Annotated in this window: 49 protein-coding genes and 1 tRNA gene (2 of these 50 cut by a window edge); 27 read left to right on the top strand and 23 right to left on the bottom strand. The window is 38.8% G+C overall.

Annotation, left to right across the window (positions count from 1 at the left end):
- The 7 genes from ACWPWK_RS09740 to ACWPWK_RS09710 form a co-directional block, all read right to left on the bottom strand.
- Positions 1-929 carry the 5' portion of an SPOR domain-containing protein gene (locus ACWPWK_RS09740; RefSeq protein WP_109374160.1) on the bottom strand. Its footprint begins 13 nt before the window's first position, so 929 of the gene's 942 nt are visible here — the first part of the coding sequence; it begins with the start codon at positions 927-929; its stop codon lies off the left edge, out of view.
- A gap of 170 nt (positions 930-1,099) precedes the next feature.
- Positions 1,100-2,194 (bottom strand): 3-dehydroquinate synthase, encoded by a 1,095-nt coding sequence (gene aroB, locus ACWPWK_RS09735; RefSeq protein WP_109374161.1) that lies wholly within the window; start codon positions 2,192-2,194, stop codon positions 1,100-1,102.
- Between the two features lie 54 nt (positions 2,195-2,248).
- Entirely contained in the window at positions 2,249-2,770 is a 522-nt protein-coding gene (gene aroK, locus ACWPWK_RS09730) for a shikimate kinase AroK (protein WP_129586866.1), read from the bottom strand.
- 579 nt (positions 2,771-3,349) lie between these two features.
- Positions 3,350-4,453, bottom strand: a complete 1,104-nt coding sequence (gene pilQ / locus ACWPWK_RS09725) for a type IV pilus secretin PilQ (RefSeq protein ID WP_109374162.1) — start codon at positions 4,451-4,453, stop codon at positions 3,350-3,352.
- Positions 4,450-4,980 carry a hypothetical protein gene (locus ACWPWK_RS09720; RefSeq protein ID WP_109374163.1) on the bottom strand — a complete coding sequence of 177 codons (531 nt, stop codon included), beginning with the start codon at positions 4,978-4,980 and terminating at the stop codon, positions 4,450-4,452. The genes pilQ and ACWPWK_RS09720 overlap by 4 nt, the downstream gene beginning before the upstream one ends.
- Complete coding sequence (locus ACWPWK_RS09715) at positions 4,977-5,546, bottom strand: fimbrial assembly protein (protein WP_109374164.1); 570 nt, start codon at positions 5,544-5,546, stop codon at positions 4,977-4,979. Before ACWPWK_RS09715 ends, ACWPWK_RS09720 begins: the two co-directional genes overlap by 4 nt.
- Positions 5,534-6,358 (bottom strand): hypothetical protein, encoded by an 825-nt coding sequence (locus ACWPWK_RS09710; RefSeq protein WP_109374165.1) that lies wholly within the window; start codon positions 6,356-6,358, stop codon positions 5,534-5,536. The genes ACWPWK_RS09715 and ACWPWK_RS09710 overlap by 13 nt, the downstream gene beginning before the upstream one ends.
- 115 nt (positions 6,359-6,473) lie before the next feature.
- On the opposite strand from ACWPWK_RS09710, the gene mrcA reads away from it, so the two are divergent.
- Positions 6,474-9,008 (top strand): peptidoglycan glycosyltransferase/peptidoglycan DD-transpeptidase MrcA, encoded by a 2,535-nt coding sequence (gene mrcA / locus ACWPWK_RS09705; protein ID WP_109374166.1) that lies wholly within the window; start codon positions 6,474-6,476, stop codon positions 9,006-9,008.
- Between the two features lie 50 nt (positions 9,009-9,058).
- Here the strand turns inward: mrcA and nudE are convergent, their stop codons facing one another.
- Entirely contained in the window at positions 9,059-9,607 is a 549-nt protein-coding gene (gene nudE, locus ACWPWK_RS09700; RefSeq protein ID WP_109374167.1) for an ADP compounds hydrolase NudE, read from the bottom strand.
- 353 nt (positions 9,608-9,960) lie between these two features.
- On the opposite strand from nudE, the gene umoB reads away from it, so the two are divergent.
- From umoB to pckA, 4 genes are all read left to right on the top strand, one after another.
- Positions 9,961-12,069 carry a flagellar biogenesis regulator UmoB gene (gene umoB, locus ACWPWK_RS09695; RefSeq protein WP_109374168.1) on the top strand — a complete coding sequence of 703 codons (2,109 nt, stop codon included), beginning with the start codon at positions 9,961-9,963 and terminating at the stop codon, positions 12,067-12,069.
- Positions 12,070-12,140: 71 nt separating this feature from the next.
- Entirely contained in the window at positions 12,141-12,554 is a 414-nt protein-coding gene (gene hslR / locus ACWPWK_RS09690; protein ID WP_100158535.1) for a ribosome-associated heat shock protein Hsp15, read from the top strand.
- Positions 12,555-12,580: 26 nt separating this feature from the next.
- Positions 12,581-13,465 (top strand): Hsp33 family molecular chaperone HslO, encoded by an 885-nt coding sequence (gene hslO / locus ACWPWK_RS09685; protein WP_109374169.1) that lies wholly within the window; start codon positions 12,581-12,583, stop codon positions 13,463-13,465.
- Positions 13,466-13,669: 204 nt separating this feature from the next.
- Positions 13,670-15,289 (top strand): phosphoenolpyruvate carboxykinase (ATP), encoded by a 1,620-nt coding sequence (gene pckA / locus ACWPWK_RS09680; RefSeq protein WP_100158537.1) that lies wholly within the window; start codon positions 13,670-13,672, stop codon positions 15,287-15,289.
- 172 nt (positions 15,290-15,461) lie between these two features.
- Here the strand turns inward: pckA and ACWPWK_RS09675 are convergent, their stop codons facing one another.
- Together ACWPWK_RS09675 and ACWPWK_RS09670 are read right to left on the bottom strand one after the other, a co-directional pair.
- The gene (locus ACWPWK_RS09675) at positions 15,462-16,163 is read right to left on the bottom strand and encodes a pirin family protein (RefSeq protein ID WP_109374170.1); all 702 of its coding nucleotides are present in this window, start codon (positions 16,161-16,163) and stop codon (positions 15,462-15,464) included.
- Positions 16,164-16,705: 542 nt separating this feature from the next.
- Entirely contained in the window at positions 16,706-17,914 is a 1,209-nt protein-coding gene (locus ACWPWK_RS09670) for a BaiN/RdsA family NAD(P)/FAD-dependent oxidoreductase (protein WP_109374171.1), read from the bottom strand.
- 309 nt (positions 17,915-18,223) lie between these two features.
- Here ACWPWK_RS09670 and pitA point away from each other — a divergent pair, with 309 nt between their 5' ends.
- A complete protein-coding gene (gene pitA / locus ACWPWK_RS09665; RefSeq protein ID WP_109374172.1) occupies positions 18,224-19,723 on the top strand; it encodes an inorganic phosphate transporter PitA in 1,500 nt (499 codons plus the stop codon).
- A gap of 67 nt (positions 19,724-19,790) precedes the next feature.
- Here pitA and uspB read toward each other — a convergent pair whose 3' ends face one another.
- Positions 19,791-20,123 carry a universal stress protein UspB gene (uspB, locus tag ACWPWK_RS09660; protein ID WP_109374173.1) on the bottom strand — a complete coding sequence of 111 codons (333 nt, stop codon included), beginning with the start codon at positions 20,121-20,123 and terminating at the stop codon, positions 19,791-19,793.
- A 406-nt stretch (positions 20,124-20,529) separates the two neighbouring features.
- On the opposite strand from uspB, the gene uspA reads away from it, so the two are divergent.
- Positions 20,530-20,961 (top strand): universal stress protein UspA, encoded by a 432-nt coding sequence (gene uspA / locus ACWPWK_RS09655; RefSeq protein WP_023583131.1) that lies wholly within the window; start codon positions 20,530-20,532, stop codon positions 20,959-20,961.
- A 254-nt stretch (positions 20,962-21,215) separates the two neighbouring features.
- Positions 21,216-22,556, top strand: coding sequence for an NADP-specific glutamate dehydrogenase (gdhA, locus tag ACWPWK_RS09650; protein ID WP_109374174.1), 1,341 nt, complete (start codon positions 21,216-21,218; stop codon positions 22,554-22,556).
- A 76-nt stretch (positions 22,557-22,632) separates the two neighbouring features.
- Here the strand turns inward: gdhA and rsmJ are convergent, their stop codons facing one another.
- Positions 22,633-23,379, bottom strand: coding sequence for a 16S rRNA (guanine(1516)-N(2))-methyltransferase RsmJ (gene rsmJ, locus ACWPWK_RS09645; RefSeq protein WP_109374175.1), 747 nt, complete (start codon positions 23,377-23,379; stop codon positions 22,633-22,635).
- Between the two features lie 3 nt (positions 23,380-23,382).
- Positions 23,383-25,425: an oligopeptidase A gene (gene prlC / locus ACWPWK_RS09640; protein WP_109374176.1), complete on the bottom strand. Its 2,043-nt coding sequence runs from the start codon at positions 25,423-25,425 to the stop codon at positions 23,383-23,385.
- A 241-nt stretch (positions 25,426-25,666) separates the two neighbouring features.
- On the opposite strand from prlC, the gene ACWPWK_RS09635 reads away from it, so the two are divergent.
- A tRNA-Sec gene (locus ACWPWK_RS09635) sits at positions 25,667-25,761 on the top strand.
- A 172-nt stretch (positions 25,762-25,933) separates the two neighbouring features.
- On the top strand, positions 25,934-26,968 hold the full coding sequence (locus ACWPWK_RS09630; protein ID WP_109374177.1) for a virulence RhuM family protein: 1,035 nt from the start codon (positions 25,934-25,936) through the stop codon (positions 26,966-26,968).
- A gap of 183 nt (positions 26,969-27,151) precedes the next feature.
- On the opposite strand, the gene ACWPWK_RS09625 is transcribed toward ACWPWK_RS09630, so the two are convergent.
- Positions 27,152-27,514, bottom strand: coding sequence for a YibL family ribosome-associated protein (locus tag ACWPWK_RS09625; protein WP_109374178.1), 363 nt, complete (start codon positions 27,512-27,514; stop codon positions 27,152-27,154).
- A 97-nt stretch (positions 27,515-27,611) separates the two neighbouring features.
- On the bottom strand, positions 27,612-27,959 hold the full coding sequence (gene yajD / locus ACWPWK_RS09620; protein ID WP_006534437.1) for an HNH nuclease YajD: 348 nt from the start codon (positions 27,957-27,959) through the stop codon (positions 27,612-27,614).
- Between the two features lie 182 nt (positions 27,960-28,141).
- Here yajD and ACWPWK_RS09615 point away from each other — a divergent pair, with 182 nt between their 5' ends.
- Together ACWPWK_RS09615 and ACWPWK_RS09610 are read left to right on the top strand one after the other, a co-directional pair.
- Complete coding sequence (locus ACWPWK_RS09615) at positions 28,142-28,675, top strand: DUF2058 domain-containing protein (protein WP_109374179.1); 534 nt, start codon at positions 28,142-28,144, stop codon at positions 28,673-28,675.
- A 101-nt stretch (positions 28,676-28,776) separates the two neighbouring features.
- Positions 28,777-29,259: a cold-shock protein gene (locus ACWPWK_RS09610; RefSeq protein ID WP_109374180.1), complete on the top strand. Its 483-nt coding sequence runs from the start codon at positions 28,777-28,779 to the stop codon at positions 29,257-29,259.
- Between the two features lie 10 nt (positions 29,260-29,269).
- Here the strand turns inward: ACWPWK_RS09610 and ACWPWK_RS09605 are convergent, their stop codons facing one another.
- Positions 29,270-29,986: an RluA family pseudouridine synthase gene (locus ACWPWK_RS09605; RefSeq protein ID WP_109374181.1), complete on the bottom strand. Its 717-nt coding sequence runs from the start codon at positions 29,984-29,986 to the stop codon at positions 29,270-29,272.
- 125 nt (positions 29,987-30,111) lie between these two features.
- Between ACWPWK_RS09605 and ACWPWK_RS09600 the strand changes: the two genes are divergently transcribed.
- From ACWPWK_RS09600 to ACWPWK_RS09585, 4 genes are all read left to right on the top strand, one after another.
- Positions 30,112-30,357: a DUF2543 family protein gene (locus tag ACWPWK_RS09600; RefSeq protein ID WP_036914285.1), complete on the top strand. Its 246-nt coding sequence runs from the start codon at positions 30,112-30,114 to the stop codon at positions 30,355-30,357.
- 197 nt (positions 30,358-30,554) lie between these two features.
- Positions 30,555-31,295, top strand: a complete 741-nt coding sequence (locus ACWPWK_RS09595) for a MurR/RpiR family transcriptional regulator (RefSeq protein ID WP_109374182.1) — start codon at positions 30,555-30,557, stop codon at positions 31,293-31,295.
- Positions 31,296-31,629: 334 nt separating this feature from the next.
- A complete protein-coding gene (locus ACWPWK_RS09590; protein WP_109374183.1) occupies positions 31,630-33,186 on the top strand; it encodes a PTS transporter subunit EIIC in 1,557 nt (518 codons plus the stop codon).
- Between the two features lie 11 nt (positions 33,187-33,197).
- Entirely contained in the window at positions 33,198-34,568 is a 1,371-nt protein-coding gene (locus ACWPWK_RS09585; RefSeq protein ID WP_109374184.1) for a class-II fumarase/aspartase family protein, read from the top strand.
- Positions 34,569-34,655: 87 nt separating this feature from the next.
- Here ACWPWK_RS09585 and ACWPWK_RS09580 read toward each other — a convergent pair whose 3' ends face one another.
- Positions 34,656-35,972 (bottom strand): sodium-dependent transporter, encoded by a 1,317-nt coding sequence (locus ACWPWK_RS09580; protein WP_109374185.1) that lies wholly within the window; start codon positions 35,970-35,972, stop codon positions 34,656-34,658.
- Between the two features lie 620 nt (positions 35,973-36,592).
- Between ACWPWK_RS09580 and fdhF the strand changes: the two genes are divergently transcribed.
- Entirely contained in the window at positions 36,593-38,761 is a 2,169-nt protein-coding gene (fdhF, locus tag ACWPWK_RS09575; RefSeq protein WP_454208784.1) for a formate dehydrogenase subunit alpha, read from the top strand.
- An 89-nt stretch (positions 38,762-38,850) separates the two neighbouring features.
- Here the strand turns inward: fdhF and fdoI are convergent, their stop codons facing one another.
- The 4 genes from fdoI to ACWPWK_RS09555 form a co-directional block, all read right to left on the bottom strand.
- On the bottom strand, positions 38,851-39,510 hold the full coding sequence (fdoI, locus tag ACWPWK_RS09570; protein ID WP_109374187.1) for a formate dehydrogenase cytochrome b556 subunit: 660 nt from the start codon (positions 39,508-39,510) through the stop codon (positions 38,851-38,853).
- Entirely contained in the window at positions 39,507-40,436 is a 930-nt protein-coding gene (fdxH, locus tag ACWPWK_RS09565; RefSeq protein WP_109374188.1) for a formate dehydrogenase subunit beta, read from the bottom strand. The genes fdoI and fdxH overlap by 4 nt, the downstream gene beginning before the upstream one ends.
- A gap of 10 nt (positions 40,437-40,446) precedes the next feature.
- Entirely contained in the window at positions 40,447-43,491 is a 3,045-nt protein-coding gene (gene fdnG, locus ACWPWK_RS09560) for a formate dehydrogenase-N subunit alpha (RefSeq protein ID WP_109374189.1), read from the bottom strand.
- A 338-nt stretch (positions 43,492-43,829) separates the two neighbouring features.
- A protein-coding gene (locus tag ACWPWK_RS09555; protein ID WP_196574217.1) for an IS3 family transposase occupies positions 43,830-45,040 on the bottom strand; the annotation gives its coding sequence in 2 pieces (ribosomal slippage) (positions 43,830-44,698 and positions 44,698-45,040; 1,212 coding nt in all).
- 367 nt (positions 45,041-45,407) lie between these two features.
- On the opposite strand from ACWPWK_RS09555, the gene ACWPWK_RS09550 reads away from it, so the two are divergent.
- The 9 genes from ACWPWK_RS09550 (at position 45,408) to ACWPWK_RS09510 (ending at position 54,154) form a co-directional block, all read left to right on the top strand.
- The gene (locus ACWPWK_RS09550) at positions 45,408-46,565 is read left to right on the top strand and encodes an N-acetylneuraminate epimerase (RefSeq protein ID WP_109373766.1); all 1,158 of its coding nucleotides are present in this window, start codon (positions 45,408-45,410) and stop codon (positions 46,563-46,565) included.
- Between the two features lie 80 nt (positions 46,566-46,645).
- On the top strand, positions 46,646-47,341 hold the full coding sequence (locus tag ACWPWK_RS09545) for an oligogalacturonate-specific porin KdgM family protein (RefSeq protein ID WP_109373765.1): 696 nt from the start codon (positions 46,646-46,648) through the stop codon (positions 47,339-47,341).
- Between the two features lie 211 nt (positions 47,342-47,552).
- Complete coding sequence (locus tag ACWPWK_RS09540) at positions 47,553-48,251, top strand: N-acetylmannosamine-6-phosphate 2-epimerase (RefSeq protein WP_109373764.1); 699 nt, start codon at positions 47,553-47,555, stop codon at positions 48,249-48,251.
- Positions 48,248-49,117, top strand: a complete 870-nt coding sequence (gene nanK, locus ACWPWK_RS09535; RefSeq protein ID WP_109373763.1) for an N-acetylmannosamine kinase — start codon at positions 48,248-48,250, stop codon at positions 49,115-49,117. Before ACWPWK_RS09540 ends, nanK begins: the two co-directional genes overlap by 4 nt.
- 50 nt (positions 49,118-49,167) lie before the next feature.
- Positions 49,168-50,658 carry a sodium:solute symporter gene (locus ACWPWK_RS09530; RefSeq protein ID WP_109373762.1) on the top strand — a complete coding sequence of 497 codons (1,491 nt, stop codon included), beginning with the start codon at positions 49,168-49,170 and terminating at the stop codon, positions 50,656-50,658.
- A gap of 13 nt (positions 50,659-50,671) precedes the next feature.
- Entirely contained in the window at positions 50,672-51,145 is a 474-nt protein-coding gene (gene nanQ / locus ACWPWK_RS09525; protein ID WP_109373761.1) for an N-acetylneuraminate anomerase, read from the top strand.
- Between the two features lie 187 nt (positions 51,146-51,332).
- Complete coding sequence (locus ACWPWK_RS09520; RefSeq protein WP_109373760.1) at positions 51,333-52,220, top strand: MurR/RpiR family transcriptional regulator; 888 nt, start codon at positions 51,333-51,335, stop codon at positions 52,218-52,220.
- 172 nt (positions 52,221-52,392) lie between these two features.
- Positions 52,393-53,283, top strand: coding sequence for a dihydrodipicolinate synthase family protein (locus tag ACWPWK_RS09515; protein ID WP_100158564.1), 891 nt, complete (start codon positions 52,393-52,395; stop codon positions 53,281-53,283).
- A 175-nt stretch (positions 53,284-53,458) separates the two neighbouring features.
- Positions 53,459-54,154 (top strand): hypothetical protein, encoded by a 696-nt coding sequence (locus ACWPWK_RS09510; protein ID WP_109373759.1) that lies wholly within the window; start codon positions 53,459-53,461, stop codon positions 54,152-54,154.
- Between the two features lie 33 nt (positions 54,155-54,187).
- Here ACWPWK_RS09510 and ACWPWK_RS09505 read toward each other — a convergent pair whose 3' ends face one another.
- Positions 54,188-54,694 (bottom strand): hypothetical protein, encoded by a 507-nt coding sequence (locus ACWPWK_RS09505; protein ID WP_196573599.1) that lies wholly within the window; start codon positions 54,692-54,694, stop codon positions 54,188-54,190.
- 287 nt (positions 54,695-54,981) lie between these two features.
- On the opposite strand from ACWPWK_RS09505, the gene ACWPWK_RS09500 reads away from it, so the two are divergent.
- Positions 54,982-56,964, top strand: a complete 1,983-nt coding sequence (locus tag ACWPWK_RS09500) for an acyltransferase family protein (RefSeq protein ID WP_109373758.1) — start codon at positions 54,982-54,984, stop codon at positions 56,962-56,964.
- A gap of 81 nt (positions 56,965-57,045) precedes the next feature.
- Here the strand turns inward: ACWPWK_RS09500 and ACWPWK_RS09495 are convergent, their stop codons facing one another.
- Positions 57,046-57,671: the 3' portion of an MgtC/SapB family protein gene (locus ACWPWK_RS09495; protein WP_109373757.1), read on the bottom strand. The gene runs 88 nt beyond the window's last position; the window shows 626 of its 714 coding nt (coding positions 89-714); its start codon lies off the right edge, out of view; its stop codon occupies positions 57,046-57,048.

The raw sequence follows: 57,671 nt of genomic DNA, 5'->3' as shown, positions 1-57,671 counted from the left end.
TCCTGATGAACATGTTTCATCGGTCTAACCCAAGGTTGTTTTGCTTGTACTGGCGCAGGTAATGAAGAAACAGCCTGCTTGGCTTCACTTATATTACGATAATTTCCATAGATGAGTACATACCATGGATTACCATTACGCTGCGTTTTGTAAATAGTGTAGTTTCCATTGAGGTTCTTTTTAGCGAAAGCCTCTAAGGTATCTTGGCGACTTGCACCACTTAATTGCAAAGTATAGTTAGTGGCAGGGATAGTGCTTAAATTACTTGCTGATAATGAGCCTGAAACAACAGGTTTAGTCGTTGCAGGTTTAGGCTGCGTTGTTGCTGGTGGTGTTACAGGTTTTGTCGGTGGTGTTTTTACTTCAGCCGGTTTTTGTACGGGTTGCACTGGCTTAGTTGCAGGTGGTTGTGTGACAGGCTGCACGGGTTGTGGCTGTTGCGCATTTAATTGCTGCTGATTAGTGGCTTGATTAATACCTGCTTGTTGTTGATTTAAAGAATCAACGATATCTCCAGGGATCTCAACACGTTGACCTTGCGAATCAATCATTGGAGGTAAATTTTGTGAAGGTGGTGTTGCAGGCTGTATCTCTTGCCCAGAAATAGATTGAGGTGTTGATGGCTGACCATTTTCTGAAGGCGTAACGGATGACGGTTGTTGAGATAGGTCGATATTTCTTTCCGTATTGGTCGAAGGCGCAGGTTCAGTTGTTTCTGGTGATTTTAATGCTGAACTTATTGCGATAATTAGCAGAATAAGGACTAAAACACCTGCACCAATCATCATCTGTTGACGGGATACAGAGAATCGTGCGTTTTTTAATGGATTGTTACGAGGTCGGTTGGTTCGACGTTCAGGTCTATCCGAAGTATCAGGTTTGAGTGAATTATCACCCTTGGTTTCATTATCAGGTTTGAACTCGTCCATTATGCCCTCCGTCAGAGCGTCAAAAAGCGAAAAATATTCTATTCAGCCTTAGCCATTACCTCATAGTATAAGGATGAAACGCTTTTTCTGAAACGTTGCATTTGACAATATTAACCAGAATTTTCCTTAAATGAATATTCTAGTTTATTGCTTGTCAGGTAATGGGGAGCTTAATTTGCATTAATGCAAGATGTTATCGCTTTGTGGACTTGTTCGCGAGTAATATCGGCACGTAATTCGGATTGACCGATACCTTTTGGTAAAACAAGGTGTAATTTGCCACCAGATACTTTTTTATCTCTCATCATATGAGGTAAATAGTCATCAGGTGTCATTTCAATAGGACCATTGACGGGGAGATTGGCTCTCTCAAGCAATTGAATAACACGTTGAGTCTCTTCTTCAGTGAATTGACCAAGTGCTTGAGATGTTCTTGCCGCCATTACCATACCTGCGGCAACGGCTTCACCATGCAACCAAACACCATATCCCATATGGGCTTCAATGGCATGTCCATAGGTATGGCCAAGGTTGAGTAGTGCGCGTAAGCCACTTGTTTCTTTTTCATCAGCAGCAACGACGTCAGCTTTTAGCTCACAGCAACGACGGATACAAAATGCCATGGCTTTAGGATCAAGAGCCAAGAGTTTATCAATATTATTTTCAAGCCAGATAAAAAAGTCTTTATCTAAAATGATGCCATATTTAATAACTTCAGCTAAACCTGATGAAAGTTCACGAGGCGGTAATGTGGCAAGACAATCGAGATCGATAACAACAGAAGCGGGCTGATAAAACGCACCAATCATATTTTTGCCAAGAGGATGATTAACTGCGGTTTTTCCACCAACAGAAGAATCGACTTGTGACAATAGTGTTGTTGGTACTTGGATAAAGCGAACGCCACGTTGATAGCTTGCTGCGGCAAAACCAGTTAGATCACCAATAACACCACCGCCTAATGCGATAAGTGTTGTATCTCGATTGTGATTTTTTTCTAATAATGCAGTAAAGACATCATTCATGATTTCAAGCGATTTATATTGTTCGCCATCAGGCAAAATTACGCTATCAACCAAAACACCCTGTTTTTTTAAGGTGTCCGTTACCTTTTCTAAATAGAGTGGAGCAAGTGTCACGTTTGTGACTATCATAACTTGCTGCCCTGATTTTAAAGGTAAAAAGGTATCTTCTTGATGAAAAAGGCCAGAAGCAATGGTAATGGGATAGCTTCTTTCACCTAATGTGACAGTGATTTTTTCCATAACAGTGGCCTTCTTCTTATTGTCTTTACTTAACCTTATAAATAGCTGAATTTATTAGTTTTGTTCTAATAATTCAATTATTTGATTGGCTACAATTTTTGCACTCTGATCATCAGTATGAATAGTGATGTCAGCAATTTCTTCATAAAGAGGATTACGTTCTTCAGCTAATGTCTCTAAGACATCGCGCACAGGTTCAACACCTTGCAATAAAGGACGTTTTTTATCACGTTGGGTACGCGCGAGCTGCTTTTCGATGTTGGTTTCTAAATAAACAACCACACCGCGTGCAGATAATCTGTTACGGGTTTCTCGCGATATCACCGAACCACCACCTGTTGCTAACACAATGCCTTGCTTTTCAGTGAGTTCGTTGATTATTTTTTCTTCTCGTTGACGGAAGCCTTCTTCGCCTTCAACATCAAATACCCAACCTACATCTGCACCTGTACGCCGCTCAATTTCCTGATCGGAATCATAAAACTCCATACTAAGTTGTTGAGCTAACTGACGACCAATAGTGCTTTTGCCGGCACCCATAGGCCCAACCAGAAAGATATTACGTTTCTCTGCCATGTTTTTGGTATTACTAAGATATTCGTTAATGATAACCCGCCCCGCCAAATTCATTCAGCGACGGGACCTAAACTGAAATTTATGAGTGTTTATCTAATTCACACCTGATAACATTTGTTATCTACTCTCATAATAAGACTGAGTTCTTTCAGTAGATCGCTATAAAATAACCACATGCTGTCATAAGCGACAACATAGGATAAAAATCCCTTTGCCCACAGTACATAACAAAAACTACTAAAAAAGTAATTATCTTTGTTGGCAACGCGGAGATTCTAACACAATTTAGTCGGAAAACCGCATCTGATAATATTGTCTTTTTCGTCATCAATCGATCAATATTACATATAAAAAGCCCTACCTCCAAGAATAGAGGAAGTGCATAAAATGTATCCGTATTTTTATTGTGATGTTTCAGGCTCACTCAAATTAGCTAACCCTTGTAAGCTAAATCGTCCTCATCGTCAAATCTATAAATACTGATTATAAGAAAAAACAATGAATAACTCTCAGTTTTACTCTAGTGAAAAACATGTAGTGCTTTGTATTTTATAATAAAACTATTTATCACATAAAAAATTATATTAATTTGGGTGTAATAAAAATAACCAATTCATGGCGACTGTGTTGATCTCTTTTATGACTGAAAAGTACGCCTAGTAATGGAATAGAGGATAAGAAGGGGATCTTTGCTGTGTGTTCTTGTTGCTTTTGCTGAAATATACCTCCTAACATAATGGTTTCTCCATCGTGAATAGTCACTTCTGTGCTGATCTCTTGTTTATCAATAGAAAGATGTTCACTTCCGCCTTGAACAAGTGCAATACCTGGTGTGTTTTGACTAATTTTAAGTATTAACCTTATCTTTTTATTTCTTTGAATAATGGGCGTTACTTCCATACCCAAGACGGCTTCTTTAAATTGAACTCGTGTGATTTCATTATCTCGACTGACATAGGGGATCTCCGTTCCTTGTTTGATGGAGGCTGTTTTTTCATGAGCGGTTGTTAGCCGCGGACTGGCAATAATAGATAACTGTTTCTCTTGTTCTAACGCACTTAATTCAAGCTCTAATAGGCGCCCATTAATTCTGGCAATATTAAATGCAATATAGTGAAGAGGGTTTTTGGTGTTTTGATGGAGTGATAATGCAGAAAGTGAAGGAGTTGATAGCGCTGAATTAAGCGAGGAGGTTGTTGAAATAGCATTAGGTATTGTAGATGCGGCTTCGGTTTGTGTTTTTAATGCTTGTAATCCCCATTGAGTACCTAATTCATTTAGAGCATCCTGACTGCTACTCACAATATGTGCTGTGATATGAACTTGTTGTTGTGGGGTGTCCCGTAATTTTAGCCAATCCCCAATTTCAGATAGTGCTTTACTATTATCAACTATTGAAAGACTATTCGCTTCTCTATCAATAATAACTCTCCCCTGCTGACTTAGTAATGGAATAGTGTGATCACTTAGTTGTTCGCCTAGTCTCTCAGCATCAGCATAATTTAAAGGATAAAGTTGGTGATGTAATTCTTCAGGTTGTTCTGTAGTAGATGTTCGCTCTTCAATAAAGGTAGATGATATCTTTTCATCATCGCTATTCTCAGGAAAGAAGGGGTCTCGAGTGTGAGCCCAAATGGTGGTTGTCATCATATATAATATGACGATTAAAATTCCTATCTTCATGATATATCACCCTGTATTGCACTAGGATAACTTAGCTCTGTAAAGCTCATTTGTACTGAAATTAGATGGGGTTTTATTGGAACAATATTCAGAGAGATCAGCGCTAAACTTGTTTGACTGAGGTATTCCAATAGTGTTAAAAACTGTGGGTAAGACAATGTAAAAGTGAGTTTATATAAAGAGTTAGGCGTGTTTTCCCAAATCTCTGGTATAAAATGATAAGTCATTAGTAAGCGTTGTAATTGCTCACTAACCGGTGGGTTATCGAATAGAATGTCATAATCTATTTGTTGTGTGATTAGTGAATTAATAGATGGCATTGTGTCTAATGTGCTTTGGTAGTGATTAATGCGCTTTAGTCTTTGTGCTATTTCTAGGTGTTGTTGGGCTATCTCTTGCTGGTAGTCGGTGTAGATAAAGAGGTAATAAAATAGCAGGGTAATAAAAGGTATCGTTAAGCTCAGTAAAGTGAGTTTCCACTTAGGTAGAAACGCAATAAGTAACAACCATTGTGCATTTATTTTCATTGGTTTCCCTCATCTTCTTCATTCCATCGCTCTTGTTCTTCTGATTTTCCGTTTAAATGCACTTCTGTGTAAGACGGATCAGTTTTGCTTTGTTGTAAATAACTCAACGTTAAAGAGGCTAAAACAGGATGACTTTTAAGGTTGCTAATAAAGGAGAGTGATTGTGTATTGGGGAGTGTGAGATGCAGTGAGCGTTGATTATCTGCCTCACCATAGTGGTTAATCCAACCAGTTGAGGGAAGATGGGTTTCGATAGCTCGAAAGAAGCGAATGTAATGTAAATAGCGCAACCAGTTTTGATAATAGAGTGAATAGTGCTGATAGTGTAAAAGTGTCTGTTTTTTCTGTGTTTGATATATATCGATCTGTTTTAGTAATAAATCTTCTTGTTGTTGAGTTTGGCGTTGTTGATCTGTTATGAGTGATCGTTTCTGTGCCAAATGGTAGGTGTAATAGCTACAAATAACGAAAGTGATCGTGACCAATGATAGCGTTTGAGAAAGCCATAACAATGCTTTTTGTCTAAATAAGCTGTGGCACCAAGGTAGGTAATTTACTTGATACATAACACCTCTTCAGGGCGTAATGCCAAACCTAATGCAACAAATGGAATGAGATCTTTATCTGACGTTGTTTTAAATAAGTCGAGGGAAAGATAGGGCCAAATAGGCATCAACTGGCTAAAATATTCTTCATTATCACCCGTTAAGTAACACTGTTTTAATGGCCAATGGTATTTTTCTATTAACTGATAAATATAAGCTTGTTGCTCTTGTTGGTTTTCATAGGTGAGAGTGCCGTAGTGGGGCATATTTTCATCAGATGATACCCAAAGTAGCGTTTTGTTTTTACAGTACAAAAGGGGATTCTGAGGTGAGATGCCAAGGTAAGTTGCTAAATAGCGTAGTGCACACGCTGGGGTATCAATCGCAGTTATTGTTAAGTTTATTCGAGAAAATAAGTCAATATACTTATCTAAAATCGTTTTATGGCACAGGTGAATAGCGAGTTTCCCCTTATTTTGCCGATAATCAAAATTAACAGGGATTTTCGTATTTTGTGTGTAAGATGTGGCTCGTAGTTGCGCTAACCGATAACATGCTGCTGATGTAAGGGAAACTGCATTAGGCAGAGGGATAATTTGATAGTTTTCATAAATATCCGGTAGAGAAAGCGTAACATTATTAATAGAAGGTAATTTTTTACGCCAATCTATTAGGATTTTTCTTAATTTTATATCATTTAAATCGTCATTAAGAGGTAAAGGGAATTGCCAAAATGCACTGATCTTCCATTGTTTATTCTGCTGAAATACCAAAACTGCATTGATATGATGAGTGTTAATTTCAATACCAATCTGGTAATTGTGTGTTTCCATAAATGATATCCATATCTATTGATGAGTAATTGCCTATTTTCAAAGAGGCGTTACCTTTATACTACGCACTGTTTGTTTATAAACCGCCCAATTCACACTACATGGGAAATTTAAGGTGAAGTTCTTAAAATATTTTTTCATCTTCGTTTTTGCTTGCATAATTTTGGGAGCAGCCTCGATATACGGTATGTATAAGTATGTTGAGCCTCAGTTACCCGATGTCGCGACATTAAAAGATGTTCGTTTACAAACCCCTATGCAGGTATTTAGTGCAGACGGAGAGTTGATTGCGCAATACGGCGAGAAACGTCGTTTACCGCTAACATTGGAGGAGATGCCTCCTCAACTTATTAATGCTTTTATCGCAACAGAAGATACACGTTTTCGTGAACACCACGGTATTGACCCTATTGGGATCTCGCGTGCTGTTGTAGTGGCATTAACATCAGGACAAGCTTCTCAAGGCGCTAGTACCATTACGCAACAATTAGCTCGAAATTTCTTTTTAACACCTGAAAAGAAATTAATGCGCAAAATAAAAGAAGCCTTTTTGGCTATCCGCATTGAGAAAGAGCTCACTAAAGATGAAATTTTAGCGCTGTATTTAAATAAAATTTATCTGGGTAATCGTGCTTATGGTGTGGGTGCCGCTGCTTATGTTTACTTTGGTAAAAGTGTTCACGATCTGAGCCTTAATGAAATGGCTGTGATTGCTGGCTTACCTAAAGCGCCTTCTACACTTAACCCACTTTATTCTTATGATCGTGCCTTAAAACGTCGTAATATCGTTTTACAGCGTATGTATGAAGAGAACTATATCACTCGCGCACAATATGAAAGTGCAAGAGCAGAGCCTATTGTTGCAAAATACCACGCACCTCAAATTGATTTCTCAGCGCCTTATCTAACCGAAATGGTGCGTATGGAGATGTACGAGCGTTATGGTGAAAATGCCTACACTGATGGCTATAAAATTTACACCACTGTGGTTCGTAAAGATCAATTAGCGGCAGAAAAAGCCTTGCGTGATAATGTTATCGACTACGACATGCGTCATGGTTACCGTGGTGCTCAAGAAGTTTTGTGGAGTGAAGGGCAAACACCATGGGATAACGAAGCTATCAACAAGAAATTAAAAGGGATCCAAACTTATGGCCCTTTAATTCCAGCTGTTGTGTTATCCGCTGATGCGAAAGAAGCCAAAGTCATTTTAAAAACGGGCGACAACATTACGCTAGATTTAAAAGCGGTTCGTTGGGCACGTAAATTTATTTCTGACACCTCTCAAGGCGCAACACCAACAAAAGTTGATGCCGTTGTGCATGTTGGTGAGCAAATTTGGGTACGTCAAAATAACGAAAAAAGTTGGGTGCTAGCGCAACTTCCGGGTGTTAATGCAGCATTTGTTGCATTAGATCCTATCAATGGCGGGATTATTGCGCTTGTTGGTGGTTTTGATTTTGAGATCAGTAAATTTAACCGAGTTTCTCAATCTTTACGCCAAGTCGGTTCAAACATTAAACCTTTCTTATATGCTGCTGCATTAGATAAAGGATTGACGTTATCGACACTGCTTAATGATTTACCTATTAGCCGCTGGGATGCTGGTGCAGGAACAGATTGGCGCCCTAAAAACTCACCGCCAACTTATGCCGGTCCTATTCGTTTACGTCAAGGTTTAGGCCAGTCTAAAAACGTGGTGATGGTACGTGCAATGCGCGCGATGGGCGTGGATTATGCTGCTGATTATCTATTACGTTTTGGTTTCCCTAATCAAAATATCGATAGAACAGAATCTTTAGCATTAGGATCACCATCATTTACACCAATGCAAATGGTACGAGGGTTTGCTGTTATGGCAAACGGCGGATATCTCATTGAGCCTTACTATATCCAACGTATTGAAAATGCTGATGGTGAAGAGCTGTTTACTGCAAAACCAAAGATAGCTTGCCCGGATTGTACTGATATCCCTGTTATTTACGGCGATACCATGCGTTCTATTGCGTTATCTGATGACTATATGGAAAACGTTGCTCAATCTAATAAATCTCAGCCAGCAGCTGCTACGCCTGAAATTGAATTAGAACAAGCACCGTTAGCTGAAACTGTAAAAGAAAGCCCTTATGCACCACACGTTATCAGCACACCATTGGCTTACTTAATGCATGATGCATTAAGGACAAACCTTGTGGGTGAACCGGGATGGTCTGGCACAGGTTGGCGTGCTGTTCGTGATCTTAAACGCCAAGATATTGGTGGTAAGACCGGAACAACAAACAGTTCTAAAGATGCATGGTTCTCTGGGTATGGTGCCAATATTGTTGCCACAGCTTGGATTGGCTTTGATGACAGTAGCCGCAATTTAGGTCGAACTGCCGCGAGTGGTGGTGAAGCGGGTGCTAAAACAGCGCAACCTATTTGGAATGACTTTATGAAAGTGGCTCTGGATGGTGTCCCTGTTAATATGATGCCTGTACCAAAAGGTGTTGTGGCGGTTCAAATTGATAGAAGAACAGGAAAATTGGCAGGTGATGGTCCTTCAATGAAAGAATATTTTATTGATGGGACTCAACCGACAGAAAGAGCAAAAAATGAAGTAGGAACACAGATTTTTGAGGATAATGGCGAATCTAACGAGTTATTCTAATTAATCGAAAATAAAAACCGGATGTTAAAGTCCGGTTTTTTATTATCTATTTATTTTTGTAATAGATAGCGGTGAGCTAAGAAGAGAGCACTGACACTACGAGCTTCTGTAAAATCTGGGTGGTCGAGTAAATCCATCATTTTGGCGATAGGCCAACGTATTTGGATTAGTGGCTCAGGCTCATCACCTTCGAGTTGCTCTGGATAAAGGTCATGCGCAATGACAATGTTCATTTTGCTAGAAAAGTAAGATGGCGCCATAGAAAGCTTTGCGAGTTCTATTAATGAGTGGGCACCATAACCAATTTCTTCTTTTAGTTCGCGGTTTGCGGCTTGTAGGGCATTTTCACCAGGATCAATGGCGCCTTTGGGAAAACCAAAGTCGTAATTTTCGATACCTACGGCGTATTCACGAATAAGAATAAGATTGTCATCAATAATAGGAACAATCATAACAGCTTCACGATTAGCGGGTTTCATTCGCTCATAAGTGCGCTTTTCTCCGTTGCTAAACTCCAGATTAACGGATTGGATCTGAAATAATCGAGAACGGGCGATGTTATCAATGTTTAATATATTGGGTTTTTTTAGTTCTTTCATAACAGTCCCTGGCAGAATAGAGATTAACCTGAATTTAACACATTAATGACAAAATAAATCTAACAATTAGATTTAGCTTTTAAAGGAAAATTGAGTACACTCCGCTATCAAATCTAGTTATTTATTGATTTTTTGAGAATATTATTATTTATTGATTCGCTATTTTACCCGAAGATAGCATTGTTAGCGGATATAAACTTGATTATAGATATAAATTATAACGCGACTGCAAAAATATAATCTATTGTATTTAAATAAAAAATAGAACAAAAGAATAGGAATTGCCTTATGTTAGGCAGGGTTTTAAATTTGTTATTGTTACTACGCAGCATCAGTATAAGCATGGGGAAAAAATGAGATTATCAGTCATTATATTGGCTATCTTGATGATAAGCCTATTTATAATGGCCGCCTTTCTATTCTTTAAAAGAAGGCGGCTTGATGGCTCACATCATCTCCCATCTCTCGCTAAACCTACTTATCGCAAGCTCACTTCTGATGACTATGGGCTTATTAGTGATTATTTATCTTATTTTGGTACATCAAACTTCTCTTCTGGCTATTCATTACAAAACTTCCCCGAAATGCCAATTAAAGGCGAAGTCGTTACTACATTAAGAAATATCGTTAATCGCTTTGCAGGTTCTAGTGAAGGATTAAATCATTGGCGTTACTATATTGATGCTGTAGAAATTCATATTCCCCCGTTGCTCGTTCCTTATCTTCAGCAAGAAAACGTTCTCGATGTTGTCTGTACCCCTTCGATCCCCATCGTTGTTGGTGTGAATGGACATTTCTTAAAAGATGAAAAAATTCATTTTTCTGCGCTAAGTTTAAAACAACTGTCTGAGCCGATATTGGCAAATGGTTCATCAACTATCCAAAAGAACGAAGGTGATGCGGCTCACTTATTACAAATCCGAGAAGAAACCAACGAAGAATACCGATTACATAACTCATCTGGTTTTTGGGATGGCTCTTTTATTTGTATAGGGCTTACGTTGTGTCTAACAGCCTTAATGATGCCTCAAGTTTTTCTTCCTTGGATCCTAGCGACTGGTGGTGCTTTTCTTGCTGTTGGTATTTTTCTGATCCACAACCCTTTAATCAAACCACGTAAACAAGAAATCCACTGTTTTAAAGGGCGCTTAAAGCGCTGGGGGCTTTTTGGTAATTTTGATCATGGGCAGGTAAAAAATGTTTCTTTAGGGGGGATTGATCTTGTTTACCCGCCTCATTGGGAGCCTTATATCCAAAACGATATTGATAAGGTGACCTATTTAGAAATGTATCCAAACCATCATGTTGTAAAGCAAGGAAATTACCTTTCATTGCATGATGAAGAGAAAAATTATCCTTATAAACGATATATTAAAAATATTATTTTCGTTTTTTGGAGTTTGTTTATTATTGGAATGTTGTATCTTTATCAGCCACTTTCTCTTTCTATGAAACTCAGCTTTTCATGGCTTAAAGATACTGAACCTCATTTAGTCACCAACTTTACCGAGTTGGAAACAACCGATTTGCATGTCGGAGATATTATTCAAGCTAAAGGGGTTGGGATGTGCTACATGCCACCTAATTTATCAAGTAAGAATAATAAAACGATTTTTGCACCTTTTGATTGCTCAGGGATTTATTGGAATAACAGTAATCCAATGCCAATGCCTGAATCGAGCACGATAGAAAAAGCGGCTGCTTTATTGCATATGGTTGAAGAGCAATTACACCCTGTTTCTAATAACCGAGTTAACCCAAGTTTAGGCCAAGCGATTACTAAATCTGGGATGAACTTGTTAGATAATTTTGATGGCATTGTGTTGAAAACACAGGATTTATGTCCACGAGAAAATGAATGTATTCGGCTAAAAATGGCGCTAGTTAACTTAAGTAACGTCAATGATTGGACTGCATTAGTTCAACGAGCTGAAAGTGGAAAATTAACCGGAACTAATGTTTTATTGCGTGCAGTGAGTGCTGAGGCCTTGGAAAAGCTTATCGACACCACCACATCTTCTTTTATCTACCGAGAAATAGATAAAGCCGCAATACTGTTAAACAGTCCTCCACCGGGTGGTGTGCTGTTAATCAGTGATGAGAGAAAACAACTTGTTGATTACGCTTCAAGTTCAAATTCGGTGTTTGAACCGACTCCGTTAGAACAGTGGCGAGAACTACAACGTTTATCTGATATTTTATTACACACGCCTTTTGATACCGGAGGTGTCATAACAGGCATGGTTATCGATGCAAATGGTACGTTACAGATATTTTTACATAGCCTGCCAGACTCGATGACAATGTTATATTACATCGGTAATACGTTATTATTGTTTCTTGCTATCGGGTTCTTAATATTGAACCTATTTCTTATCATCCGGCGCCGGCGACAAAATAACCAACGCATGAATAAAATCAGTCTCTATTATGAGCACTGTTTTTATCGCCCTCCTCAGTAAGTCCCTTGTTGTGGAAGGCTATGTGTTTACACTATCGCCTTCGTAAAGAAGTTGAAGTTAAGGAGAAAGGGATGAGTCAACCATCACAAGAAAGTGGTGTCCGCTTAGATAAATGGCTTTGGGCTGCTCGTTTTTATAAAACGCGTGCCATTGCTCGCACAATGATTGAAGGTGGTAAAGTCCATTACAACGGTGTGAGAGGCAAGCCAAGTAAAATCGTTGAAGAAGGCGCAGAAATACGCCTGCGACAAGGTAATGATGAACGGACGGTAACCATTCTCATGGTGAGTGCACAGCGACAAGGTGCTACACAAGCGCAGACACTCTATTGTGAAACACCAGAGAGTATTGCTAAAAGAGAAAAGATTGCTCTAGCAAGAAAAATGAATGCGTTAACTATGCCTCATCCTGAGCGTCGCCCTGATAAAAAGGAAAGACGCACCTTACTTCGCTTCAAACAGACAAATTTACAAGAATCGGATTAACCGATTCCCTGAAATGAGAGAAAGTTATGTCTAAAAAAGACGCTTTATCACGTTTTTTATTTGAAAAAAACGCGGTACGTGGTGAATTGGTCAATGTGACTGAAACCTATCAATCAATGCTTGAAAATCACCATTATCCTGAGCCAGTTCAATGCCTTTTGGGTGATTTGTTGGTGGCAACGAGTTTGTTAACAGCAACGCTTAAATTTGAAGGAGATATTACAGTTCAAATACAAGGCGATGGTCCAGTACGATTGGCGGTTATTAATGGCAACAATAATCAACAAATGCGTGGTGTTGCGCGTGTAGGTGATGATGTTAAGGCTGGAAGTACATTAAAAGAGATGATCGGTAATGGTTTTATGGTCATCACGGTAACGCCTGAAAAAGGTGAACGTTATCAAGGTATTGTTGCTCTTGATGGTGAAACTATTGAAGCATGTATTGATAACTACTTTAAGCAATCAGAACAGTTACCTACACGCGTATTTATTCGTAGTGGTATGCAAGCGGGCAAACCAGCCGCAGCGGGTATGCTATTACAAATATTGCCTGCATCAGAAGAGTTCACAGCAGAACATACTGCTGAACATTTTGAATTGCTCACACAGTTAACGCACACAATTAAAGCTGAAGAGCTATTTACGCTAGATACTAAAGAGATCTTACATCGCTTATATCACGAGGAAAATGTCACTCTTTATGATCCTCAACCTGTTGAATTTCATTGCACTTGTTCACGTGAACGCTGTGAAAATACATTAGTAACATTGTCGAAAGAAGATGTAACTCACCTGTTGCAAGAACAGGGAAATATTGATATGGAATGTGAATATTGTGGAACTCATTATATCTTCAATGAGGAAGATATTAATAATATCAATAAGTTGAACGACTCTGAATTGCACTGATTCGATTTAGCAAGTCAGTTTTATCAAAAGGACGCCATTTTGCGTCCTTTTTTATTCAACAATTTTTCTGTAGTTTTGTGCATTAGCTCTCGTTCTTAACATAAAAAAATTATAAATTTTCAAAATATTGATAACAATCGCTGTTAATTACTCGTAACACCTTAATATTATTCGTAGAAAGGTCTATTTATCAGGAGCGAAACTATGAGCGTTAAAGGTCTTACCCCTAAGGATCTCCAGCAGTACGGTATTAAGGACACGAGTGAAATCATTTATAACCCAAGTTATGAGCTGTTATTTAATGAAGAAACCAAGCCTGGATTAACAGGTTACGAGCGAGGCACACAAACCTCGTTAGGCGCTATTGCCGTTGATACAGGTATATTTACTGGACGTTCTCCGAAAGATAAATACATTGTTCGTGATGATGTTACTCGTGACACCGTGTGGTGGGCTGATCAGGGTAAAGGTAAGAACGATAATAAGCCACTTTCACAAGAAGTGTGGACTGACTTAAAATCATTAGTAACCAATCAGCTATCAGGCAAACGTTTGTTTGTTGTCGATGCATTTTGTGGTGCGAATGCGGATACACGTTTGAAAGTTCGTTTTATCACAGAAGTTGCTTGGCAAGCGCATTTTGTTAAAAATATGTTTATTCGTCCTGAACAAGAAGAGCTGGAGAATTTCACTCCAGACTTCATTGTGATGAACGGAGCGAAATGTACAAATCCAAATTGGAAGGCGCAAGGTCTGAATTCAGAAAACTTCGTTGCTTTCAATTTAACTGAACGCATTCAGTTAATTGGTGGTACTTGGTACGGTGGCGAGATGAAGAAAGGTATGTTCTCTATGATGAACTACTTCCTTCCTCTTAAAGGCATGGCTTCTATGCACTGCTCCGCAAACGTTGGCGAAAGTGGTGATGTTGCTATTTTCTTTGGTCTATCAGGTACAGGTAAAACAACTCTTTCAACCGATCCTAAGCGTAAGCTAATTGGTGATGATGAACATGGTTGGGATGATGACGGTGTGTTTAACTTTGAAGGCGGTTGTTATGCGAAAACAATCCACTTATCAAAAGAAGCCGAACCTGATATCTATGGTGCAATTAAACGTGATGCACTGTTAGAAAACGTGGTTGTGTTATCTGATGGCTCTGTTGATTTCGACGATGGTTCGAAAACAGAAAATACCCGTGTTTCTTACCCTATTTATCATATTGATAATATCGTTAAACCCGTTTCCAAAGCAGGTCACGCTAAGAAAGTTATTTTCTTAACAGCGGATGCTTTTGGTGTGTTACCTCCTGTTTCACGTTTAACACCAGAACAGACGCAATACCACTTTTTATCAGGTTTCACCGCTAAACTTGCGGGAACTGAACGTGGTGTGACTGAGCCAACGCCAACATTCTCGGCTTGTTTTGGTGCGGCATTCTTATCTCTGCACCCAACACAATACGCTGAAGTATTGGTAAAACGTATGCAAGCATCAGGTGCAAAAGCCTACTTGGTTAATACAGGTTGGAACGGGACAGGTAAGCGTATCTCTATTAAAGATACACGCGCTATTATTGATGCCATCTTAAATGGTGATATTGATAAAGCACCAATGAAAACACTGCCAGTATTTGATTTAGAGATCCCAACCGCACTGCCAGGCGTTAACAGTGAAATATTAGATCCTCGAGATACTTATGCTGATAAAACGCAATGGGATACCAAAGCAGACGATCTTGCCGATCGCTTTGTGAAAAACTTTGATAAATATACGGACACCCCAGCGGGTCAAGCGTTGACTAAAGTTGGGCCAAAACGTTAATTTTTATTAGCATGAATAAAAACACCAAACTCATAGGATGTTTGGTGTTTTTTATTTGAGATCTTTGAGATAAAAAAAATCCCTGAAATGCGAGAAGATTTCAGGGAATAGAAAGAAAATAAAGTGAAATTGTTTATTAGAGAAAAAGTGACTTTAGAGGGTGATAACCCAACTATGCTGTTACTGGAGGTAAATCAAACAGTAAAATTTCACTGTCCTCATCACCAACGAAACGGATCATATCTTCATTTGCGATAGCCACACCATCACTGGTGGTCGCAATTATGTCATTAATCGTTATTTTGCCTTTCACAACTTGTAGCCAAACATTGCGTCCTGTTTCTGCCTGATATTGTGCTTCTTCACCTTTTTTCAGGTTCCAGCGCCATAACGTCATATCTTGAAAGACTTTTAAAGAGCCATCACGGGCATCTGGCGATAAAATAAGCTGTTTGCTCACTGTTGTATCAAAACGACGTTGATCGTAACGTGGTGTGATACCGACAGTGTTTGGCATAATCCAAATTTGGTAAAAATGCAGTCCTTTATCACTATTTGGATTATATTCTGAGTGAGTAATACCTGTACCTGCACTCATTATTTGAAACTCACCAGCGGGAACATTTTCTTTATTCCCCATGCTGTCTTTATGCTCGATATTACCTTCAAGCACATAGGTTAAAATTTCCATGTCTTTATGTGGGTGAGTACCAAAACCTTCACCGGGTATTACGCGATCTTCATTAATCACTCGTAGTGCAGAAAATCCCATAAAATCACGATCGTAGTAATTTGCGAAAGAGAAGGTATGCCAGCTATCTAGCCAACCATGATTAGCGTGTCCTCTTTCATTTGCTTTGCGTAGATAAATCATAATGTGTTTCCTTCTCTGAAGTTGTTGAACACAGTTTACTCAATAGCGCAAAGTAAAAAAGCGGAGGAATTTAACCTGAAGATCCAAATAATTTGAATAAGAGAAAACAAAAACATCGAATAAGTTCTAGAAAAGAAAAAGCCAGCACCCGGCTGGCTAAAATAAAACACTGGAAGCAATGTGAGCAATGTCGTTCTTTCATATGACCCTGAAGGTGGTGCATCTGAAAGTGTTATTGATGATAATAGTTCTCAGTATCATTTGTAAAGCCCTTTTTTTAAGCAAATTAGAAAAAAGCGCTAAAAAAGTTTTAACTCACTGATTAAAGAGTTGTTTTATTTTAATAATTTTTTAAAACAGTAATATAACCAAATAGTTAACAATATTCTTTATGGGGTCATTTATAGGAAAAAGAAGAAAAAATGTGGTATAGAACCAGAGGAAAGGAAGGGATATAAGGTATTTTGAATCTCTATCGAGAAATACAAGAAGAAAAAGCCATCACTGATTGATGATGGCTGGCTTTTATTATGTGTAATTTATCAGTTTGTTGATTTTGGTGTTGAAATAAGGCTCTGCGCACAGGCATAAGCCGAACTCCACGCCCATTGGAAGTTATATCCACCTAACCAACCTGTGACATCAACCACTTCCCCAATAAAATAGAGTCCTTTTACTTTTGTGGCTTCCATTGTTTTAGAGGAAAGGGCACGGGTATCTACGCCACCTAGTGTGACTTCTGCGGTGCGATATCCCTCAGTACCATTAGGTTGAACTTGCCATTCTTGTAATAACGTTGCAATTTGCGTAATACGTTCATTACTAAGTTGGGTCAGGGAAACATCAGGTAACTGTTTATTTTCTATCATTATTTCAATAAAACGCTTTGGTAATAAGCGGGAAAGTGTATTTTTTAATAATTGATTCGGATGCTCTTGACGTTTTTCTTGGAGAAGACTTTCAAGATCAATGCTTGGAAGTAAGTTAATACTTACATACTCTCCAGCTTGCCAATAACTAGAAATTTGTAAAATCGCGGGACCTGAAAGACCACGGTGTGTAAAAAGAATATTTTCTTTAAAGCTTGTCCCATTTTTTGCCGTCACAATGGCAGGTACAGCTACGCCAGATAGTTGGCTTAATTGCTCAAGTTGGGGTTTATGCAGAGTAAAAGGCACTAAACCTGCGCGAGTGGGTAAAACAGAAAGTCCAAATTGTTCTGCAACTTTATAGCCAAAAGGAGTAGCTCCTAAACTAGGCATAGAAAGACCACCACTGGCAATGACCACCGAAGGTGTTGTGATAGTTTTTCCATCAACAAAAATAGTAAAGCCCACATCCGTTTTCTCTATTTGCGTGACTTCACTACGTAAGCGAACACTTACTTTCCCTTTTTGACATTCAGTGAGTAATAAATCAACAATTTGCTGTGCTGAATCATCACAAAATAGCTGTCCTAGCGTTTTTTCATGGTAGGCAATGTTATGTTTTTGCACTAATTCAATAAAATCCCATTGTGTATAGCGAGCAAGTGCTGACTTACAGAAATGAGGATTCTCTGATAAGTACGCTGAAGGTTCGATATACATATTGGTGAAATTACAACGGCCACCACCTGACATTAGAATTTTACGGCCCGCTTTTTTGCCATTATCGAGGACTAAAACAGATAATCCTGCTTGTCCTACTAAAGACGCACAAAAAAGCCCCGCGGCACCTGCACCTATAATTACTGTATCGTATGATCCCACAATGATGTCTCGTTCTTGGTTTTCTCTGACAACTTAATCAATGATTTTCGCGTAAGATCAGAGTATTTTTGTAAAATTATATGGAGAAATCTGCATTTTTCACCTAAATTCTTATTAGCAAGGAAAAAAATTGTCAGAAATTTACTTTTTTTTTATTTTTATTAATTAAATGATATATAAGGAATTATCTTAAAAAGGTTCTAATTTTCTTGGTTATCAAATCAAAAAAAGGTTAAATTTCGCTTCCACCGTTCGCATTTGTCGCTGATAATGCGCCGCGTTCATGTCCAACTAACTGGCTTAACGTCTATGCTACATTTGTTTACTGACCTAGAATTTCACACAGGTTTGATGTTGGTTTTAGCACTGTTATTTGTGCTATTTTATGAAGCTATTAACGGCTTCCATGATACCGCAAATGCGGTAGCAACTGTTATCTATACTCGTGCTATGCGTGCGCAATTTGCGGTCGTGATGGCGGGTGTATTTAACTTCCTTGGAGTTTTGCTCGGTGGATTGAGCGTAGCTTATGCTATCGTTCACTTGTTACCGACAGATCTTCTGCTGAATGTGAGCTCAGCTCATGGCCTTGCCATGGTCTTCTCGTTGCTGTTAGCCGCCATTATCTGGAACTTAGGTACATGGTATTTCGGCATTCCAGCATCAAGTTCACATACGCTGATAGGTGCTATCATTGGTATTGGTTTAACAAATGCTATCGTGACAGATTCGTCTATCGTTGACGCATTAAACATACCAAAAATGATCAGTATCTTCCTATCACTCATTCTTTCACCAATTATCGGCTTGGTTATTGCAGGTGCGATGATTTTCTTACTGCGCCGTTACTGGAGTGGTACGAAAAAACGTCGTCGTATTCACCTGACACCTGCTGAACGTGAGAAGCAAGATGGTAAGCGTAAGCCGCCATTTTGGACCCGTACTGCACTGATTTTATCTGCAGTTGGGGTGAGTTTCTCTCATGGTGCAAATGATGGGCAGAAAGGTATCGGTCTTATCATGTTGGTATTAATTGGCGTTGCGCCTGCGGGCTTTGTCGTCAATATGAGTGCAAGCGGATACGATATCACCAAAACTCATGATGCAGTTGTGCACTTACAACAATATTATGAGAAGCATCAGCCAGCACTACAGCATGCTATTGATAATACACCAGTAGTACCAGCACAAGCTGATGCTAGTGATACAGATTTCCATTGTAATAGCGCAAGAACGCCAATTGTTCTGAATCAAACAGAACAGATGCTTGCAAATATTAGCTCTTATGATGAGCTAACTGCAGACCAACGTGCTCAAATGCGTCGATTACTTATGTGTATCGCTGATACCGCAACAGAAGTGGCTAAATTACCAGAAACTAGCGCCCAAGATGCACGGTTCTTAAAAACATTGAGTCGTGACCTGCTAAACACCGTGGAATATGCTCCGATTTGGATCATTATCGCAGTGGCATTAGCGCTCTCTATCGGGACAATGGTAGGTTGGAAACGCGTTGCAGTAACGATTGGTGAGAAGATTGGTAAGAAAGGTATGACTTATGCTCAAGGGGTTTCTGCGCAAGTAACAGCAGCGGTATCCATTGGTGTAGCAAGTTATACGGGTATGCCTGTATCAACAACACAAGTTCTGTCATCTGCAGTTGCAGGTACGATGATTGTTGATGGTGGTGGTGTTCAATCGAAGACGGTGAAAAATATTGCACTGGCTTGGATCTTAACATTACCAGTTAGCATTGGTTTATCAGGTTTACTTTATTGGATATCACTTACATTTATTGTGAATAGCTGATAACAATAATTACTTAAGTTTGTTTATAAACGGTGACTTTTTAGTCACCGTTTTTTGTTTTTGTCACTTACCAAAAAAGCATGGCAATTAAACTTGCGACAGCCAAAATACAAAAACGGCTAACAAGATAAAATTGCCGATAAATTCGCTCACAACGCATAATGACTTCAGGATTATGATGACTGACGTATTGGCGTTGGTTGATATAGCGAATTAGTCTTAGTTGTTTTGAAAATTGTCCGTGTATAGTAAAAAATCCATTGCCATCGACAGATTGGTAGAGCAAAGGATCAGATTGGCGCAATATCGTGAGCAATACCCTAATAGATGAAAAATAACGCATCATATTAATCAGGCAAAGAATACATAGCGCCCAAAAGACAACAATGACATTAAACATAATCCCCTCCCTAGAATAATAGATTCTGAGATGAGAAAACCTTTACCAATAAAGGTTACTTTTTTCTCTAATTTAAGTTTAGGTGAAATTAAGCAATAAACAAAAGTGACTTTTTCAAGTTGTTTCCTTTTTCAGAAAAAAAGATAAAAAATAACTCTAAAAGGGTGTTTTTGTTGTTTTTTATACTCAATTCTCATTATTATGATGATATTGTCGGTGAATGACATCGTGCTAATGTAAAATGGTGTATATTGTTATTTATCGATAGATGCTTTCTTGATGAATTTGACATAAGTTGTGATCAAGGCGACATCTAATTTTCATCTTAAAACGTTATATTTAATACATAGGATTTAGGCTTAACAGCCTTTCCAACCGATTAATCAGCTTATGGAAGGAGTTCACGATGGCTTATAAGCATATTCTAGTGGCAGTTGATTTATCCCCTGAGAGTAACGTCTTAGTACAGAAAGCTGTATCTATGGCAAAACCCTATAATGCCAAAGTTTCCTTAATTCACGTTGATGTTAACTACTCTGATCTTTATACCGGTCTAATTGATGTCAACCTCGGTGATATGCAGCAACGTATTACTGATGAAACCCGTAATGCGTTAAAAGACCTCTCTGATAAATCAGGTTATGAAATTCAGGAAACCCTGAGTGGTAGTGGTGATTTAGGCCAAGTTCTGGTTGATGCGATTAAGAAATACGATATGGATTTAGTCGTTTGTGGTCATCACCAAGACTTTTGGAGTAAATTGATGTCATCAGCACGCCAACTAATTAATACTGTGCATGTTGATATGCTAATTGTTCCTCTGAAAGATGATGAATAATAATCGCTTGCTTGTTTAAGCAAAAAAATGCCTGCTTATGCAGGTATTTTTTTACCTAAAATTCCTATTTTTCCTGCTTTTAAACTGAGTCAACCTTTTTTTTTTGTCTAATTATGAAAAAAATGTCTTGAAGTGTGAATGTATTTTAATGATATATTCAAGAAGCAAAACAACATCAACCTCACAAAACCCAAAAATATTCCGAATAAATGAGGTTATGCCAACATCACATTACACAAAAAAGGAATAGCTGAATGAATATATCTGGCTCATTATCTTCGTTTTTAGAAGGGGTAGAAAAATATAACGCTCATCAACCTGAGTATCATCAGGCGGTTCGTGAAGTTTTTACCACTTTGTGGCCTTTTTTAGAGAAAAACCCACAATATCGTGAACAATCATTACTTGAGCGCTTAGTTGAGCCTGAACGTATTATCCAGTTTCGCGTCTGTTGGTTAGATGATAAAGGGCAAGTACAAGTTAACCGTGCATGGCGTATCCAATTTAACTCAGCCATTGGACCTTACAAAGGTGGTATGCGTTTTCATCCATCAGTAAATCTTTCTATCCTAAAATTCTTAGGTTTTGAGCAAACATTTAAAAATGCATTAACTACATTGCCGATGGGAGGAGCCAAAGGCGGTTCCGATTTTAATCCTAAAGGTAAAAGTCATGGGGAAGTAATGCGTTTTTGTCAGGCACTGATGACGGAACTCTATCGCCATTTAGGCGCTAATACGGATGTTCCTGCTGGTGACATTGGTGTGGGTGCACGAGAAGTCGGCTTTATGGCAGGCATGATGAAAAAGCTGTCTAATAGCAATGAATGTGTATTTACAGGTAAAGGTCTTTCATTCGGTGGCAGTTTAATCCGTCCAGAAGCTACTGGGTATGGTTTAGTTTACTTTACTAATGCGATGCTTAAACGTCATGGTATGTCTCTTGAGGGAATGCGTGTAGCGGTTTCTGGCGCGGGTAACGTTGCACAGTTCACTATCGAAAAATGTTTAGAGTTAGGCGCTAAAGTAATAACAGCATCAGATTCAGGTGGTACTGTGGTTGATGAAGCTGGATTTACTACTGAAAAACTCGCTCGACTCACTGAAATTAAAAATAATTATGGTCGTGTTGAAGAGTACGCAAAAGAATTTAGCTTAACGTATCTTGAAGGGCAACAACCTTGGGCTGTTCCTGTTGATATTGCTTTGCCTTGTGCAACACAAAATGAGTTAGATTTGGAAGCGGCTAAAATACTTATCAAAAATGGTGTGAAAGCCGTTGCTGAAGGCGCGAATATGCCAACAACCATTGCTGCAACAGATGCCTTTACTGAAGCGGGTGTCCTGTTTGCGCCAGGTAAAGCTGCTAATGCTGGTGGTGTTGCAACCTCTGGTTTAGAGATGGCACAGAATGCGGCACGTTTAAGCTGGAAAGCGGAGAAAGTGGATGCTCGCTTACATCACATTATGTTAGATATTCACCATGCTTGCGTGAATTACGGTGGTGAAGGTAAGCAAACTAATTATATCCAAGGCGCGAATATTGCAGGCTTTGTTAAAGTCGCTGATGCAATGCTGGCACAAGGCGTTCTGTAAATTTTATCTATTCTGAACGGGTGTTTAACACCCGTCAGATTTAAAATTTATTTATTTTTTCCTAATGTGTAAGTGATTACACACAAGGATAAATATCAAAACGGTGATTTTTTGTAGTTACATTGGCGTGTGCGGGCTGATTATTTAATGGTTCTGCATAATCAGGGCGTTTTACCACAACCCTTTTTTTAGCTAACGTAATTGCTGGTTCTAATAGTGCATCTGCATCTTCATCGGCACCTACTAAAGACTGAAATACTCGCATCTCTTTTTTCACTAATGCGCTTTTCGCTTTATGTGGATACATAGGATCAAGATAAACTACATCGGGTGCTGGTGTGATTTCTGTCAGTGCTTGAGCTGAAGAGGCGTGGATCAGTGTCATACGTTCTTGCATCCATTCACCAATATCAGGATCAAGATAAGCTCGTTTTAAGCCGTCTTCAAGCAACGCTGCGACAACAGGATGGCGTTCAACCATTCTCACCTTACAACCAATAGAGGCCAATACAAACGCATCACGACCAAGTCCCGCTGTTGCATCAACTACATCAGGTAGATAGTCTTTTTTAATGCCGACCGCTTTTGCCACTGCTTCACCTCGACCACCGCCAAATTTACGACGATGCGCCATGGTGCCTTCCACAAAATCGACATAAATACCACCCAATTTAGGTTCATCTTGTTTGCGTAATTCAAGGTGAGTAGGTGTTAACACTAATGCCATAATTTGCGTTTCATCGTGAACTAAGCCCCAACGTTGCGCTAAATCAGATAAGGCGCTGTTATCAGCGCCTTCTTCACAAAGTAAACAGATATTCACATATCATCCTTTAATGCCGTAGCCTTTGAGCATAGCATCAAGTTTCGGCTCACGACCACGGAAGCGTTTGAACAGCTCCATTGGCTCTTCTGAACCACCACGAGTTAAAATATTATCAAGGAATGATTGACCCGTTTCGCGGTTAAAAATGCCTTCTTCAGAGAAACGAGAGAATGCATCTGCTGCCAGTACATCAGCCCATAAATAGCTGTAATAGCCTGCTGCATATCCACCTGCAAAGATATGGCTAAAGGCGTGAGGAAAACGCGCCCAAGGTGTAGAAGGAACCACGGAAACTTTCTCTTTCACACTGTTTAAGATTTCCATAATACGCGCTCCTTTAGATGGATCATATTCAGCGTGTAAACGGAAATCAAACAGACCAAATTCCAGTTGACGTAACACAAATATCGCTGACTGATAATTTTTTGCTTTAAGCATATTATCAAGCATTGCCTGTGGTAATGGTTCACCAGTTTCATAATGACCCGAAATAAAGGCTAACGCTTCTGGCTCCCAACACCAATTTTCCATAAATTGGCTTGGTAATTCAACAGCATCCCAAGGCACGCCATTAATGCCTGCAACATCTGCCGTATCAATCTGAGTTAACATGTGATGTAAGCCGTGACCAAACTCATGGAATAGAGTGGTTACTTCATTATGAGTAAACAGTGCTGGTTTATCGCCTACTGGCTTATTGAAGTTACAAGTGAGGTAAGCAACGGGGTTTTGTAGTGAGCCGTCAGCATGACGCATTCTTCCTACGCAATCATCCATCCACGCGCCACCACGTTTGTGCTCGCGTGCATATAAATCAAGATAGAAGCTACCACGTAAAGTGTTGCTTTCATCATAGAGCTCAAAGAAACGGACGTCATCATGCCAAGTTTCGATGTCGTTACGTTCTTTGGCTGTTAAACCATAGATACGATGAACGACTTCAAATAAACCACTTAAAGCACGTTGTTCAGGGAAATAAGGGCGTAACTGTTCATCATCGATTGAGAATAGGTGTTGTTTTTGCTTTTCGCTGTAATAAGCCAGATCCCACGATTCGAGTTTATCAACACCATAGTGTTCTTTTGCAAATTGAGTGAGTTCTGCTAATTCTTCTTCACCTTGTGGATGAGCGCGTTGGGCTAAATCAGTTAAGAAGCTAATTACTTGCTCAGGAGACTCTGCCATTTTAGTAGCAAGAGATTTTTCAGCATAATTTTTAAAGCCTAGCAGTTGAGCGAGTTCATGACGTAACGCTAAGATTTCCGCCATAATTTCACTGTTATCCCACTGACCTGCATTTGGACCTTGATCAGAGGCGCGAGTACTATAAGCAATGCTCATCTCTTTTCGCAGTTCACGGTTATCTGCGTAAGTCATAACTGGTAGATAGCTTGGCATATCAAGTGTTAACAGATAGCCTTCTTGCTCTTTAGCTTGCGCAATTGCTTTTGCTGCATCAATCGCACTTTGTGGCATACCAGATAGATCGTCTACATTGGTAATTAATTTAGACCAACCCATTGTGGCATCTAATACGTTATTGCCGTATTTCGCACCTAATTCTGACATACGCGCACTTATTTCACCAAAACGCTGTTGTTTCTCTTTTGGTAAACCGATGCCTGATAATTCAAAATCACGCAGTGCATTTTCAACCGCTTTTTTCTGAGGTTGAGTTAATGTGTTGAAATCTGCACTCTCTTTAATTGATTTATAAGCTTGATATAAACCTTCGTGTTGCCCCATCCAAGTACTAAATTCAGACAATAGCGGTAAGCTTTGTTCATAGGCTTCACGCAGTTCTGCACTATTTTTAACTGAGTTTAAATGGCTAACAGGAGACCAAACTCGAGACAGTTTATCGCCAGCTTCTGCTAACGGTTGGCAAAGGTTATCCCAGTTAAATTGAGTATTATCAGCCAATAATTTTTCAACTGTTTCACGGTAAGTTGCTAAGACTTCTTTAAGAGCGGGAACAACGTGTTCTGGTTTGATAAGGGAAAATGCAGGTAATCCCGTTGTGCTAAGTAATGGATTTGACATAAAAAACATCCTGTATTTGGGTTTACAGTGGCGTAAAACACGCCACTGAGTTTATTCGTTATAGAGAGTAAGATGAGGATGAAACCGCATAAGTTCAATAGTATCGCGGTAATTATCCGAGGTTTTACTCAAAAATGGGATTATTTTATTTGAAAGAGCTTTTATTGATTTGATGCACTTGGGATTAAAAATAATTCAGCGTATAATCATCCCGTTATTTCCTTTTGACCCATTCAAAAATGGAAGATCATCGTCCCCGGTGGGGCGGCTGGACTTCAAATCCAGATGGGGCCGCCAGCGGTCCTTGGCAGGTTCGACTCCTGTGATCTTCCGCCAATTCTTATTCAATTAACCTTCTTATAAAATCGTTTTTTGCGCCTTTATCATATTGTTTTTCAGAAAAATAGTACGTTTGTTATCTATTTATAAGCGCCCTTATCTTTTTGTTAAACATGGTATATTGTTGTTCATAGTTTATGCATAACGTATAGAGAGTGGAGACAATTTGATGAGCGAAAATCTTCCTGAAGCGCCACTGGGTGAATTTGTTTTGTTCCGCAGCGAAGATGGTCAAACTCGCGTCGAATGCCGCTTTGAATCTGATACGCTGTGGTTATCTCAGGCTGAAATTGCCAATCTTTATCAGGTAACACCGCAGGCAATAACTCAACATATTAAAGCTGTCTACGAAGAAGGCGAACTTGTACAAAATTCAACTTGTAAGTCTTTCTTACAAGTTCGACAAGAAGGCAATCGGCAGGTTAATCGCAATACGCTGCATTACAACCTTTCAATGATCCTCGCCATTGGCTACCGCGTCCGCTCAGTTCGCGGTACTCAGTTTCGCCAGTGGGCAACGCAAACTTTAGAACAGTATCTGATCAAAGGGTTTGTGATGGATGATGAACGTCTGAAGAATCCGCCTATCGGTCAATCAGTCGTGCCGGATTATTTTGATGAGATGCTCGAACGCATTCGTGATATTCGAGCCAGTGAGCGACGGGTATATTTACGGGTGAAAGAGATCTTCACCATGGCAGCGGACTATGAGCCTTCCAATAAAGAAACAATTCGTTTCTTCCAATCCATTCAAAACAAACTGCATTTTGCTTGTACGGGAATGACTGCCGCCGAGCTTATAGCCAGTCGCGCAGATGCCAGTCAGCCAGATATGGGCTTAACAAGTTATAAGTCCGGCGAAGTGCGTAAAACGGATGTGACGATTGCGAAAAATTATCTACGTGAAAATGAACTCAAAGAATTAAACCGTATCGTCAATATGTGGCTCGACTTTGCTGAAGACCAAGCACTGCGCCGTAAGCAGGTTTTCTTACAGGATTGGGATACTAAGCTGGATCAGTTTTTAAGTTTCAATGACCGTGATGTATTGCAAGGTGCTGGTGGGGTTAGTAAGAAAGCAGCTGACGAAAAAGCTAAAGAGATATTTGATATTTTTGCTCAAAAACGTCGACAGTTAAAAGAAATCGAAGGGGCAAGGGCGAATATTGCGGCGCTGAAAGATTTGCTAAAAAGAGGTAAATAAAAAAGTAGTCATTCTATTAATTTTTATATTAACTAAATTGTCAGGATCAGCTTTATGGCAGAAGATGAGGCAGCAAATATTGAAAGCGAATTATTTACTGACGGTTCATAACAACGAAAAGTATATTAAGAACCAGCCAGTATTAGTCGGTCTTTGCAGGTTTTAGTCGGAGTAATTTTCTAACTAGAAATCAGTCTTAGAAAAACCAGTCATACTATCTAGCCCCATTTCTCGGCCTAATGCTGTCATTGGATGGACAATGATCAAGCCTCGTACGGCTTTCTTCAGCTTGCCAATATCAGCTTGTTCTTTCTTAGTAATGGAGCGTTTGAATGGCATATCTTCTAATTTCTGCGCTTCTTTACTTAGTTTATTGCTACGTACTTCTTTCAAACGAACGATTTCAGTTTCCAGTTCTACTTTTTCTTTCTCAAACTCTGCGTATTTTTCCGCTTCATCTGTCAGCGAGATATTTGCCATCTTGTGGCGAATAAGGTCTAAACGGTCGCTAAGGAGTTTGATTTTTGCTTTTTCGATTTCTTTCATTATTAATTAACCGTGAACAAATTTCTTGTTGGCAAGTATACACCATTCTGCATAGGAGCATGAAAAGGGGGACGGATTAAAGCAGACATCACATTCATTATTTTTTTTTGTTCAGCATCGACTTTAAATCAGCAAACGGGTTATAGGTTGCAGCGCCTACATCGTCTTGTGCATCTTCACCCGCGACAACGGTTGTACCGTATTGGTCTGCTTCTGTATATTTAGAGTGTTCATGATCATGGCAAAACAGACACAATAACTCCCAGTTACTGCCATCTTCTGGGTTATTGGTATGGTCGTGATCAATATGATGAACGGTTAATTCACGTAGATTGGAATAAACGAACTCACGAGCACAGCGCCCACATACCCACGGATAGATTTTCAGCGCTTTTTCACGGTAGCCACTTTCCAACCGTGCATAGTTTTTGGGGATCAGAGCCATTGTTATTACCTGTTATAAGAGAAAGTTTGACGATAGTTTTTCCAATATACTCTGAATGCACTCATTGGTTCAAATCTCACAAGGCCTATTTCCTCTAATAAACTACCACTCTCACAATCTGATGCACTCTTGGAAATTACAGGTATAATTTCATAACTTATTGAGCAGACTTAGGCATAAAAATGGCAAAACTTACCTTACAAGAACAAATGTTAAAAGCAGGGCTTGTGACCAGTAAAAAAATGGCGAAAGTTCAAAGAACGGCGAAAAAATCACGCGTTCAGGCACGAGAAGCAAGAGAAGCCGTGGAAGAAAATAAAAAAGCCCAACTTGAACGCGATAAACTGCTTAGTGAGCAACAAAAACAAGCAACTTTATCTAAAGAGTATAAAGCGCAAGTTAAGCAACTTATTGAGATGAATAGAATTACGCCAGCAAAAGGCGATATTGATTTTAACTTCACTGACAATAATGTGATTAAAAATATCGTAGTGGATAAACTGACACAATCTCAATTGATTAATGGACGTCTCGCCATTGCTCGTCTGGATAGTGCAGATAAAACTGAATATGCGATTATTCCAGCAAGTGTTGCGGATAAAATTACACAAAGAGATGTGGACTGTATCTTGTTAAATAACGCACTTAGCGAAACAGAACAAGATGAAGACGATCCTTATGCTGATTTTAAAATCCCAGATGATTTGATGTGGTAATAAGCAAAGTAGCTTATTACCTCAAAGACATAGTCTGTATAAGCATTGTGCTTTATACTGCATCTGGAAATTTTTGTAGATAAACGATTAAGTAGGCGATAATGGCAATGAACGGAATAATCACAAAGTGGTTTGAAGATAAAGGTTTTGGATTTATTAAAGATGAAAACGGTGATAACCGTTATTTTCATGTGATTAAAGTTGCCAACCCTGCTTTGATAAAAACAGATGCAAATGTCACGTTTGAACCAACCACAAATACTAAAGGTCTATCTGCTTACGCTGTGAAAGTGATCCCAGACAGCAAATATGTCTATATTGCAGGTGAACGAGTTAAACTGACATCCATTAAATCATTTCGAATTTATAGTGAAGATGTGCCCGCAGATACGCATATCAATAAAGAAAACACCGTACTTTCTGTCGGTACTTTAATGAATAGCATCAGACCAAAATCAGCGGATGACGCCAATAATATGCGCACGTTGAGAAAGCTTGCGATCACCACTATGCATGGAACAGAAATTGTTTTTACTGAAGATGAACTTGATATCGATGAAACCGTGAAAGCACTTAAACTGTAAATATCGATATTTAAAACGGGCTCTCGCAGCGCGCTTTTATTGGTGCTTGGCTAATGGGATGAACAAAATGAAGTTCACTCGCATGAAGCATAAGTCGCGGAGTCCGTTCAGTTCCTTCTATTCCTTCAATTAAATCTCCGCCGCACCCACCATATAAATCACAACCTAAAATAGGATGTCCTATAAACTGGCTGTGAATACGAAGTTGATGAGTTCTCCCTGTTTCAGGCATAAATTGTACTCGCGTTAAAGGCAATAACGTTCCATCTTCTAACGTATGATAAAAACGCTCAATAACGTGGTAGCGAGAGCGCGCTGGTTTGCCATTAATGGGGCTAATCGACATACGTGGGAACAGAGCCGGATCTTTTGCAATCGGCGCATCGATTATTCCTTCATTATCATCTAAATGCCCGCACAGTAGCGAGCTGTATACTTTGGTTACACTGCGCTGGCTAAATTGCTGACACAAAAGAGCATTAATTGCTTTATTGCGTGCGACAACCATCAGCCCAGATGTGCCAAAATCAAGCCGATGAACAAGAGTACATCCCGGAAATAGCTTCACTAATCGATAATGCACTGAATCTAAATTTTGTGGATTCTTTCCTGACAGACTGAGTAGCCCTGTTGGCTTATTGATAAGCACTAAGTGCTCGTCTTGATAAAGGATCTCGATTTCATCATGGCAAGGTGGGGCAATAAAAGTATCGATAATCGTAGACATCAGCTTATCCGTAGAAAAAGAAGGAAGTGGATGATAGCGAATTTTAGGTTAACAGGCGAATGTAGAGATATACTCTTAGTAACTTGAATATGACGAGTATAAATGTTAATCCCTGAGGACAACCGATGAATAATGACATTCATTTTAAATATTATGACATGGTAGAAGAGTATGCGATGGAATCGATAGAGCCTGTTGCTGAGGCGGAAGAAGATGCGCTGGCTCTCTACTTCCAGTTACTACTTACACGATTAATGAATAACGAAGAAATTAGCGAAAACGCACAGCAAGAGATGGCAAAAGAAGCGGGTATTGATAAAAAACGCATTGATGATATCGCCATGTTTCTTAATCGCTGGGGTAACGAATAATACGTATTGGGCTCATTAAAAAATGGGCTCAATATTATCCTAATTCACAAAATGTCACTCTGATCCTACATAACTGTATGATTTAACGTATACTCGTTATGCACTTTATTTCACATAAACTCGTAAAAATAACCGAACTGCTTTTTTGATGTTTGCTGTTTTCATTAGATATTTTAGATTAATTTATTGGGTGAGATATGCTGGATTTTTTAAAAAATTATGACAATTTGACGATCAGCGAAAAGAAAGTATTAAAATATCTCACCGATAATATTGCGGATATTCCGTATTTAAATATTAATGATTTAGTCGCCAAAACCTTTGTATCAAAAACGGTTATCATTAATTTATCGCAAAAATTAGGATTTAGTGGATTTAAAGAGCTTAAGTTCCAAATTAATAATTATATTTTGACGAAAAATAAAGTCGAAAAAACGAATGCGGCATCTTATAAAAAACAATTAGAAAAAAACATTCATAAAACATTTACCTTAATTAATGAAGAACAAATTCAGGAGTGTGCAAAAACCTTACGCCATTCTAGGAATATTTTTATTGTTGCAAGAGGTACAAGCAAAGCCGTAGGGTATTATCTTGAACACCTATTGTTTGCATTAGGTCTGCATTGCTTTTTTATTAATGATTACAACTTATCTGATTCGTTTACACGTCTTGTTAATGAAGACGACACGGTTATCTTTATCTCTCTTTCTGGTGGCACTAAGAAAATCATCGAGACAGCAAAAATCGTGCAGCTAAAAGATGCTAACATCATTAGTATGACAGCATTTAATACCAATGAATTAACCACTTATGCAACTCATGCTCTATTTTGTTTTGCTGATAATCATGATACTAAAAAAGATGATACCAAATCACGAATTGGATTTTTTATGCTGGTGGATTTACTGATTAATGAGTTAGAAAATCTGCTTTAAAAAGGGATAATAGAGCTTATATGATTTATTAAATACTCTTTTTAATTATTAAAACGTGAATAATATTAATATATCTTGTTAGATTAATCGTTATTTATTCTAAAATGGCTTTTCTTTTCAATCTTACTTCTCAGCCCTAAAATAAATATTATTTAATAGAATAAAATAATTTATTCATTGTTCTTTATTACATCGATAATTAACAAAAAGACCTAAGTCATAAAATATGACCTGAGATAATATTTAAAACCAGCGCGTCATTCATTTCCTATAATCCCTAAGATAGAGTACCTCTGTAATTCTTTTATATTCGAGAAGTCATAAGGAAAAAAATATGGCCAGAAAAAAGTTCAGCGAATCTATTCAGCGCTTTGGTAGAACCCTACTTCTACCTATCGGCGTATTGGCACCAATCGGTATGATATTGGGGATCAGTGGTGCTTTAGTTCAGTCTTATATGATTGCACGCTTTCCTTTCTTAGGAAATGAAACCGTCAACGCATTGTTAGTGAGTATCCGTTCTATTGCGGGCGTTGTGTTTGACAATATCCCTCTCTTATTTGCAATGGGTGTGGCATATGGTATGAGCCACAAAGATAAGGGGATAGCGGTCTTTGCCTCTGTTGTCGGCTATTTAACCTTGATAAGTACTATCAATATCTGGCTGGTATTGACAGGAAAACTTGCTGATCCTGCGATTATGACGCAAGTGGGGCAAATCAAGGTGCTTGGTATCCAAACCATGAATATCAGTGCAGCAGGGGGGATTATCACGGGATTAATCGCCGCATGGGCAACGGATAAATTCTATAACCTGGAATTACCAACTGCATTTGCTTTCTTCTCAGGGAAAAAATCTGTCGCCATTATTATGGTCGGATTGATGATAGGCGTAGGCGCATTATTGCCATTTATTTGGGAAGTATTAGTCATGGGCTTAACTAAGCTCTCGGCTGTCTTCTTAAGTCCTGTCGGGCCTTTCTTTACCGCGGGTGGTGAACGTCTATTTATTCCATTTGGTTTACACCATGTTTGGAACGTTCTGTTTAGATTTACCGAAGCTGGTGGCTCTTATGTTATTGAAGGTCAAACCTATGTGGGTGTTGTACCAGCAATGACCGAAGTATTGTTTAATCAAGGACCAAGTAGTGAATATTGGGCAATGATGCCAAGCCTAACGCGCTTTATGGCTCAACAACAAATGTTGGTTACGTTGTTCCTATTCCCTGCGATTGCATTAGCAATTTATAAAACCTCGAAGAAAGAAAATCGCGCTGAAGTTAAATCGATGCTGGTGACGATGGTCTTAACGGCAATGTTAGGTAACGTTACTGAGCCACTTGAATTTACTTTCGTCTTTATCGCGCCGTTACTCTACTTAATTTACGCGATTATCGTCGGTATTGGCGCTGTTCTGCTCTCTTTTGCGGGAGTTGCGATTGGTTATATTCGAGGCACAGTCTTTGACTTCACCATCTTTGGTTTGCTGTACGAACATACTAACTGGATCTTCTTAGTGTTGATTGGTAGCGCACTGGCTGTTGTGACCTACTTTATTTTCTACTGGGCTATCGTCAAATTTGATATCAAAACACCGGGTAGAGAAGAATCAAGCAATATGAAAAATACGTTAATCAAAGAAAAACGTTATGGCGAAATTGCAGAAATTCTTATTCAAGCGTTAGGTGGCAAACAAAATATTCGTAATGTTGATAACTGTATTACACGATTACGTATCGATATTAATGAAGTTAATCAAATAGATAAAGAGTTAATGTTAGAGTCTGGCTGTACAGCATTCTTCTTTCCGGCAGCAAACCATGTCCATGTCGTTTATGGCCCTAAAGTCGAATTTGTTCGCAATGCTGTTGATGAAGCAATGAAGAAATAAAAGGATACATGATGAGAGCGTTATACGATTCTAAAAGTAAAACAATCGACGATCGCGGTATAAAAAATCTGCTGTCCAATGAAGCGAAATATTCAACTTGGTTGATGTTTGAAGCCATGTTAGCGCAAGCACAAGCTGAATACGGTTTTATTCCACAGTTTGCCGCAGATGAAATTAAAGAAAAGGCGATTATTGAGAATATCGATTTCGAAGAGATGAACCGTATTTATCAAAAAATAGGTCATGGCTTTGTGCCTTTCTTAAAAGTACTGGTGAATGCATGCTCTGAAGAGAGTGGTAAATATGTGCACTACGGCATTACCACTCAAAATATACAGCAAAGTTCACAGCTGTATATGATGAAAACGGTACACAACAAATTTATGTTGTTGTTAAGTGAGATCATCGAAAACTTATCAAATCTCGCTGAAAGAACCAAACATATGGTGATGGCAGGTAGAACACACGGTCGCCATGCTATTCCAATTACTTATGGCTATAAAGTGTCTGTTTGGATCAGTGATTTTATTGATTGCTACCAGCGTATGAAAGAGTGCGAAAAGCGTGTATTCACTATCATGATGGGGGGCGCAGTAGGTGCTTTTAACTCCATGCCTGAAGTGGGGATGAAAGTACAAAAACGCGTTGCAGAATTAGTGGGTATGCAAGCAATGGAAGTGCCATCACGTAACCTAAGTACGCATAAATTAGAGTACATGATGAACTTGGCATTGATGGCAAATATCTGCCATAAAATGGGTGAAGAAGTATATAGCACCACGTTAGAAGAAATTGCTGAGGTTTCTGAAGGATTTACAAAAGGCACTGTGGGTAGTAGCACGATGCCTCATAAAATTAATCCAAAATTAGCCAAAGGAATTATCGCTAACTCACAAAAACTTTACTCATTACCGAATGTGGGCATGTATTCCGCAGTAAGACCATACGAGGGCGATAGCAGCTCTTATATGTTATTCGATGGCTTAATTGAAGAAGCATTAGAATTAACAACAGAAATTTTGCTAAGAACGGAAGAGCTTTCAAGAACCATCGTTCCTCATGAAGAGAGAATGCTACATAACGTGATGAGAAATAAGGGTTTAGATAATACCGAATACGTTATGATGAAAATGGCAGAAAAATTAGGCAAAGATAAAGCGCATTCACTGTTATATGAAGAAGCCATTAAAACGGCGGCAGATGGTGAAGATTTTTACACTAACCTGATGAAGAATGAAACCATTACAGCGGCATTTAATGCAGATGAAATTAAGGCAATGCTTGATCCTCGTTCTTATATCGGTTTATCTGTTGAACTTGCTGAAAAAGAAGCAAAACGTGGGTTAGCGATTTCTCAAGAAATTAAGCAAAGCTATAAATAAGCAGTAAAAGCTATCAAGTATCCATCAATAAATCATTATCAGTTAAGTCGAGAGCCACTCATTTTGAGTGGCTCTTTTTGCTGATGACTAACCAATCAAACCATGCACTAAAATAATCCCGATACAAATTGGCCCAATATAACGCCATACTAATAATAAGCTTTGACGTTTTAATCCTGTGATATTTTCAGGAATAAAAGCATTCGCTCTACGTGACCAACCAAAGATTAAACACATTGCAATACCAAACAGTGGCATCAAAATATTAGAAGTCAGGTAATCCAACAAATCGAAGACTGTTTTGCCCCCCAGCGTCACATCACTCATCGGTCCAAAAGATAATGACACAGGAATACCCATCAACATAATCGATGCGGTTACGACTAACCCTGCACGACGGCGTGTCCACTGAAAACGCATCTGTACATAAGCGACGATATGTTCCAGTAATGAAATTGCAGAAGTTAACGCTGCCATTAATAACAAGACAAAGAACGTCACGGCTAAAATATTGCCACCGGGTAAGTTGGCAAAATAAACTGGCATGGTCATAAAGGTTAAGCCAGGACCCGCATTAGGTTCTAAGCCTGCGGCAGATAATGCAGGGAAAATCATTAATCCGGCAAGTACACACACCATACAAGACAGAATAACCACCCACATACTTGAGTTAGCAATACCTTTATTATCCGCTAAATAAGCACTGTAAGTGATGTGAATACCTAAACCGATAGACAGTGAGAAGAAGGCTAACCCTAACGCATCTAATACGCCTTGAGGGGTTAATTTGCTGAAATCAGGGTATAAAAATAATTTTAAACCTTCAGACGAACCAGGTAAGCTAATACCAACAATAATCAATAAAATCATAATGATAAATAACATTGGCATCATGATTTTAACGGCTTTTTCTAATCCGCGTTGTACACCTGCTAAAACCACAAAACAGGTTAATCCAGCAAAAGTAAGGTGAGCCAAAATAGGCCATAAAGGATCACTAATAAAGCGGGTAAAAATACCCGTTAATTCAGCGCTATCTGTAATATTCAACTGACCTGTTGCCGCCATAACGGTATAGCCAATTGTCCAACCACCGACAACACTATAGAAGCTATAAATACACCATGAACTGAATACACCAATAACGCCAATGATGACCCAATTGCGCCCCATCATTTTCTTAAATGCATTAACTGCTTCGGCGTGTGTGCTACTGCCTAATATATTTTCAGCCAGTAATACCGCAAGCCCGATAATAAAACTAAATAATAAGAAGACGATTAAGAATGCACCACCACCATTATTGGCAGCGACATAAGAAAACTTCCAGATTGCGCCAATACCGATTGCAGAGCCTGCGGCTGCTAAGATATGGCCGACTCGTGATGTCCATTGCTGGCTCATTTTGCCTCCGATTTAATTATTTTAGTGATGGAGGTAGCTGGCAAACAACGAATTGCAGATAAGACGTTGTAATTCATAACCTTTGTGGTGAAACTAAACATCATAGAACTCCCCTAAAAAAAATCAGTTCCACCAGTAGGTTACAAACAAAAAAACCACCTTACTGGTGGCTTTTGCAAAAGATGAATAAGCGCGGCCACCTAACGAAGTAGTAGTAGGTTTAGGCCTAAAAGTCGGTTATTAGTGTTCATGTTCATCTTTTTGCTCTTTATTGAAATGGATATCATCGCAATGCAATATGAAATATTGTTTTTCAAAATGCGTATTTGTTATTTATATCATAAATTCAAACTAAATAAATAAAATTTATTAGAATTCAGTGTTAATTTTTATTTTTAAATGTTTTTCTGATGCCAATGGCTAAATATCGTAATAAGTTATGGAATTAACCTTCTTTGTGTAAGGTGAACATCGGCAAAAATGTCGAAACGGTTATTAAACATTATTTTGTTTTTTTTATATCTTATTGATTATATTTAAAAAATTAATTGGCATAATTCCTGCTTAGTTGAAAGTTCTTTATGACTCTTTTACTCCCTAGTTAGGGGAAAGGATATCAAATGAACAAAATCAACTCCGTCTGTCCTTATTGTGGCGCTGGCTGCAAAATCAATCTCTGTGTCGAAAATGGTCGCATAATCAAAGCCGAAGGTGCTAATGGTGTCACCAATCAAGGCGAACTTTGCTTAAAAGGGCTATATGGTTGGGATTTCCTTAATGACAACAAATTGCTGACAGCCAGAATTCATGAGCCGATGATCCGCCGACAAAAAGGGGCTGGTTTTGAAATTGTGAGTTGGAATGAAGCTATTCAATTTACGGCAAAAAAATTACTGGAAATAAAAGAAAAATACGGTGTGAAATCCATCATGTGTACGGGATCTTCTCGTGGTACAGGGAATGAAACCAACTTTGTGATGCAGAAATTTGTGCGTGCAGTATTAGGTAATAATAATGTCGATTGTTGTGCGCGTGTTTGCCATGGACCTTCTGTTGCCGGTTTGCAAGAAACATTAGGTAATGGTGCCATGAGCAACTCTATTGCGGATATTGAAGACTCAGATTGCTTATTAGTGTTTGGCTATAACTGTGCAGATTCTCATCCTATTGTGGCGCGTCGTGTGGTTAAAGCGAAACAAAAGGGTGCCAAAATTATCGTTTGTGATCCTCGTAAAATCGAAACCGCTAAAATTGCTAACCAATATTTACCATTAAAAAATGGTACTAATATGGCGTTAGTCAATGCCTTCGCATACACGCTAATTGATGAAGATCTTTATGATAAAGACTATGTGAGCCAATACACAGAAGGCTTTGAAGAATATAAAAAACAACTCGCAGACTATAGCCCTGAAGCTGTGCAAGATATTGTAGGCATTCCTGCTATTGAAATTCGTAAAGCAATGCGCACTTATGCGGGCGCTAAAACGGCCACTATTATGTGGGGAATGGGCGTCACACAGTTTGGCCAAGCGGTTGATGTGGTAAAAGGGTTATCAGGTCTTGCTTTATTAACAGGAAATTTAGGTAAACCGCATGTGGGTGTTGCACCCGTTCGTGGGCAAAATAATGTTCAAGGTGCCTGTGATATGGGCGTTTTACCGAATATGTTTCCGGGATACCAGTATGTCACTGACGAAGAAACCCGTAAAAAATTTGCACAAGCATGGAATATTCCTGTTGAACAACTCGATCCAGATGTGGGATATCGCATTACCGAAGTCCCTCATTTAGCCATTGAAGGTAAGGTGAAAGCCTATTACATCATGGGTGAAGATCCACTCCAAACAGAGGCAGATTTAGGCTTAGTGAGAAAGGGCTTTGAAGCGCTCGATTTTGTGGTAGTTCAAGATATCTTTATGACCAAAACAGCAGAGCAAGCGGATGTGATTTTACCATCAACTAGCTGGGGTGAACATGCGGGGATCTTTACGTGTGCCGATAGAGGCTTCCAACGTTTTGAAAAAGCCATTGAACCTAAGGGCAATGTAAAACGAGATTGGGAGATCATCAGTTTACTCGCCACTGAAATGGGCTATCCGATGTCTTATGAAAATAACGAAGAGATCTGGAATGAAGTTAGAGCATTATGCCCACTGTTTTTTGGTGTCACTTATGAAAAATTGGCAGGCTTAGCGCATATTCAATGGCCTTGTACCGATATTGAAGATAAGGGAACGCCTTATTTGTATTCTGGTAACCACTTCACCACACCATCAGGTAAAGGTAAGTTATTTGCGACACCGTGGCGCGCACCAGCTGAATTACCTGATGCGGATTATCCGATGATCCTATCAACCGTGCGTGAAGTTGGGCATTACTCATGTCGCTCCATGACAGGTAACTGTAAAGCATTGGCATCATTAGCCGATGAACCGGGTTATGTTCAAGTTCACCCAGAAATTGCTAAAGAGGCTGGGATCCGTGATCAGGAAATTGTCTGGGTTGAATCTCGCCGCGGTAAAGTGATGTCTCGCTGTAATGTGAATGAGACAATCAACAAGCAAGCGATTTATATGACTTATCAATGGTGGATAGGGGCATGTAATGAACTGACTCAAGATAATCTTGATCCTGTTTCAAAAACCCCTGAAACCAAATATTGTGCGGCTAAAGTGATTAAAATTGATGATCAAAAATGGGCAGAAAGCCAAGTTTCTCAACATTATCACACCATGAGAAGCCGTTTAATTAACTTAGTAGAGCAAGCAAAGACAGTGACGCATTAATAAGTTGAACGTATATTAACAATAGAAATGGAGGCCATTAAGCCTCCATTTTTTTCTCACATTTATGTTATAGAAATAAAAGCAGTTTATTATTTTTGGTTTAATTGGCTTTCAGCTTCTTTTTTTTCTTCTTCTAAAATCTCACGATACCAACGCGGGTGATGTTTTTTCGCCCAACCACGCGTTACCCAGCCTTCAATCATGCTACGAATTGAACCTTTTACCCAAAACGCGGCGTAAGCATGAACAATCACCGTAATGATCAGTAAGATGGCGGACAGTGAGTGAGCCAGCAAAGCAATGCGAATAACAGGAATAGAGAAATAATCGGCAAAATAAGGTCGCCAAATAATTATCCCACTAATGGTCAAAACAATAAGGCTGAGACTTAAAGTCCAATAAATTCCTTTTTGACCTAAGTTGTAATGCCCAATATCGCCGGCTTCTTCATTTTGCAGCACTTTATGGATATTTTTTGCCCACACTAAATCATCTTTATCAACAGCGTTATACTTGAAGTATCTAAAAAACATAAAGATAAAGAAAAACACCATCGCAACACCCGTAAATGGATGCAGTAAACGCGAAAGTTGCGGTGTACCTAAAATATTCATAAACCAATTTAGAGATGGGAAGAAAAAGCCCAGCCCACTAAAGGCGGTAAAGACAAAGAAAATCGCCACAACCCAGTGATTGATTCGCTCTGAGGCCGTATGACGAAGGATTTTATCACTCTTCTTCTTCATTATTTCTGCTCCTCTTTGTTCACTGAATTTTGTGATGCTTCCATCTCTTTTTGTGCCTCTTCTTCATCTTCTTCGGTAGTGTGGTTAGGACCAATACCTAAATAATGGAATATTGCCCCCGCAAAGGTGGCAGCAAAACCCACCGCGGCTAATGGCTTCCAAATGCCTTTCCAGAATTTCACTGTTGAGCTAATTTCTGGGTTTTCTGGTAAGCCATGATACAAGTTAGGTCTATCCGCATGATGAAGGACATACATGACGTGCGTACCGCCAACACCTTGAGGATCGTATAAACCCGCTTTGTCATAACCTCGTGTATTGAGTTCAGCAACACGTTCATTTGCAAGATGCGTCATTGCCTCTTTAGAGCCAAAATGAATGGCACCAGTAGGACAGGTTTTTACACAAGCAGGCTCTTGACCGACTTCAACACGATCAACACAAAGTGTGCATTTGTAAGCGCGATTATCTTCTTCATTAATACGAGGGACATCGAAAGGGCAACCCGCAATACAGTAGCCACAACCAATACAGTGTTCTGATTGGAAATCGACAATACCGTTAGCGTATTGCACAATAGCTCCTTCCGATGGGCATGCTTTTAAACAGCCCGGATCAGCACAGTGCATACAGCCATCTTTACGAATTAACCATTCCAGCTTGCCATTTTCTTCTACTTCAGAAAAACGCATCACTGTCCACGACTTAGCCGTTAAATCCATTGGGTTATCGTAAACACCAACGTTAAGACCAACTTTATCGCGAATGTCGTTCCATTCAGAACAGGCAACCTGACAGGCTTTACAGCCAATACACGTTGTCACATCGATAAGTTTTGCCACCTCTTCCTTAAAGTCACGTACCTGAGGTGCTGGCGTCAGGGAATTGGTTGCAGAACGACGAATAATATCTTGAGATTGTAATGACATCAGTTTCCCCTTATGCCTTTTCGATATTAACTAAAAACGCTTTATATTCAGGTGTGAATGAGTTTGCATCACCCACAGATGGCGTTAATGTATTGGCAAGGAAACCTTTGCGAGTCGCGCCCTCAAAGCCCCAGTGACAAGGAATACCGATAGTATCGACAACTTTGCCATTAATCGTCAGCGGTCTAATACGCTTAGTAACAACCGCTTTAGCCTTGATATAGCCTCGTTTAGCACTGACTTTAACTTCATCGCCTGCCACAATGCCTTTACGAGAAGCAAGATGCTCGCCAATTTCGATAAACTGATCAGGCTGTGCAATGGCATTGATTAATGAATGTTTTGTCCAATGACGGAATAATTCAGTAATCGAATAGGTTGTAGCGACATAAGGGAATTCATCAGCTTTACCTAAATGTTCTGCATCATAACTGTATAAACGCGCGACAGGGTTACGAGAGACGTTCGGGTGCAGAATATTCTCTTCTGTTGGTGATTCAAACGGCTCGTAGAATTCAGGGAATGGGCCATCTGCCATTTTATCAACAGCAAATAAGCGTCCCATACCTTCGGGTTGCATAATGAATGGACCTACACCGCTATTTGGTGCTGCATTGTTATAGTCTGGTACGTCAGGACCAACCCATTGATTGCCATTCCATTTGATCAATTGGCGTTTTTCATCCCACGGTTGACCTTGTGGATCAACAGATGCGCGGTTATATAACACACGACGGTTTTGCGGCCATGCAAATGCCCAACCTGGTGTACAGCCTAAGCCTGAAGGATCGGCATTATCGCGGTTCGCCATTTGGTTGCCTTTTTCAGTCCAGCAACCAGAATAGACCCAACAGAAACTGGCGGTTGAACCGTCGGATTTAAGCTGGTGGAAACCGTCAAGTTGTTGTCCTTTTTTAAACAACAATTTGCCTGCATCATCGTAAATATCACGCATTGCTTGACCATTCGCTTCTTTCGCCACTTCTTCAGGCTGTGGATCGTAAGGGTCAACGTAATTCCAAGACAGGTTCATTACAGGCTCTGGGAAAACACCGCCTTCATCACGATAAAGCTCGCGCAGACGCATTAACAAATGCCCTAAAATTTTGCCATCATGCCATGCTTGTGCAGGTGGTTTAGCGCCAGACCAGTGCCATTGTAACCAGCGACCTGAGTTTGCAATCGAGCCATTTTCTTCCGCAAAACACGATGAAGGTAAACGGAAAATTTCAGTTTGAATATCTTTTGGTGAGACTTCATTCATCTCGCCGTGGTTTTGCCAAAAATTAGAGGATTCAGTCACTAACGGATCAATGACAACCATATATTTCAGCTTAGCTAATGCGGCACTGCATTTATTTTTATCCGCAAATGCAGCTAATGGATTAAAACCTTGAACGATATAACCATTCATTTTGCCATCGATCATCAACTGGGTTTGAGCCATGATATCGTAGCTTTTATCCCATTTTGGTAACCAGTGATAACCCCACTCATTACTTTCTGTCGCGCTATCTCCCCAGAAGCTTTTTAGTAAACTAATAAAGAAATCAGGGGTTCTTTTCCAGTAATTAACTTGGTCTGCAACAACCGTTTTTGGTGTTACTTGGGATAAGTAAGTCTCTAATGAAGTCTGCTTTTCATTAGGCAGAGGCATATAACCTGGTAGGTTTAATGATAATAAACCCAGATCGCTATAGCCTTGGATATTAGAGTGCCCACGTAACGCATTGACGCCACCACCCGGCATACCCACGTTACCGAGTAATAACTGGATCATACCTGCTGCACGAATAGTTTGTGCACCGCCAGTATGGTGAGTCCAACCTAGGGCATAAAGAATGGTAGAGGTTCTGTCTTTTACGCTGGTAGACGCAAGTGCTTCACAGATATAAACAAAGTCTTCTAATGGTGTACCACAAAGCGTGGTGACAATTTCAGGGGTATAACGTGAGACGTGCTGTTTTAAAAGATCCCACACACAACGAGGATGTTGCAGCGAATCATCTCTTAATGCCAAGCCATTTTCATCGAGTTCATAATGCCATGAGGTTTTATCATAGCTTTGGTTTTCTTTATCAAAGCCACTGAAAAGACCGTCATCAAAGCTGTAATCTTCACGTACAATGAGAGGTGCATTCGTATAGGCTTTGACATATTCATGCTGAATTTTATTGTGTTTAATTAGGTAATTAATTACACCTAATAAAAAGGCGGTATCAGAGCCAGCACGAATAGGGGAATAGAGATCGGCAACCGCAGCACTACGGTTAAAACGGGGATCGACAACGATAACCTTCGCATTATTCTTAATTTTAGCTTCGATAACCCATTTAAAACCCACAGGATGTGCTTCAGCAGGGTTACCGCCCATGATCAGCACAACGTTAGCATTTTTAATATCAACCCAGTTATTGGTCATTGCACCACGACCAAAGGTTGGTGCTAATGCGGCGACTGTTGGCGCATGGCAAAGTCTTGCCTGACAATCGATAGCAATCATGCCTAATGAGCGAGAAAATTTATTATCTAAAATACCTGTTTCATTACTGGCGGCAGATGAACAAAGCATACCGGTTGTTAGCCAACGGTTAACTTCTTGCCCTTTTTCATTATGGGTGACAAAGTTTTCATCACGGTCTTTTTTCATTAAACGGGCAATTTTATCAATCGCTTCATTCCATGAGATGCGTTCCCACTTATCAGAGCCAGGTCTACGATATTCAGGATATTTCAGGCGATTTTCACTATGGATATAATCAACAAGACCTGCTCCTTTCGGACATAAAGAGCCACGGCTAACAGGATGATCAGGGTCACCTTCAATGTGATAAATACTTTTATCCACATTTTTCGCGCCATCCCCAAGGCTATACATCAAAATACCGCAACCCACAGAGCAATAAGTACAGTTATTACGGGTTTCAACGGAACGTAACAGTTTATATTGGCGAGAGCTTGCCGCAACTTCTGGCGAAAAACCAAGTAATGCAGCAGAAGTGCCAGCCATACCGCCAGCACAGATCTTAAAGAACGACCTCCGACTGATTTGCATCAGAGTCTCCTTGTTAATTGATAAATAACACCCGTACCGGGCGTTTAAAAAACGTCCAGTAAAGATACGATTTCATTTTTCAATCATTCAAGACAGACCTGAGTATCGTTTTGTGAACTCAATGTGATGAACTACTACTTAAAATGACGTTGGTGATTATAACGAGGAAAAAAAATAAATCCATACTAACAATGCGGATACAAATTATATTAAAAAATAACAATTTAGTTTAATTTCCATCATGTTAAATAACTAATTTTTCAATTAGCCCACAAGGTGAAAATGGGTATTAAATCGATTAAAAAGGCTGACTAGTCCTGATATAGGTTGACAACTTTTCAGGCATAAAACGCTCGATGTACTTCATCGGGCGTTTTATAGTTTAACGATAAGTGTGGCCGTTTTTCATTATAGAGTTGGATTGATTCTTCTACTAATTTTCTTGCTTGTTCCAGATTACTCGGTTTTATCAGTAGATACTCCATTTTTAATATTCCATTAATTCGTTCTGCTAAGGCATTTTGATAACAATCATACCCATCAGTCATAGAACATTGAATATTATGCTCTTTATGTATCTCCTGATATTCCGAAGAACAATACTGTATCCCTCGATCTGAATGATGGATTAACGAAGTTGTCGAAGTCCGTTTTTTTAACGCCTGAACCAACGATTTCTTCACTGAACTTGTTTTCATATTGTTATCTAAATGATATCCCACGATTTTTCGTGAATACGCATCCGTAATTAAACTTAAATAAGTATCACCTTCATGCGTCGATAAATAGGTAATATCTGCTACCCAAAGCTGTTCTGGTTGTGTGGGGATAAACCCTGACTTAATTAAATTTGGATGCCGATAAAAACGATGATGGCTTAAGGTTGTTCGATGATAAGCCCGTTTATTAGGCACCAGTAACTGATGTTCCTTCAATAAAGAAAATAGCCGATCACGACCAATAACCATCTGTTTTTGCTTTAAAATAAAATGTAATTTACGCCCACCCAGTCGAGGTTGTAAGACTCGTTCAGATTTAACAACATCAATGATGGCCGAATCGGCTTTCTTTCGTTCCTCAGTTCTATCCAGTCTCTTGTAATAAGCCTGTCGGCTGATCTGCATAAAACGGCAAGCAATTGTTACGGTGAGGTTTTTAACCGTTTTTTCTTTAATAACTCGGCTTTGCGCTTTTTTGACAAACGAACTCCAAAGTCTCTATCCATGACTTTAACCACTGCTTCGAAGAAATCGGATTTAAGCCGAGCCTCTTCAAGTTCCTTTTCAAGGATCTTAATGCGTTGTTCCGGCGTTTGTTGTTCAGAAGATTGGGTCATAGCTGAACCTCTATAAAAAGTATCAGGGGTACCGTTTGACCAATCTAACCTACCATGCTTACGAAGCCAAACTAAAACAGTAGAGCATCCTTGTATACCATAGCGATCTTGGGCTTGTTTATAGGTTATTTCGCCTTTTTCAACTTGGTCAACAAGCTGTAATTTAAAAGCGAGAGAATAATCGCGTTGAGTTCGTTTAGTGATTGGTTTCATTACACTCTCCAATTTCAGATTGGAAAAGTGTCAACCTTATTCAGGACGGGTCAGGCTCTTGAAATAAAACTCCATTTTTATCTCTTTTATAAAAAATTTTACTGTAAAAGAAGTAACATTATATTCTGCATAAAATCTCAACAATAAATTATTGTGACTATCTTTTATTCCAATATCAGATTTTTATTCTTAAATTTGATTTAAGGAAAGTTATAAAAATATAAGTCTAAAAAATAGACATTTTGATCGTCTTCACAATTCAGAAAAGATCGATTTGAAGTTTAACTCCGAAAATAATTATATATTGGAGTGATCTTCAATATACAAAAAACACCCTACTTGATGACAATAATAAGAGCTAATAAGTATGAACAGAATAAAGAAAATATCTTACGCCTGTCTCTCTGTAATGCTAGTGTCAGCAATATTCACCTCTACTAGCTTTGCAGAAAAACTTCCTAACTTACCTGTCACATTTAAAAGTGGGGCAGGAACAATCAACAAAAATGTTATTTATATTGGTTTAGGCACAGCAGGAAAATCTTGGTATAAGCTTGATCTTAATAATCAAACAAAACAATGGGAAAAAATAGCAGACTTTCCTGGTACACAAAGAGATCAGGCCATTGCACTAGCATTAAATAACGATATTTATGTATTTGGTGGTGCGGGAAAAGAAAATAAAGAGAGTGAAACTATTAGTGCACTCACAGAAGTTTATCGTTATTTACCTAAAGAAAATAAATGGGAAAAAGTGAATACGCGGGCGCCTTACGGATTAGTTGGGCATGCTGGTATTAATATTAACAACCATGAAGCTATTATTCTTGGTGGTGTTAATCAACAAATTTTTGATGGTTACTTTGTTGATTTAAACCGTACCAAAGAGAATGGATCTGAAAATAAAAAAGTCATCAGTGATTATTTTAATAAACCTGCGGAAGGTTACTTCTTTAATCGAAATATAATGGAATATAACGCTGAAAGTAATCAATGGCGATTATTAGGTGTTATGCCATTTAATGGAACGGCGGGTTCGGCATTAGCTTATGATGGTAATAAAATCACCTTAATAAATGGTGAAATAAAACCGGGATTACGAACCAGTGAAGTGCAAACAGCGATATTTAAAAACAATCAATTACAATGGAACACGGTAGCACAAAAGCTACCAAATCCTACACCTGATCAGCAACAAGACGGCTTAGCAGGTGCATTTGCGGGTTACAGCATGCACACCTTGCTGGTTGCTGGAGGGGCAAATTTTCCGGGTTCTCAGGCAAACTATGCACAGCAACATTATTTTGCGCATCAAGGACTAGAAAAAACGTGGCATAAAGAAATTTATGGCTTTATTAATAATCAATGGAAAGTCATTGGCGAATTACCTCTTCCTCTTGGCTATGGTGTCACTATCTCACATGATAATTCACTTTATTTAATTGGAGGTGAAACAAATAAAGGTGAAGCTGTTAATTCAGTTATTACTTTAACGATGAAAGATAAACAATTAATTATTGAATAATCTCTCCCTACATATAAATTAAAATAACCCATTAAGGCCCCTGATTTATTCAGGGAGTCTTACCTATTTAGGTAAATATTATGGCAAATAAAAAGAAAAAACTTTTATTGGCATGCTGTACTTTATTAATGTCATCTCAATTATATGCGACTACATTAGACTTCCGTCATGAATATGCAGATTCGACACGAATTAATAAAGATAGAATTGCATTTATTCATTCTTTTTCAAATGGCATTGGTTTTTATATTGATGCGAGTGTCAAATCAGGTGGTGTTGATGGTGAAAAAGATAAATTATTTAGTGATGTTGTTAATAATGCCATTGAAATGGGATTAAGCTACAATCATAAATTAAATAATAATGTCACATTACAGCCCGGTCTTATTTTCGAAACAGTTACCGATACTTCTATATATAAACCTTATTTAAAAGCACAATATAATTTTGATAGTGGTTTATATATTGCAGGGCGTTATCGTTTTGATTATGCCCGTAAAACAAAACAAGGTGTTGATGACGAAAAGACAAATCGTTTTGATGGTTTTATTGGTTATAAATATAACAAATTTAAAGTGGAATATGACTACACGCAAATGTATAGCGATGCCATAAAATACGATAATAAAAAACGTAATTATGAGCATAACGTCGCTTTCTCTTATCAAATCAACAGTACATTCACGCCTTATATTGAAATTGGCAACATGGCAGTAAGCCCACTTAGTGATGCTCGTCAGACGCGTTATCGTGTTGGGTTGCAGTTCCATTTCTGATTTTACTTAATGAAAACAAAGTAAAAAAACAGGAAGAGTGGTGGAGACATCATTCTTCCTTTTTATTTTGTTTATTTATCAGTTGGTTATATGGCTGTGGTTATTGTTTGATCTTCTTCACAAATTGTTATTTTTTTGATTGAGAAATTAAACTCCGTAAAATATTATAATTTGGAGTTGTATTTCAAAAGAAGAGAACAGTGAGTTCAAAATGGCGCTAATTGAAAAAATGACTAAGGATATTCAGCAAAAGGGCGGATTAATCGTGTCTTGCCAGCCCGTTGATAATAGTCCAATGGATAAGCCCGAAATTGTCGCTGCTATGGCTCAAGCCGCAGTAAATGCAGGTGCAATCGCAGTACGTATTGAGGGAATTGATAATTTAAAAGCAACGCGTCCTCTTATTGATGTGCCGATTATTGGCATTGTGAAGCGTGATTTGCCTGATAGTCCTGTAAGGATCACACCGTGGCTCAGTGATATTGAAGAATTAGCCACCGCAGGTGCAGATATTATTGCTTTTGATGGTACTGATCGTGTGCGTCCTGTACCCGTGAAAACGTTATTAGCTCATATTCATCGTTTAGGAAAATTGGCGATGGCGGATTGCGCCACCTTTGACGAAGGCATGTATTGCCAAGAGTTGGGCACTGAATTTATTGGTTCAACGATGTCGGGCTATACCGGTGGCGAAATACCAAAGCTGCCTGATTTACAGCTGGTCACTGCATTGGCTGAAAAAGGATGCCGAGTGATTGCTGAAGGGCGTTATAACACACCGATGATGGCAGCAAGAGGTATGCACGCGGGTGCTTGGGCTGTCACTGTAGGCTCTGCATTAACACGTCTTGAGCATGTCTGTGATTGGTTCACTCAAGCATTAAAGTGGCAGCAGGAGTTAGATAAATGAATACATTAGCCATTGATATTGGAGGAACAAAAATTTCGGCAGCATTAATTAGCCGAGATAACCAATTGACACAACATACGCAGATCACCACACCCGCAAGTGCATCACCAACACAACTTTATGAAGCACTCGTTGCTATTACGACACCACTAAAAAACCATGCTGATAGTGTTGCCGTTGCATCAACAGGCATTATTTGTAATGGCATTTTAACGGCTCTGAATCCAGATAATTTAGGCGGATTAAAGGATTTTCCTTTAAAAGAAACGTTATCTGCGATCACGGGGTTGCCATGTTGGTTACTGAATGATGCTCAAGCTGCAACATGGGCTGAATATGATTATCGTCGAGAAACTATTTCTGATATGGCGTTTATCACTGTATCGACAGGTGTTGGCGGTGGCGTTATTCAACAAGGACAACTTTTTACAGGGAAACGAGGTATTGCAGGCCATTTAGGTCACACCTTAGCAGATCCTCATGGCCCACGTTGTGGCTGTGGTCGCTATGGTTGCGTTGAAGCTATCGCTTCAGGTCGTGCGATTGCCGCACAGGCAACTGGAGAGCTTGCAGGAAAAGATGCTAAAGCGATTTTTGCTGCCTTTCATCAGGGAAATTCACAAGCAAAATCAATTATTGAGCACTCAGCAAACACAATTGCAAATTTGGTGACAGATATCAAAGCAACAACCGATGCCGATTGTGTCGTTCTTGGCGGTAGTGTTGGGCTAGCGAAAGGGTATATAGAACTCGTTCAAGCAGCCATGACACAACAGCCATTAGCATTACAAGTGCCGATATTATCGGCTCACTACCATCATGATGCCGGGCTCTGGGGCGCTGTCCTGTGGGCTAGAGAGCAATAAAAAACTGTCGTAAAACTTACCTTTTACCCTACATATGGCAGGACTAAAAAATGCAATTACATGATTTTGGTTTCATTAATTATGCAGTGCTGTTTGGTTATTTAGCAGCAATGCTACTCGTTGGTGTTTATTTCTCTAAACGTCAAAAAACCGCGGATGATTATTTCCGTGGCGGAGGTCGCGTTCCAGGTTGGGCTGCGGGTGTTTCCGTCTTTGCAACCACATTAAGCTCGATTACGTTTATGTCTATTCCTGCAAAGGCTTATACCTCAGACTGGACTTTCATTATTGGGCAATATTTAGCTATCGCTATTTTGCCATTAGTCTTTTATTTCTATATTCCGTTTTTTAGAAAATTAAAAATCACCTCGGCTTATGAATATTTAGAAGCGCGTTTTGATATACGCAGCCGTTTATTTGCCAGCCTTTCATTTATGTTATTCCATATTGGTCGAGTGGCAATTATTACTTATTTAACTGTACTTGCTTTGCGTCCTTTTATGGGTATCGATCCCGTAGTATTAATTGTGCTGATTAGCTTGCTATGTATTGTTTATACTTGGATGGGTGGCATTGAAGGCGTTATTTGGACTGACGTTATTCAAGGGTTATTACTATCAGGTGGCGCAGTGCTTATCTTTATTATGATCTGCTTTAAAGTTGATGGCGGAATTAGTGAAATTTTCACAGCAACATCACAGGCAGATAAATTCTTCCCTGCGACACAATTACGTTGGAGTTGGACTGATAGCACCATTCCTGTTTTGATGATCGGATTTTTATTCGCGAACATTCAGCAATTTACCGCAAGTCAGGATGTCGTACAGCGTTATATTGTGACGGATTCCATTGAAGAAACTAAGCGTACATTGATAACAAACGCTAAATTAGTTGCCATTATTCCTATTTTCTTCTTCGCTATCGGCTCGGCCTTGTTTGTGTATTACAAACAGAATCCTAGCTTCTTACCTGAAGGCTTTAATACAGGTGGTATTCTCCCTCTATTTATTGTGACCGAAATGCCAGTCGGTATTGCTGGATTAATTATTGCGGCTATTTTTGCTGCGGCTCAATCGAGTATTTCGAGTAGCTTAAACAGTATCTCAAGCTGTTTTAACTCTGATATTTACACACGTTTAAGTAAATCTGAACGCCGTGCTGAACAAAAAATGAAAGTTGCGAGATTAGTGATTATCGTAGCGGGTGTATTCAGCAGCCTTGCAGCCATTTGGTTAGTTTTATCTGATGAGTCTGAAATTTGGGATGCTTTTAACAGCCTGATTGGTTTAATGGGTGGCCCAATGACAGGTCTGTTTATGCTGGGTATTTTTGTTAAACGTGCCAATGCAGGCAGTGCCGTAGTGGGTATTATCGTCAGTATTATTGCGGTATTAGCAGCTCGTTATGGCAGTGATCTTAACTTCTTCTTCTACGGAGTGATTGGTGCAATGTCTGTGGTAATAGCAGGAACAATCACAGCGCCTCTTTTCGCCTCAGCAAAACAAATTTCATTAGATGACAATGAAACATCAGGGAATTAATAGGGGATAACCTATGTTATTTGGACACATATCAGATTTGGCTTTGATGCCAGAAATGAATTCAGCACTGCGTAACGCGATGGAAAAAGCACTCGCACTTGATCCTGCATCTCTCGCACCGGGTAGTTATAAAATTGACGGTGAAACGTTGTTTATGAATGTGATGACGTTTGACACGCAGCCTCGTGAGCAAAAACGTGCAGAGTTACATCAGCGTTATATTGATATTCAGATATTGCTATCTGGTGAGGAAATTATTGATTTTGGTATACAAGGCTCAGCTCAAGATGCGACACCTTATAATGAAGCTGATGATTATCAACTAACCGATACAATAATAGGTCAACAGACCTTAACGCTTACACCAAGCATGTTTGCTGTTTTTATGCCTTATGAACCTCATAAACCGGGAATTTCGGCTGAAAAGGGTGCAAATACACTGAAGAAAGTGGTCGTTAAGTTGGATGTCGCCACATTGACTGACTAAAAATTACTGTTTTTATTAAGCGCTTTATTTCTGATGTATCAGTAAGTTGTATTCTGATGACATAAGGAATAAAGCGTTTTTTATTATCATATTATTGTATGAGCAAGGCTTTTTTTAACCTGTTGGAATTGGTACTCTTGTTAGCAGAATTTTTTCCGTGTATCTTCTGCAACCAAGGATAATCTCCATGACAGAACAGGCAACGACCCGATTAAAGCCGGGTAAAATACTTGATACGCTAGGCGCAATGAAAAATAGTCTAACGCGAGTATCACAGCGTATTGCAGACTATATCCTGTTCCATCCTACAGAAGTTACTCAGCTCTCTATTGCTCAACTTTCACAAGCGACAAAAGCGGGTGAAGCGACGGTTGTGCGTTTTTGTCGTACTTTGGGTTATAAAGGGTTTCAAGATTTTAAAATGGATTTGGCGATTGAAATGGCGACCTCTGATAATGAAGAGTCACCTATTCTTGATGCAGAAGTCACTCATCAAGACGATATCCATACCATTGGTTTAAAACTTCAAGCAACGATTAATAACGTACTATCAGAGACATTGAATCTGCTCGATATGAAGCAAGTTCAAGGCGCTGTAGATGCTTTATTGTCAGCAAATTATATTTTTATCTGTGGTGTTGGTTCTTCAGGTATAACGGCGGAAGATCTAAAAAATAAATTAATGCGAATTGGTTATCGTGTTGATGCGGTGACAAATAACCATTTTATGTATATGCAAGCCTCGTTATTAAAACCGGGTGATGTTGCTATTGGTATTAGCCACTCAGGTAATTCACCAGAAACGGTTCATTCCCTTAAATTGGCAAAAGAAGCGGGAGCCCATACCATTGCACTGACTCATAATTTGGGTTCACAGATTATGGAACATGCGGACTACCATTTGATTAATGGTAATCGACAAGGGAAATTGCAAGGCGACTCTATTGGCACAAAAACAGCACAACTCTTTGTGTTGGATCTCCTCTATACCTTGTTAGTTCAAGCTCAACCAGAAATGGTCAAGGAGCAAAAACTACGAACACTGAATGCGTTAAAACAGACTCATTCCGCGTAAGCTCATTTCTGCATTGTGTGATTTTTTGCGAAAATTGGCGAAAGATCACACTTTCATTTTTCTCTTCCTTTAACGCTCATTTCGTTATTGCGTTCTGAAGTGTAGCTCTCTAATATAGAGTCAAACTCCATAAATTAAATAATAAAGAAATTAACCTCCAAAGGAAGTGATCATGAACAAACTCTCTGGACTGATTGCCGCGCCTCATACCCCATTTGCGACTGACGGTAGCGTTAATTATCCTGTCATTGATGAGATAGCAAAACATCTTATAGCAAGCGGTGTGACGGGTGCTTATGTATTAGGAACAACGGGTGAAGGTATTCATTGCTCTGTTGAAGAACGTAAGAAGGTAGCTGAACGCTGGGTTGATGCCAGTCAGGGTAAACTAGACCTTATTATTCACACGGGTGCATTAAGCATTGCGGATACACTAGAACTTGCTCGCCATGCTGAGACATTAGATATCAAAGCAACATCAGTGATTGGTCCTTGTTTCTTTAAGCCAGGCAATGTTGATGATTTGGTTGAATATTGCCGTTTAGCCGCCGCCAGTGCGCCATCAAAAGGTTTTTATTATTATCATTCCACGATGTCAGGCTTAAGCATTGATATGGAAAAATTCTTACAAGCTGCGGGTAAAGCTATCCCAAATCTATCAGGTATGAAATTTAACTCTCCTGATATGTATGAATTCCAGCGTTGCTTACGTGTAGATGGTGGAAAATATGACATCCCATTTGGGGTTGATGAATTTATTCCTGCTGGATTAGCCTGTGGTGCATTAAGTGCAGTCGGCAGTACTTATAACTATGCAGCTCCCTTATACCTTGAAATTATTGAAAAATTCAAAGCGGGTGATCATGAAGGTGTGACCGCTTGCATGGATAAAGTGATTGCGATTATTCGTGTGTTAGTCGAATACGGCGGCGTTGCGGCAGGAAAAGTGGCAATGCAACTGCATGGTATTGATGTGGGCTCTCCTCGTCGACCATTACGTCCAATGACCGCAGAGCAAACAGCAGATGCTCTCGCGAAGTTTAAAGCTGCTAATTTTCTGTAATTGATTTGATTTTGATTGAGTATTTATAGATAGCCCATTTTTAACATCTCCCCCATTGATGTGACAGTGGCTTTTAGATGAAAGCCACTTTTTATTATTCACTCTGCAACTTGATTTTAAATTTCACTCCAACCAAAGTAATAGCAATAATTATATTTTTTACTTAGGTGCATTTATGGCATGCGAATTCCTGACACAAGCAACACTCAAAAAATTGTCAACAGGTGAAATTTGGCAACGACAAATCAATGATGAAAGTATTTTTGATGTCAGCTTAAATGCGGGGCAATTAATGATTTGTCAGCCTGAAATTGAGGAAAGCTTTATTTCCTTTAGCCAGAAGCTAATGGCTTATTGTGAACCGCTTGCACTTAAGTTTCCATTTATTGAATTTGTTCAGCCACAAGAATTTCATTCCACATTATTAACGATTTTTAATCAACAAAATGAACAGTTTAAACTGCAACGACCCGTATTATTGGCGTGGTGCCATGAGATTGCCCAAATCTTTAATCAAACAAAACGAATTGAAATTTCATTTAATAACGTTGTGCTAACGTCTAATGGTAGTGTGATATTAACGGGCGTTTCAAAGGAATTAGAACAATTTAGACAAAAGGTTTATCAGCAGATCCCCATTGATAACACTCTTCATAAAAATATTATTCATATCACGCTTGGGCGATTATGTGAAAATACGTCATCAGCAGAAATGAAGACGCTTTATGATGAGTTAGAACTGAGCCGATCATCATTAATGTTCTATGATATTAATACCTCTATCGTTATTCGACATCCAAAATTTGTGGTGAGTAAAGGTTCTCTTTCATCTGAAGTGATGATGGGAACTACTTCAGAATTTAATCAGTAACTATACTTAATAATTTCAATTGTTTATGTGTGTTTATTGAGCAATGAAAAAAATATTGTCACAATCAGAATTGACAGTGAAACTGAGGTCAGAATTACTTGGCATAATTTTAAGTATGCTAACATCATCGCGATTTAATCCTTTACTTTTTGCTCTTTCATCAGGCCAGACAGGGATTAATTCCCCCGAACTAAATAGCTTGTCATTTAGCATAGGAGCTGAGAATGAGGTGGCAATTCCTCGTGTTAATTCGCCCATTCTGGCGGGGAATACATATTTTATTCCGTATATAATAAATTCAAGTAAGGATTTCTTATTCGTTTTTGGCACACCATATTTACGATCTTTCTTGGCTAGACCAATATCAGTACATCGTTTAATAGTAATGCTCCCTTGTTGCTTCAATACTTCTCCTTCTGGCATGTTCCTACTTTGCCATAACTCAGGCTGTGAGCTTAAGTTTTTAATTCCATTTAATTGATTTTCATGGTGTTGCAGTGATATTAGTTTTAGCAATAATAAAATATCTCGGCTTTTCATCTTTCCTCCTATTAATGCGTCCCTTGTCCCTGGGCTAGGGACAGTATTATCTTTTTAAAATAAATAAAGTAATTGAAATTTCAGATTGAGTTGTGTTGGAAGCTGTTCAGTATGCTCATCGTGAGTTTGTGAAGGTCAATATTAATTAACGAGTACAACTGATAAAAAATAATATTTTCAGTGTATTCGGGCATAAAATAACAAATCATTCCCTTTGTGACTAAAGCGATATGGTTAATTGGTATATAATCCGGCAATTCTTTTTATCTGGATAATGTACTTGAATTATGAATGTAAAATATCGCGCTGATATTGATGGTTTAAGAGCTATTGCTGTTATTCTGGTTATTCTTTTCCATTTGGATAATCGCTTAATCCCTTCAGGGTTTATTGGTGTCGATATCTTCTTTGTGATCTCTGGTTTTTTGATCTCATTGATAATTAAGACCTCATTATCACAAGGTAATTTTTCATTTTGTGATTTTTATAATCGTCGATTATGGCGATTACAGCCACTTTATTTAGTTGTATTAATCGCTGTTTTAGTGATTTCAGGGCTTTTTTACCTTCCTAGCGATTACTTAGATATTACAAATAGCGAAAAATACGCCTCAGCCTTTCTCTCTAATAAATATTTTGCAAGGGCAACAACTAGCTATGCAGCGCAAGATGCACTTTTTTTACCGTTATTGCATACATGGTCTTTAGCGATAGAGTGGCAATGGTATCTTTTCTTACCTTTTGCACTTTATTTTCTACATAAAATTAATCATAAAGAAAAAATAAGTCATTTCTATCCTATTGTATTTATTGCAATAGTGTCTTTTTCTTTTGTGTTTTTTTATCAGAAAGATCAGCCTAAGAACTATTATTATTTTAGCTCGCGTATATTTGAGTTTATGTTAGGTGCTTGTGTGGCTTATTTGCCCACGAAAATGAAACTCAATCGAAGAATAAATGATGTTATTAGCTTAATTGCGCTAGGTGTTATTGTTTGGGTTGCATTTCAAAATGATATTATTGCAGGTTATCCGAATATTAATACGTTATATGTTTGTCTTGGTGCCGCACTCATTATTTATACTGGACAGCATGGAAGTATTATTAAAAAAATACTTTCATTAAAGCCAATTGTGATCGTTGGATTATTATCTTACTCTCTCTATTTATGGCATTGGCCATTATTTGCAGTTGCACGTTATATTGGTGTGTTTAATACAGAACTACAAAAAGGATCACTGTTAGCATTAACCTTATTGCTCTCAATAACCTCTTATTTGTTTATTGAAAAACCGCTTAGAAGAAAGCGTTTAGCCTTTAAATATTCCGTCACACTTTTGTTAATTATTCCTATCTTATGCACTTTGGGGCTAAATGCACTAAATGAAAAATATCAAGGTATTGGCGCAAGGCTTGGGCAAAATTACGTTAATTTAGAAGCTAAGTTGAATCAGTTTGATTATCCTAATCGAACTAAATGTATGAATTTTGAAGCCTCTGATCCAGATAAAATGTGCCATATTGGTGAAGTGGGAAGCCAGAGAAAAGCGTTTTTATTTGGCGATTCTCATGCAAATCATTATTGGGGCTTTATGGATATTTTAGGTAAAGATGCGAAGCTTGATGTGTATGCACAAGCAACATCATCATGCATTACTCTTCCTAATATTTACCTTTATGATTGGTCTAATCATAAAAATGCGGTTTATCAGCGTTGTTACGATCAAACGGCGAAATATTACCAACTCATCAAGAACAATCACTTTGATTATGTGATATTTGGGCAAGTTTGGAATAACTATGCATCAAATCATGTCATTAATAAGCTAGGTGATGTTAGAACCGTCGAAGAGTCTCGTAAACGCGTTGAAAAAGCGATGCGTGAAGCGCTTGATCTTATTATTACCACAGGCGCTAAACCTGTTTTTATTAAAACAGTTAATTCTATGCCAAGTGGTTTTATGACCTGTTTTTATGAAAATGCAAAATTAAGAAAAGACTTTGCAGATAATAACTGTAATCCCAAAAACTATAAAGGTGAGGGGAATACATGGATGGATCAGTTATTTATTAAATTAAAAAAGGACTATCCAACTTTAATTATCATCGACCCTAAAGATGTACAGTGTGATAAAAATGTCTGCTTAACCGATATAGATGGTGTACCAGTTTATCGTGATGTAGGGCATATTACAGATTATGCTTCAACAATATTTGGCATGATGTATCTAGAACGTTTTGGTAATCCGTTAGTTATAGAAAATCCTTAATATGACCATCAATCGGTCATCAAAATAATAGAAAAGTGCGCGGTTATCTAAGATAAAGCGCACTTTTTATTTTTAAATATATTAATGATCCAAAGAAACAGAATGAACATGTTCAAGCTGTTTTAATGAGCAATAAAATTCAGGTAAGGTAATTTTTTGCCGTACTAACAGTTTCAAATTCACTTCAACGCGTTCTTTTTTAATATCGCGAATAGTCAGATTTTCAATCACGTCTTTATGGTTTTTTAAATACTCAATTAAAAGAGGAACACCGCTTTCATGAGTAAATAGCATACGCACTTTTATCTTACCTAGACGTTGGTTTTTCATCTGAAATAGCACCACTTGTGGGCTAAGTTGAATAGCCATAAAAAAGAGAACAGTCACAATCATTGCATGCCAATAAAATCCTGAACCACAAGCAATCCCCACACCCGCTGAAGCCCATACTATCGCCGCGGTTGTCAAACCTGAAATTGCGTCATCACGCCGATGTAATATGACTCCTGCACCCAAAAAACCGACACCACTGATAATTTGTGCTGCTAATCTCATGGGATCACTACGAATATTATCAGAGATATTGGCGTAATATTCTGCGGATTGAATAGAGACAATGGTTAATAAACAACTGGCAACAGCAATAATGACACAGGTTTTAAAACCGACAGGCTTTCCCTTTGATTCACGCTCTAAGCCAATAAGGC

Source organism: Proteus sp. Marseille-Q3619 (genome assembly GCF_965283115.1).
This window is presented reverse-complemented; position numbering and strand designations above follow the sequence as displayed.

Excerpts from the sequence above, each read along its gene's own strand:
- gdhA (WP_109374174.1), top strand. The coding sequence starts at position 21,216 with ATGAATATATCTGGCTCATTATCTTCGTTTTTAGAAGGGGTAGAAAAA.
- ACWPWK_RS09510 (WP_109373759.1), top strand. The coding sequence starts at position 53,459 with ATGGCATGCGAATTCCTGACACAAGCAACACTCAAAAAATTGTCAACA.
- ACWPWK_RS09605 (WP_109374181.1), bottom strand. The coding sequence starts at position 29,986 with ATGTCTACGATTATCGATACTTTTATTGCCCCACCTTGCCATGATGAA.
- ACWPWK_RS09630 (WP_109374177.1), top strand. The coding sequence starts at position 25,934 with ATGAGCGAAAATCTTCCTGAAGCGCCACTGGGTGAATTTGTTTTGTTC.
- ACWPWK_RS09610 (WP_109374180.1), top strand. The coding sequence starts at position 28,777 with ATGGCAATGAACGGAATAATCACAAAGTGGTTTGAAGATAAAGGTTTT.
- ACWPWK_RS09540 (WP_109373764.1), top strand. The coding sequence starts at position 47,553 with ATGGCGCTAATTGAAAAAATGACTAAGGATATTCAGCAAAAGGGCGGA.
- fdnG (WP_109374189.1), bottom strand. The coding sequence starts at position 43,491 with ATGCAAATCAGTCGGAGGTCGTTCTTTAAGATCTGTGCTGGCGGTATG.
- ACWPWK_RS09625 (WP_109374178.1), bottom strand. The coding sequence starts at position 27,514 with ATGAAAGAAATCGAAAAAGCAAAAATCAAACTCCTTAGCGACCGTTTA.
- ACWPWK_RS09675 (WP_109374170.1), bottom strand. The coding sequence starts at position 16,163 with ATGATTTATCTACGCAAAGCAAATGAAAGAGGACACGCTAATCATGGT.
- ACWPWK_RS09550 (WP_109373766.1), top strand. The coding sequence starts at position 45,408 with ATGAACAGAATAAAGAAAATATCTTACGCCTGTCTCTCTGTAATGCTA.
- nudE (WP_109374167.1), bottom strand. The coding sequence starts at position 9,607 with ATGAAAGAACTAAAAAAACCCAATATATTAAACATTGATAACATCGCC.
- pitA (WP_109374172.1), top strand. The coding sequence starts at position 18,224 with ATGCTACATTTGTTTACTGACCTAGAATTTCACACAGGTTTGATGTTG.
- ACWPWK_RS09590 (WP_109374183.1), top strand. The coding sequence starts at position 31,630 with ATGGCCAGAAAAAAGTTCAGCGAATCTATTCAGCGCTTTGGTAGAACC.
- ACWPWK_RS09500 (WP_109373758.1), top strand. The coding sequence starts at position 54,982 with ATGAATGTAAAATATCGCGCTGATATTGATGGTTTAAGAGCTATTGCT.
- uspB (WP_109374173.1), bottom strand. The coding sequence starts at position 20,123 with ATGTTTAATGTCATTGTTGTCTTTTGGGCGCTATGTATTCTTTGCCTG.
- ACWPWK_RS09580 (WP_109374185.1), bottom strand. The coding sequence starts at position 35,972 with ATGAGCCAGCAATGGACATCACGAGTCGGCCATATCTTAGCAGCCGCA.
- ACWPWK_RS09715 (WP_109374164.1), bottom strand. The coding sequence starts at position 5,546 with ATGTATCAAGTAAATTACCTACCTTGGTGCCACAGCTTATTTAGACAA.
- prlC (WP_109374176.1), bottom strand. The coding sequence starts at position 25,425 with ATGTCAAATCCATTACTTAGCACAACGGGATTACCTGCATTTTCCCTT.
- aroK (WP_129586866.1), bottom strand. The coding sequence starts at position 2,770 with ATGGCAGAGAAACGTAATATCTTTCTGGTTGGGCCTATGGGTGCCGGC.
- ACWPWK_RS09545 (WP_109373765.1), top strand. The coding sequence starts at position 46,646 with ATGGCAAATAAAAAGAAAAAACTTTTATTGGCATGCTGTACTTTATTA.
- ACWPWK_RS09595 (WP_109374182.1), top strand. The coding sequence starts at position 30,555 with ATGCTGGATTTTTTAAAAAATTATGACAATTTGACGATCAGCGAAAAG.
- ACWPWK_RS09600 (WP_036914285.1), top strand. The coding sequence starts at position 30,112 with ATGAATAATGACATTCATTTTAAATATTATGACATGGTAGAAGAGTAT.
- ACWPWK_RS09515 (WP_100158564.1), top strand. The coding sequence starts at position 52,393 with ATGAACAAACTCTCTGGACTGATTGCCGCGCCTCATACCCCATTTGCG.
- uspA (WP_023583131.1), top strand. The coding sequence starts at position 20,530 with ATGGCTTATAAGCATATTCTAGTGGCAGTTGATTTATCCCCTGAGAGT.
- nanQ (WP_109373761.1), top strand. The coding sequence starts at position 50,672 with ATGTTATTTGGACACATATCAGATTTGGCTTTGATGCCAGAAATGAAT.
- nanK (WP_109373763.1), top strand. The coding sequence starts at position 48,248 with ATGAATACATTAGCCATTGATATTGGAGGAACAAAAATTTCGGCAGCA.
- aroB (WP_109374161.1), bottom strand. The coding sequence starts at position 2,194 with ATGGAAAAAATCACTGTCACATTAGGTGAAAGAAGCTATCCCATTACC.
- fdxH (WP_109374188.1), bottom strand. The coding sequence starts at position 40,436 with ATGTCATTACAATCTCAAGATATTATTCGTCGTTCTGCAACCAATTCC.
- ACWPWK_RS09585 (WP_109374184.1), top strand. The coding sequence starts at position 33,198 with ATGAGAGCGTTATACGATTCTAAAAGTAAAACAATCGACGATCGCGGT.
- ACWPWK_RS09710 (WP_109374165.1), bottom strand. The coding sequence starts at position 6,358 with ATGGAAACACACAATTACCAGATTGGTATTGAAATTAACACTCATCAT.
- ACWPWK_RS09530 (WP_109373762.1), top strand. The coding sequence starts at position 49,168 with ATGCAATTACATGATTTTGGTTTCATTAATTATGCAGTGCTGTTTGGT.
- umoB (WP_109374168.1), top strand. The coding sequence starts at position 9,961 with ATGAGATTATCAGTCATTATATTGGCTATCTTGATGATAAGCCTATTT.
- ACWPWK_RS09505 (WP_196573599.1), bottom strand. The coding sequence starts at position 54,694 with ATGAAAAGCCGAGATATTTTATTATTGCTAAAACTAATATCACTGCAA.
- yajD (WP_006534437.1), bottom strand. The coding sequence starts at position 27,959 with ATGGCTCTGATCCCCAAAAACTATGCACGGTTGGAAAGTGGCTACCGT.
- ACWPWK_RS09615 (WP_109374179.1), top strand. The coding sequence starts at position 28,142 with ATGGCAAAACTTACCTTACAAGAACAAATGTTAAAAGCAGGGCTTGTG.
- ACWPWK_RS09520 (WP_109373760.1), top strand. The coding sequence starts at position 51,333 with ATGACAGAACAGGCAACGACCCGATTAAAGCCGGGTAAAATACTTGAT.
- hslR (WP_100158535.1), top strand. The coding sequence starts at position 12,141 with ATGAGTCAACCATCACAAGAAAGTGGTGTCCGCTTAGATAAATGGCTT.
- pckA (WP_100158537.1), top strand. The coding sequence starts at position 13,670 with ATGAGCGTTAAAGGTCTTACCCCTAAGGATCTCCAGCAGTACGGTATT.
- hslO (WP_109374169.1), top strand. The coding sequence starts at position 12,581 with ATGTCTAAAAAAGACGCTTTATCACGTTTTTTATTTGAAAAAAACGCG.
- fdhF (WP_454208784.1), top strand. The coding sequence starts at position 36,593 with ATGAACAAAATCAACTCCGTCTGTCCTTATTGTGGCGCTGGCTGCAAA.
- pilQ (WP_109374162.1), bottom strand. The coding sequence starts at position 4,453 with ATGAAGATAGGAATTTTAATCGTCATATTATATATGATGACAACCACC.
- ACWPWK_RS09720 (WP_109374163.1), bottom strand. The coding sequence starts at position 4,980 with ATGAAAATAAATGCACAATGGTTGTTACTTATTGCGTTTCTACCTAAG.